Origin of the sequence: Bacillus hominis, from assembly GCF_018332515.1 — a bacterium.
GTDB classification, from domain to species: domain Bacteria; phylum Bacillota; class Bacilli; order Bacillales; family Bacillaceae_G; genus Bacillus_A; species Bacillus_A hominis.
On sequence record NZ_BOQD01000003.1, the window covers coordinates 1 to 44,257 of the forward strand.

The window sequence follows — 44,257 nt, forward strand, 5'->3', positions numbered from 1 at the left end:
ATCCGCATTTTCCTGACGCTACCCCTATATTAGGTTGCGCATGCATTGCTAAAATAGGATTAAGCCGGGTAAGATATAATTATTTTTCTAAATAGTCTACTTTATAATTATTTAATCCGTATATTTTGTTTTTAGGGATAATGATTTTGTTTAGTGTTATACATATTTCTTTTCTACTGTATAAACCTTGTCTCCTCCATGAATAATAAACAAGGGATCTAATTTAGCTGCTCTTTGTAATAAAAGTTCGAATTCACCACCCATCTTAAAACAGCTACCTTCAGGTCCGTTGCATCTGCTGTCTTCAAAAAACACAAAATTAAATTTATTCTTACAGTGTAATTTTTTCATTCATTCTTTCAGTAAATATTCTGAACGTCCATGTAGTGTCATAAACATCTTTTCCTTTCATAAAAATCAATAATCTATCTTTTTAATTACATGAAGATTAATTGTTAAGTTAATCAAAAAAATAAAGGTTCTATAATGAATCTTGAGAAGCAAAAATAATTGAAATCATTTGAGTATAGAGATGAAAAACTTAGATGTTGGGAACTTGTTTTTTGTGGCATCTTCAACCAGTGATGTATAGGTGCATCTTCTATGCCTCGAGATATCGCTATCCAAACTTTCTTTTCACACAGTGGGCTTATTTGGATTTTAAGTGATTTGATATGAGATTTATTGTGTTAGCGCCTTTACTAATTTTTATTGTATATAAGATAAAATGAAGGAATGGTGGAAATGAAATGTCTTTTTAAAGTTATAACAATTGCGCTTATAGCTGGGGCTATCAGCGGTTGCTCTGAGTTAGCGGAGATAGAAGAAAGAGGCTTTGTAGTAGGTGCCGCTTACGATATTGTTAAGGAAAAGAAATCTAATCCAATTATGAAAGGGACGTATCAAATGGTACTTCCCAGTAAGTTAACGCAAGAAGGTGGAAAAGGCGCAGGGAATAATTATATTGATGTGAGTGCAAAAGGAGATAGTGTGTTTGAACAAATACGAATAATCGCTAAAAAGATTAGTCGTACTTTATTTTTTCCACATATACAAGTAATCATTTTTTCTGAAGAATTACTATCGAATCCAAATGTTTTACAAAATACGTTAGATGTATACATTCGAGATCATGAAATGAGAAGAAATATTCGTCTATTTGTTTCTGAGAAAAATGCAGAAGCAATCTTGAAACAAAATGCAAAACCAGAAAATTTACCGGCACAGTATATTGATATGCTAGCTGAACACCCTCCTAAAAATGCTCAGATGGTTGAGGCAGCAAGAATTGGTGACGTGCAGGAAAAGATAATTTCAAACCGAAGTTTTGTACTACCTGTCTTAAAACCTACAAAACAGGGGATAGAAATGGATGGGGCTGCGTTGTTTCGTGGGAAGGATAACAAGTGTGTTGGAATGTTAAACGGCGAACAGACAGTGGGAATAAACTTTATAATCGGTGAAAAATTAGGAGGTTATTTTACCATACGTAAAAAGGACCAGCTTATTACATATGAAATTCATAAGCTACACCGAAAAATACAGGTATTTACTGAAAATACTACAAAACCGAAGTTTGATATTCATCTATTTCTCGAAGGTGCTTTAGCGGAGTTGCATTTTAGTGATCATAAAAAATTCATGAATGAAAAACGCTTAACGAAGGATATTTCAAAAGAGGTGGAACAAAGGATTCAAAAATCAATAAAGCTTGTTCAAAAAAAATATAAGGTAGATGTATTAGCGTTAGGAGAAGTATATAAGCGGCATAATTATAAAAAATGGAAGAAAATACGTAAGAATTGGGATCAAGGCGAAAATTATTTTAGTGATGCCCAAATTAATGTTCATGTTCATTCAATAATTGAACATTCAGGTTCAGCTTTACCCAAGAAAGTAAAATGAGTTAATTTGATTGGTTACCGAATTAGATATTAGCTGCCAAATATCAATACTAGCTATACCCCGTATTATATATTTTATTTTCATAACTTCGATTGCTTCATATACATTACCTGTATTTCTTACATAAATTATATAAGTGAACAAGCTTTTACACTTTTCTTTCAATTTCACCTTTTACTTTTCTTAATATTTTCTTTTCAACTAAAAAATTGACTGAATAATTTTTTATCAGAGGTTTGAAATAGATTAAGTAACTAGAGGTACCATGTCAAAAAAGCTTGTAATTTGGATAACATCCAAATTACAAGCTTTTTATTTTTTATTTAATTACTGCCACCAAATCCAAGCCCAAAGGTAATTTCTTATATTTCGAGGAGTAATGCGAATGAAGCGTTCACCGTCAAAGAAGCAATTTAAATTTGGAAGTGTTTCATCTGGATTTTCTGGAACAAAGGTGACGATGTTCTCGTTACTTGTAACGGTTACTGTAATTGGTGGATCGGTAGGCGAGACTTGAAGTTGTAACGAAATATTGGCCGTATTTTTAAACTCATTATTAACAGGTGGACTTATTACTTGTACTGTGAATAACACGATAATTGTTTCGTTTGGCTCTAAATTAGTGGCAACTAGGAAACCGATATTCGGATTCGCTAGTGGAGAGCGTTCACCGTTAATAAAGACAGTGCCGTTTATAAATTGTAAACCTGCTGGAATAGTATCTTGTAACGAAATATTTGAGAGTGAAATTTTGGAAGTATTTGTAATGCGTACCGTGTAATCAAAATATTGATTTAAATAAGCTGAGCTGACGGAAGCATTTTTCGTGACTGTTGTAGTTATAAATTGAACTGGTATACGAACAATATTTGAATTAACAATGAAAGTAATAATTGGATCCTGTGGTGTCAATTGAAAAGCAGCGGTAACTGTTGCAGAATTTATAATTGTACTGTTTGAAGGAATAGAAGTTACGAGGACTTGAAATGTTATAGTTGCTACTGTACCTGCAGATAAAGAACCAATATTAATACCAGTGTCTGGACGAACATTTGGAACCGAAGTACCGTTAATAGTTACGCTGTTTTCTATAAATGTTGTACCAGCTGGAATTGTGTCTATAACAGAAGTACTAATTGTCGGAATTGTGGAATCATTAAATACCTCTAATGTGAATGTAATAACATCTCCTATAACGACGATAGATTTGTCTGCTGTTTTCTCAATGTTAATTATTGGCTCGATTAATGTTGTTGTAACGGTATTTGTTTGCTTTGTAATTGTAATAGGTGGTTCATCTGGATCAATGATAACGGTATAGGAAACAGTAGCATCGTTATTAATTGTAGGTTGAAGAGTAGAAGAAGATATTGTCACTTGGAACGTAATAATGACAGAGTCATTATGAGCAAGATTTCCTAACGTAATACCATTTTCCGGATTCTCATTAGGCTGATTGATTCCGTTAATCGTAACACTACCAGCAACAAAAGTCGTATCTATTGGTATGGTGTCTATAACAAGAAGGTCTTCAATCGTTACATTACCGCTATTCATAATCGTAATTGTATACGTTAAAGTTTGAGCAGGTAAGGCATTCGTTACATCAACAGATTTTATGGCAATGACATTATCATTTTGGACAGTAGTTGTGACGGTATTTGTTGTAGTCGTATTTGTAACGGGTACGTTATTTGGGTTGACTATATAGTTAAAAGTAGTAATTGCGTTGTTGTTTAGTTCATTTGGTGTTGGAATAGTAGTCACAGTTACTTGGAATGAAACGATAGCATCTCCATCTACAATTATAGTACCAATTGGTATGCCGCTTACTGGATTCACTCCTGGAAGAGTTTCTCCGTTTACAATGACGCTATTTTCTATAAACGTAGTACCTTGAGGAATAATATCTTGAATGATTACATCATTTACTGCAACATTACCGGTTTGATTTAGTGTAATCGTATACGTTAACGCATCACCAACCGTTGCAAATGCAAGGTCAACAGTTTTATTACTATTCAAAGTCGCATGATTAATTGTTGTTACGGCAGCTGATGAAATAATAGTTTCGGTAATAGGCGGCTGGTTTGGTAACGTGTATTGGTATTCAATTGTACTCGTATTAGAGATTGGATTTGTTTGCGGAATTGAAGTAACCCGTACTTGGAATAGAATAGTTGCTGTCGTATTAGGCGGAATGTTATCAAGTTGTATCCCGCTAAGTGGATTATCATTTGGACGAGCGCTTCCATTCACAATAACACTATTCTCTATAAAGCTCGTATTTGCTGGGATGATATCTGTAACGATAATATTTTCCACTTGTATATTCCCATTGTTTGTGATGGAAATAGTGTAAGGGATAATCGTTTGTAGGTCAGCGTATTGGATAGGCGTTGTTTTTGTTGCAATTATATTAGCAGAAATAACTTCAGTGAAGGTAATATTACTAGTTGATATTTGTTCTTCGCTATTAATTGTATAACGAGAAGTGGATTGATTTTGAATACGACCACTAGCTGGAAGCGCTACGACAGTAACAGAAAATGTGACTGGGATAGAAATGTTAGGAGCAATCGTTCCTAACAATATACCGGTACTTGGATTGGCATTAAGCTGCGGAATGTTATTTACTAAAACGCTACCGTCTATAAAGGTTGTTCCACCAGGAATATTGTCTGTAAATACAAGAGCAGTAGCATCCGTATTCCCTGTATTTGTTAAAGTTGTTGTATAAGTTAAAACATCACCAATTGTTACAGAAGTCAAATCAACAGTTTTAAGTGAAACGATATCAGCATCATTAATTTGAACGAAAGTAGTGTTGGAAGTAGTCGATTTTTGAATTGGTGCAAAGTCAGGGTTGAAAATAAAGTCGTAGACGATGTTTGCAGTATTAGGTGTTGGGTTTGCAGCAGGTAAATTCGTAACCGAAACTTGGAATGTTATTGTAGCTACTTGACCTGATGTGATATTCGGGATGGAAAAGCCGATATTCGGATCTGCTGCAGGAAGTACAGTGTTGTTAACTGTTACACTCCCCGAAATAAATACTGTTCCATCTTCTATAATATCAGTAAAAAAGATGGAGTTAGTTGTAGTGGATCCGTTATTTTGAATGAGTACTGTATATTCAATAGTTTCATCAATATTAGCTAATACTGTATTAGCGGATTTTGTAGCGATAAGAATGGCATCAATAAATTGTATATTTGTAGTATTGGAAGATGTCGTTTCTGAAATTGGTGGTAAGCTTTGGTCTGGCTGATACTCATAGTGGATGACGGCGATATTATTCATGTTATTTTGAGAAGGTATCGAGTCTACATTTACTTGGAATGTAACGATAATTGTATTGTTTGGAAGGATAATATTAAGTGAGATTCCGGTACTTGGATTTTCGTTAGGTCTTGGTATGCCATCTACAAGAATGCTATCTGGAACGAATGTGGTGCCAGCAGCGATTGCGTCAATTAGGAGAGTATTTGTAATAGGTACTGTACCAGCATTTGTAACTGCGATGGTATATGTGATAATTTGACCGATGCGTGTAATGGATCTGTTAGCAGATTTAATTGCACTAACATTTGCTGTACGGACTTCCGTGTTTACTGTATTTGATAATGATCTACGCTGAATAATTGGAGAACTAGGGTCAATTTGGTATTCATATGAAGTGTCTGAGATGTTAATGACTGTATTGTCTTCAGGTATATTTGTAAGTTGTACTTGGAATGAAATAGTGACTGTTTCATCTGGTTGTATCGTGCCGAGAGTTACTCCATTTTCAGGATTCGTACCAGGCTGAATGACATTATTTATTGATAAGCTATCTTCAATGAATATTGTCCCTTCTGGAATGTTGTCAATGAACACCGTATTGTTAGCTGGAACCGTTCCGATATTTTGTAGTGTATTTGTGTAGGTAATAAATTGCCCGATGGAGACGAAAGTTACATCTGCGCTTTTAACGGAAATAATATTCGCATTTTGAAGTGATGTTGTAACAATGTTAGAATTTGCAGAGCGATTCACTGGTGGAGCTGTAGGAATACTTATATATTGGTAAGTTACTGAAGATTGATTTACAATTTCGGTTTCAGTAGGTGGATTATTTGTTTGTACTTGAAATAGTATTGTTTTGGAACTGTTTGGTGGAATCTTTCCAATTGGTATTCCGTTTTCGGGATTTGCATCAGGCTGAAGTACACCGTTAATTGTGACACTGTCGAGAACGAATGTAGTCCCAACTGGAATCGAATCTGTAAAAATAATATTTATTGCGTCAACATTGCCGCTATTTTTCACTTCAGAAATATAAAGTATAGTTCCGCCAATATCTACAGTTATTGGATTGGACGTTTTTGTAATTGTTAATTGTGCTTGCACGAAATTTGTAATGACAATATTACTTGTAGATGTTTCAGTAATAGGCGGTTGCCCTGGATCTGGTTGAATTGTATATGTTGTATTAGATTGATTTGTAATCGATTGTTGCGAGAATGGATCGTTAATAAGAACTTGGAAAGCAATAAGGTGAGTAGCGTTTGCTGCTAGGTTAGGCAAAGTAACACCTACATTTGGATTGGCACCAAGTATAGTTGTTCCGTTAAGTGTAAAACTATTGTCTACGAATGTAGTCCCTTCTGGAAGCGTATCTGAAAATATGAGATTCGTAGCTGGAATATTTCCGGTATTTTCTAGCGTTATCGTATAGGTCAAAATATCACCTGTTGTTGCTTGTTGTGCATTGACTGCTTTTAAAGAAAGAACATTCGCATCCGAAATTTGTGTGAAAGCTGGATTAGACGTAATTGTTCGAGAGATGATAGGAGCAGTTGGATCAGCGATAAAAGTATAGTCAATACGAGCTATATTAGAAATTGGATTCACGCTTGGAATGGATTGAACGATAACTTGGAATGTGACGGTGACGATTTCCGAAGGTGCAATGGAGTTTAATGAGATCCCTACGTTTGGATCAGTACCTGGAGCTGAAACACCATTAATGGTCACACTATCCGGAATAAATGCAGTTCCCTCTGGGACCAAATCTGTTAAAGTAACTGTATTTGCAGTTGTATTCCCGTTATTTTGAACGACTACAGTGTAAGTGATTGTACCGTCAGTAGACTGTACGAGGGAATCTGTATTTTTAATTACAGATAGTGATGCATCAACGACAGCTGTATTAACCGTATTAGATGAAGATGTTGCTGTAACTGGAGGTTGACTTGGATCGACAATATATGTGTAACTTGTAAGTGCTTGATTTATAATTGCTCCTTGTGGCGGAATAGAGTTTGCAAGAAATTGGAACGTAATTGTAGCAGAATCACCTGGTGCGATAATGCCAACTGGAATACCGAGAGTTGGACTTGCATCTGGAAGTGAAATTCCGTTAAGCGTAACACTATTGGGAACAAATAATGCCCCTTCAGGAACACCGTTAATGAGTAATACCGAGTTTGCAGGGAAGTTTCCAGTGTTTGTTAATGTTGCTGTATACGTAATTATATCTCCGATAGATACAATTGTTCGATTTGCTTCTAAAACCGTTGTAACAGTAGCATTATTAATTTGTGTAGAAGCACTATTAGAAGTAATTGTGCCTGTAACAGGAGGAGAAGTCGGATCAACAAGAAATTCGTATTGAACGGATGCAACGTTTGTAATTGGGTTTGAAGGCGGAGTAGATGTAACTATGACTTGGAAAGTAACGGTTAAGGAACTGTTCGTACTAACGGTTCCGATATTAACTCCGTTATTTGGATTTGCACCTGGAATGGTACTTCCATTTACGGCAAAACTATTTTCAATAAAGGTCGTTCCAGCTGGAATGAGGTCTGAGAAATTTACATTCGTAGCGTTTGTACTGCCGCTATTTTGTATTAAAACTGTATAAGTGATCGTGTCTCCAATATTCGCAAAGGCTGTACTAGCAGTTTTTACAGCTGAAAGTATTGCTGAATGAATAGAAGTAACGAAGACGTTCGTTTCCACATTGCCAGGCTGAGCCTGTAATGCATTGCCTACGTTATATTGGAAGTTAACAAATGCTAAGTTTTGGAGTTCAGGTGTGAATGTTGATGGATTGCTTACGATTTGAACTTGGAATATGATTGTTACAGTTTGATTTGGAATGATCGTATTTATGCCAATACCGCTGGTAATAGAAGTGGATGGTAATGGAGTGCCATCAACAATAACGGATCCGGCAACAAATTGTGTCCACGATGGTATCGGGTCTGAGAAAATAACGTTATTGGCAGGGATATTTCCAGTATTCGTAATTGTAGTTGTATACGTAATTGTATCACCAATCGTTGCAAAAGCTTTATCACCGATTTTAGTAGTAGTTAAAATAGCACTTTCAATTGTTGTGATAACACTATTTGAAGTAATGTTTTTTGAAACAGGAGGATTATCTGGATTAACGATATGCTGAAAGCTAACGCTAGCTTGATTCGTAATTGGATTAATAGCCGGGATTTCATTTGAAGTAATATGAAATTCTACAATGGCAGATTCGTTTGGCGCGATATCACCAATTGGGACACCTGTAATGGTGTTTGCATTTTCGATAATAGTTCCATTAAGTGTAAAACTATTTGGTTCAAAGGAAGTTCCGTCTGGAATAACGTCGGTAAAAATAACATTCGTTGCATTAACATTTCCGCTATTTGTAATTGTAACGGAGTAGATGATATCTTGCCCAATATCTACTGTTGACACATTTGAATTTTTTTGTGCAGTAAGAATAGCACTATTAATTTGTGTTGTCGTTGTATTAGATTGATTGGAAGTTGTAATAGGTGACTGGTCTGGATCAACAATATAACGATAAGTGGTAAGAGCTGAATTAGAAATAGGGTTGTTGATTGGTAGGGTTGTAACGGTAGCTTGGAATGTGATAATTGCTGCAGTACCACCGTTAATTGAACCGATATTTACACCAGTAGATAAATCAGCATTTGGAATGGTTTGCCCATTAACTGTGAAACTGTTTGGAACAAAAGTTAAATTGCTATCAAGCGTATCGATAACGGTAACATCAGTTGCAGTCACATTCCCTGTATTCGGGAGGTTAAGTGTAAATGTTATTGTATTACCAACATCCGCAAAAGTAAGATCTGTTGTTTTTGTACTTATAATATTCGCGTTGTTTATTTGAAGAAGCGTAGTGTTGGAAGTAGCCGCACTTAATACTGGAGGATTAACAGGATCAACAGTAAACTCATATGTTGTTGATGCTGTATTTGGTGCTGGATTAATAGGGGGAATGCTGTTCACTGTAACTTGAAAGACGATACTATATATTTCATTAGGCGGAAGTGTTGCAAGTAATACACCTGTATTTGGATTCGCGTCAGGTTGTAAAACACCATCGACAGTTAATGTGTTAGGAACAAATGTGACTCCATTTGGTAATACATCTGTGAATACAATATTAGTTGCATCTGTATTTCCTATATTCGAAATAGAAGTAGTGTAAAAAGCAGTTTGCCCGATATCTGCAAAGGATACACTTTCATTTTTCGTCATGGATAATAGTGCTTCTTTAATTTGCGTTGAAACAGGATTGCTAATTGAAGTTTCTGCATCAGGCGGTGAGACTAATTGGTACGATGTTGATGAGAAATTTACAATGGGGTTTTCAGTTGGTAATGACGTTACAGTAACTTGGAACGAAATTGTTACTGTAGTCCCAGCTGTTATAGTTCCGATATTTACACCGTTCACTGGATTTGCACCACTTTGAAGAATTCCATTAATAGAAAATGTGTCTGCAATAAATGCTGTTCCGCTCGGTACGGTATCTGTGAATATAACATTTTGCGCAGATGAGTTTCCATTGTTTGTTAAAGCGACAGTATAAGTGAGTGTGTCTCCAATACGACTAAAGGATTTATCGACTTGTTTTAATGAAAGAATGGTAGCTGTATTAATCGTAGTGAACACTGTGTTTGAAGTAACGGTCCTTGAAACAATAGGGGCATTAGGATCAGCGATAAATGTGTAAGAAGCAGTAGCGGAATTGGCAATAGGATTTTGGGCTGGTGTAGAAGTAGCGGTAACTTGAAATGCTATAGATATTGAGCTGTTAGGAGCAATTAATCCAATTGTAATACCTGTATTAGGGTTGAGCCCGATTTGTGTGATGCCATCTATTGTAACGCTATCAGTTATAAACGTCGTACCATCTGGTATGAGGTCAGTGAAAGTAATATTCGTAGCGTTTGTATTACCGCTATTCGTTAAAATTGTCGTATAGGTAATGGTATCACCTAGTGTTACAAGTGTTTGATCTACAGATTTCACCATCGTTATCATAGCATCTAGTACCGGGTTTGTAACGATATTTGTTGAAATAGAAGTTGTAATAGGAGTTCCGTTTGGATCGACAGTATAAGAATATAAAATTGTGTCATTACCCATAATCGAATTTGAAGGGGGAACAGAAATAACATTTACTTGGAAAGTAACAGTTACTGTTTCACCCGGTGCGATATTTGGTATAGTTACTCCCAGTGCTGGTTGTGCACCAGACTGCTGAACGCCATTTATCGTGAATGAATTTGGTATAAAGGTAATGCTAGCTGGAATAGCGCTTGTGAAAGTAATATTCGTAGCGGCTGTATTTCCTGTATTTGTAATAGTAGTTGTATACGTAATCGTATCTCCAACTGAAACGATAGATTTATCAGCACTTTTTTGGGTTGTTAAAATTGCACTATTAATAGTTGTCGAAACAGCATTAGATACATTCATTTGTGATACGGAAGGTTGGCTAGGGTCGACCACATGTGAAAATTGTACAGAACTAGAATTAGAAATTGGATTTATACTTGGAATATTTGTAACAAGTACGTTGAGAGTAATCACAGCCGTTCCGTTTGGATTTATATTTCCAATCTGAATCCCGTTAGCTGGATTTCCGATCTGCTGTGTACCAGAATCGTTTGTAAGAGTGCCAGATATGAATGTCGTTCCGTCAGGTAAAATATCTGTGAAAATTATATTTTGTGAAGTAACATTTCCAGGGTTACTTAATGTAATCGTATAAGAAATTGTATCGCCAATTGTTGCGAAAGTTTTATCTACAGATTTAACAAGTGTAATTTCTCCGGAATTTATTTGTGTCGAAACCGGATTGGATGTCGTACTTCTTGAAACGAGTGGTAAATTAGGTCCTGTCATAAATTGATAATCAATAGAAGCGCCATTTACAACTGGTGAGTTTGGCCCCCCAGGTCCAATTGTGAAAATTGGATTTGGAATGCTAACTACTTGCACGCGGAAGGTAATGTTTGTAAAATCTCCTGCAATAATATCCCCAATTGGTACCCCATTCGCTGGATTTACCCCAGGTAATAAAACCCCGCCTACTCGAACGCTATCCGCTATAAACACTGTATTATTTGGAATCGGATCTGTAAAAATGATATTCGTAGCAGTTGTGTTTCCTATATTCTCCAATAAAACAGTATACGTTAAAAATGAATTTCCAGGTGCTACGTCAGAAAATAGTCGATCCACACTTTTCGTTGCTTGAATAATCGCTTCGTTAATTTGAACTAAAGTTGGATTACTTGTAGCTGTTTCTGTCACCGGCGGCTGGGTAGGATCAACAATGATCGAGTATGTCGTGCTAGACTGGTTCAAAGTTGGATTTGTAACTGGTATTGAGCCAACGATAGCTTGAAAGCTAATTGTTGTCGTTCCTCCAACTGGAATTGAGTCTAAAGAAATCCCGCTATCTGGTCTAAATCCAAGTTGTGGGATGGTATTAATTTGTACGCTATCAGGAACGAATGAAAGTTCAGGTGGTAATATATCGATAAAAACAGGTGTGTTTGCGGTAGTATTTCCGCTATTGGTGAGGGTAGTTGTATACGTAATTGTATCTCCAACAGCAGCAAATGCACTGCTTGCAGTTTTTGTTGCGATAACGGAAGCAGTATTTACTTGTGTAAAAGTTTTATTAGATTGAACTGTTCGTGAAACTGGCGGTTCATTTATACCTACAATAAAGCTATATTGAAGCGATGATTGGTTTGGGATTGGATTCGGATTTGGGAGTGATGTAATGTTTACTTGAAAACTGAGTGTAGCAGATGCATTTGAATTCAAGTTGCCAATATTGATACCATTTTGTGGATTTGCATTAGGAATAGTTGTTCCATTTACCGTAAAACTGTTTGGAATAAATGATGTACCATTTGGAATTACATCTGTAAAAATAACATTGTTTGCGGTAGTATTACCGGAATTAGTAATGATAGCAGTGAAAGTCAGTGTATCTCCAATAGTAGCAAATCTTGAATTGACAGTTTTATTTATAGAAAGAGTTGCATCAATAATTGGCGTAACCGTCGTATTCGTAACTGTACTACCAACAGCGGGTGATTGGTTTGGATTTACGGTATATTCATAATTTACAAGAGCATTATTTGTTAATGTGCCACTAGGTGGTATCGCTAAAATTTGTGCTTGAAAAGTAATGAATACAGTATCTCCTGGGGGAATATCTGCTAAGTGAATACCAAGTGATGGATCTAACCCTGGCTGCGGAATATTATCGATAGTTACAGAGTTTGGCACAAATGAGGCGCCTGCACCGAGTCCATCTGTTAAAACTGTAGCGCTAGCAGGGATATTCCCTGTGTTCGTAACTGCAATCGTATAAGTAACGATATCCCCAATTGCAGCTGTCGGTGTATTCACTGACTTCGTAGCGACGATTGTAGCGTTATTAATTTGAGTTGTTATTACGTTACTTAACGCATTGGCGGACGCTGGAGGTAAGTTAGGATCTATGACATATTGGTACGCTGTATTGCTTTGGTTCGGGATTGGATTTGGACTAGGAATGGAATTTACTATTACTTGAAATGAGATTGTTGCACTTGTATTAGGGTTTATTGGATCAATTGCAATTCCACTTGCTGGGTTTGTATTAGGAAGTGTATTGCCATTTACTGTTACACTATTAGGAATAAATGATGTTCCGTTTGGAATTACATCTGTAAAAATTACATTTGATGCAAGTGTGTTCCCGTTATTCGTTAAAGTAGTTGTATACGTAATAATATCATTTACGTTAGCAAAGTGTTTATCTGCCGATTTTACAGCGGCAATCGTAGCGTTATTAATAGTTGTCTGTACGGTGTTAGAGGCCACCATCTGCGTTACAACTGATTTGGATGCGTCGTATGTGTATTGGAATGTAGTGCTCGATTGATTCGTAATCGGATTTGGACTAGGAATAGTTGGTACAGAAACTTGGAATGCAACAGTACGTGATGAATTCGCTCCTATCGTCCCAATTAAAATGCCATTAGCAGGGTTTGCATTTGCTATAGGGACACCGTTAATCGTTACAGTATTAGGAAGGAAGATGGTACCAGCTGGAATGATATCTGTAAACGTTACGTTAGAAGCAGGGATATTGCCGTTATTTGTTAAAATTGTTGCATACGTTATGACAGCGCCAACATCAGCGAAATTTGTACTTGTTAGTTTTGTGGCAACAATATTAGCAGTATTAATTTGCGTCGTTACTATATTGCTAGTAGCGTTTCTGACAACGGCAGGTAAACTTGGATCTGCGATAAAGCTATATTGAAGTGCAGCGCTATTTTGAACTGGATTTGGTGAAGGTAAACTATTTGCACTTATTTGAAAAACAATCGTTGTAAAACCACCTGAAGGAATGGAGCCGACTTGAAGACCGGTACTAGGGTCTGCACCTTGTTGTAAAGTACCACCTATAAAAATACTATTTGGTACGATAGTGGAGCCATTAGGGATTATATCGGTAACAATAACATTATTTGCTGTAGTATTGCCAAGATTAGCTAAAGAAATTGTATATGTGATTGGTTGCCCGACATCGGCGATAGTTAAATCTACTTCTTTGACAATCACTACATTTGCTAAATTAATTTGTGTACTTACAGTGTTACTTACAGATGTTTCTATAGTTGGTGGATCGCCCGGATTTAGAATAAAGCTATACTGTGTACTAGATGAATTTAATGTTGGATTTTGTGTTGGTAAAGAGGTGACGGTTACTTGATAAGAGACAGTAAGTGAGCCATTAGCAGCAATGGAAGGTAGTGGAACACCTATATTTGGATCTGCGTTATTTTGAAGTACACCATTAATAAGAAAAGTATTTGGAATAAAGGTAGTACCGTCTGGATTCGTATCTACGAAAGTAGGGCTATCAGCAGAAACACTTCCTGCATTCGTCAAAGTAACAGTATAAGTTAATATATCCCCTACGGTAGCGAACGCTCGATCCACTGTTTTGGCTGAAATGACATTTGCATCGTTTACTTGAGTAAATGTAGTGGTTGAAGTAGTGTTCTTACTTACAGGTGAAGTGTTTGGATCAACGATAAAGTTATAGGAGATGGAAGCGCTATTTGAAATAGGGTTTGGATTTGGAATGCTAGTGATTACTACTTGGAATGAAGCTGTAATTGTAGTATTAGCATTGATGCTACCAATATTGATGCTAGCTGGTGTAACGCCTGGCTGAGTAACACTGTTAACTATAACGCTGTTTGGGACAAAAGCGGTTCCATTCGCAATTGAATCAGATAGTAATACATTGTTCGCTGCAACATTTCCATCGTTAGTAAGAGCAAAGGTGTAAGTTAATACATCACCAACTTCCGCAAACGTTTTATCTACAGATTTATTAGCATGGAGATTTGCTAGTCTAATTGTTGATGTAACAGAATTAGAATTTGCTGTTTTTGAAGTCGGTGGCAAACTTGGATTTACAGTATATAGATAAGAAGCGAAGGCGTTATTAATGATAGGATTTTGGGTCGTAATATTGATGACTGTTACTTGAAAGGATAAGGTGAAAGTAGCTCCTCCTGGTATTGTACCAATAGGTACGAAAACGAGTGAATCTACATTTTGTAAAACACCGTTGAGTGTTACCGAACCTGGTGTTAATATCGTTCCATTTGGAAGTGAATCTGTTAGCTGTACGTTAGTTGCAGCTGTATTTCCACTGTTTGTAATAAGGATTGTATAACTTATCGTTTCGCCAATTGTGGCAAATTGTTTGTTAGTTGATTTTGTTAATGTTACATTCGCATTATTAATTTGAGTGGAAACGAGATTAGAAGAAATGTTTTTTGTAACTGGTGATTGGCTAGGGTTGACGGTATATTGATAAGAAGCGCTTGATCCATTAAATACGACGTTTGACGCGGGTATTGTATTTACTACTACTTGAAATGAAACATTTTTTGTTGTACCAGTTGGGATGGATCCAATGTTCACACCGTTAGCGGGATTTGCGCCCACTTGTGTCGTGCCATCAATTGTTACACTGTTTACAACAAAAGTTGTTCCAGTAGGAATGACATCTGTAAAAATAACATTGTTTGCATTCGTATTACCTGTACCTGTAAAGGAAACGGTGTACGTTAGTATATCACCAATATCTGCAAAATTTTTATCTACTGCTTTCGTCATTGTTACAGTAGCATTATTCACTTGAGTGGAGACAATATTCGTCGTATCAGTCCCGCTTACTGCCGGTTGATTTGGCACAGGAATGTATTGATAAGTTGTTGTACCACTATTTAATATGGGATTTGTTTGCGGGATAGAAGGAACGAATACTTGAAATGAAACCGTAGTCGTAGAATTAGCAGCAATAGATCCAATTGATATACCAGTAGCGGGATTTGCGCCAGCTTGGGTAACTCCGTTCACAGTTACGCTCCCTGGAATGAAAGTAGTCCCGCTAGGAATCGGGTCCGTATATATAACATTTGTTGCAGCGATATTTCCTATATTAGCTAAGGCAATACTGTAAGTTAGCGTTTCACCAATATCGGTAAAAAGTTTATTAACTGATTTTGTGCCATTAATATCTGCGAGGTTAACTTGTGTTCCAGCAGAGTTGCTTGTTGCAAGACCGTTAAAGGTCGTTCCACCGGCGATTGGTGTATATTGAAATGTAATATTAGCAGTGTTAGAAATCGGATTTGGATTTGGCAGAGAAACGACAGTCGCTTGGAAAGTTACTGTACGAGAAGCACCATTATTGATTGTTCCAAGAGATATACCAGCGGCAGGATTTGCATTTGTTTGTGGTATGTTATCTACCATTACAGTGCCAGGTATAAAGGAAGTCCCATTAGGGAGAATGTCTGTCAAAATAACGTTATTGGCGGGAAGAAGTCCGGTATTAGGGATAGTAACTGTATAAGTGAGAATGTCTCCAATTGTAGCTACACTTTTATTCACGCTTTTCGTTGCTTGTATATTAGGTGAGTTTATATTAATTTGTAAACCGACTGTATTTAACATGTATGCATCTCCGTTAGTTGTTAAACGGATTGCGGCAGATACTTGAGAATTTGTTAAATAGGGAGAAATATCAATGGAAGTAATGTCCCAGCCTTGTCTTCCTGCAGAGATGTTTGTACCTGAAGAAGCACTTTGATTTCGCGTTCCAAATGTCCCTGTTGTATCTAAGTTTCCTGCAGCATTATTAATTTGGGAACCGAAGAAATTATTTATGGCATTATTTGGTCCGGATAAAGCGTTTAATGAACTGAAATTTGGTCCGAATAGAGCCTGATCCCCAATTAAATCAGCATCCCCTTCGGTAGAACTCAAAAATAATCGTCCGCTTACAGGTCCTCCGGAAGGTGTTAAAAATCCTGAAACAGCTACATCTGCACTACCGGTATCAGCAGAAACACGGTTACCCGCTACATAAATGGTTAAGTTTCTTGCTGGCAATGTCCCATTTTGATAAGCGACAATGAGCGTCCATCCAGAAGAATTGATAGCCCCATTAGAAGCATCTAAAGGATCAACAAGTCCAGGGACAGAGCCAGTTGTATAAGAGCCAGATCCAGCAGCTTGAACGAGAGATGTTACATCTGCAGAACGTGTATAGAATCCAAATGTGACAGATCCAGAAACGAAAGTTTGATTTGAAGCTGTAACAGCCGAAGGGGTAATTGGGTATGTTGAAACAGGTGTAGTAAAAGAAACAGGGTTTCCTAAAACACTCGTAATGTTTTGATCACGAGATAAATAGTTTCCACCCCAAACGAGTTCTGCGTAAAGAATCGTACTACCAGCAGGGATATTTAATACAGCGGTAGAACTATTTTGTGTATAGTTTAACGTTGTACCAGCAGGAAAAGTAGGTACTTGTAAAGCGGTATTCGTAGTTACGAATGCACCAATTGCCCCGATTGTACCAGCACGGTTTTGGTTACTAATTTTACTTAAACCTAGTGTGTTCCCTGTAATCGCAAGTGCCCCGTTAGTAGTGGTAGAAAATCGATTCGTAATGGGCATTTTTTCACCTCATTTGCATATAGTTTTGGTCAAAATACGATATGCATATAAACAATCAAAAGGAACATGTATAATTGAACTATAAATTCCTTCCTTAATCATTGGAAGGAATTTAATAGTAACAAGGGCTATTTTTAAATCAGTTAATATTAACATTAAAGGAAACTCCAGGGACACAAACATTGATTTATAAAACTGCATTTGTTCCTCTATTTTGTTTATTTTGACTTTTGGATAGCACCACATGCCCATCAACTTAAGAATTTAGAATTACCCCAAAATGAAAAAAATAAGCTTTTTGTTACTTAATAACGGTGTGTCTGTAGCCCTAAAAGGGGCATTTAATTATTAGAATATAATTATTACATTATCGCATACAGTAAAACATATATTTAATAATAGGAAACAGGATTAATACCTTAGCTAAATTTAAATGATTCGTACTATATCTATCAAGAAAAACCTATTCAAGATTAATTAAAATTCAATTATCTGAGCTTTTTTCAAATCAGCAAACCATTCACCTATTATATCGTTATGATGCTTAATAATTTGGGATGCCGATAATAATGTAGTGTCATATGTACTATGCCCATCTTCAACAAGAGTAACATCATACCCTAAGCTATATGCACGTCGACACGTCGCATCTATACATATTTCAGACTGAACGCCTGTAATCACAATGTGTTCGATGTCCCTTTTATTCAATTCTTGTTGAAGACTTGTTTCATGAAATGAATCAGGGTGGTTTTTTTCAAGAACGATATCTTCAGATAGTGGAGCTACAGATTCATGAATTGCCCATTCCGGATTTCCATGCTCTAATAAAGATCCTGTTTTCCCATTAAACTTCATGTAAAAAATAGGCGCTTGGACAGTACGAGCTTTATGGATTAACAATTGAATGTTTTTTAATAATTCAATTCCTTTATATAGCATTCTTTCTTCTTTAAATGAACCCACTTGTACATCTATAATAAGCAATGCTGCATAGCCTTTTATCATAAACGACCACCTCACATTTTGATTAAAATCATACAAGTAAAATATGTATAAAATAAGTATCCATTTTTAAAGTATCCAAAATGGATAGAGAATATAAATATGTGGAATCATGAATTTTTTTATCTTCAAGCTAGAAATGAATACATTAATAAAGTTTGTATTGCTTAATGTAGCCTAGAGGTGTTTGAATGTAGTGAATTTCGCACGTACAGTGTTAAGTGGCGCAAAAGATGGAGATAACTTCAAAGTCTTACCTATCGCAACGATGGGGATGAAGAATGACCATAAATAGAACCTGTTGTTTATAACAGGTTCTAATCAGAGTTATAGGCTCAATTACAGGAACTACAGATCTACTGGGGGGTAGTGTAATTCCTGATTAAAATTAAGATATGTTAAAAAATTTTAAATATGATTAATCAAATGATAACTAAACAAAATCGTTATTTTAAAGTGACTCAAAAAAGAGCACAGATATAAATGTGCTCTTAGAGAGGTAGGTTAAGTATCCTATTGGCCATTGTTCAAAGTTAATATATGTACGTTTAACTAAAAAGTGAAAAATAAAAACAGGATAGTTAGAAAAAAGCTAACTGTTTCATTGCAACTTGTAAAAAAGAATGTGGGAGGTTCAAAAAAGAAACTATATATAATTATACAAGTAAAACAGAATTGTACAGCATGAAAAGGAGCACTACATAAGTGAGTGCTCATCGATAAGGAGGTAACTTTTTTAGCTAAACACCCTTCTTAAAGAATATGCTGGAAAAGTGGGAAATAAAACTAAAATATAGTAACTAATGATGTTATGAATAACAATTTATAGGGAGAGGTTTAATGTTGTTATTATTTAAATAATAAAGCAGCTAGCTCAATGAACTAACTGCTTTATTGTCCAACAATAACGATACCCACAATACGTTGTAACTTAAAGTTACAACTATAGTATAAACGGAATTAAAAATATTATGTAAAATTAAAAGTGAGCTAAATAAGGAAACTAAAAAGAGCACTAGGTACAAGTGCTCTTTAAAAGAAGACCCTATGAGTTAATAGCTACATATCCGTAATATATGATGACAAACAAGTTAATATAAAAGAGCATTCAGCAGAAAACTAACTGCTCATTCCTAGAAGAAAAGGAAAAACAAAATTAAAGAAGTCACTGTGAATTCAAGCTGCATCAGCCCATCTATAGCATTGGACATAATGAATAGAAACAATAAGGTCATTAAAACTCACTTATAAAAACGTAAAGGAGGCACTGCTTAAATTGTAGTATCTCCTTTTAAAAAAGTTAAGTTCAGCTTTACTTCTGAAATCAAAACAGATAATAAAGTTGTTTATTTCCTTGTGAAACTAAAGCTACCATATAGTTGAATAATATAAATTGTTTTATTCGAATATATAGTTTTAACATTGACTTTCCGTCCTTATCCAATAACGGAGTAAATTCCCCTGCATATCCACTCAACTAAATAAATGATGAATTCCTATTTCTTTATCTACCATTATTACTCGTGAACACATAATTTAGAATTTTATTCGGAAAAACTCAAAAAGGCAGCTAGAAAAAACTAACTGCTCTAGTAAATACTATGAATACAATGTTTATTCGTATTCAAACTTGGATTACCTATATTGTTAACATGCCCTAAAAATTTATTCAATAAAAGAGCAGTTAGCCCAGTCTAACTGCTCGATGCAGAGGTATTGTATGCCGAGTTATTGATTTTATTCAAGGAATAAAGAAATTGTATTTATTTGAAAAATATAGTTGAAGAATTTTATAGAGAAAATGTAGCAAATTCTATATTACAAGAGATACAAGGTGTAGCTCCAATAGAAGACAGAAGTACGAAGACCTAAACAACTTTCTGAACCAAATTTTAGTAAGGCTTCAACTAATTTAACTGCATTTGAAACAAAACTAAATAGTAAAACCTAATTAAATGTGAAATTCAACTAAAATTTAATTCTACATAAGTAACAAAAGATATTCATGAAAATGGATACTTTCTCTTCTAAAAAGTATCTATTTTATGTCCATGTACAAGTGTAGAAAGACATAAAAGTCTAAACTAAAATCTCACAAATAATTGTTGATAAATAGTAATTACCATATAGCAATAGGATTTGTAAATAATAATCAAACCACATACCTAAAATCTCGAAGATTATACTTTAATGAAAAGAATTCGAGGACTTTTTGCAAAGTACGAAAAATTAGAACGTGAACTTAAAGAAGTTAAATATTGCTTGTTGAAAGCAATATTTGTAGCACATAAGATTAATACGTAAAGCAATTATCTTTATATAATCTTGATATGAATTTTACTTTGTCTTTCTATAAATATGATTTTATCTAAATATAAACAAATTACACTCTCCTTATAAAGCATCGAGGAGAGATAATGATGAATCCATTTAGAAAAACAACCCTGTTTGTATTTACACTATCAGTATTAAATACAAACATTGGTATGTCACATGGTGATATTCCTATATTTACTAAAATACAACCTGCAATACCACAAGAGGAGAATGCAAAATCAGAAGTAGAATATATGAGAAATGAATCAGTAGAATCAGAAAAGGTACTTGAAAAAGAAAATAGGCCCATAGAGCAAGAAAAAGTGATAGTAAGGCCATTGGATGTGCCGCTGATTCTACAAAAACCAGAATTGATGAGAGGTTGTGAAGTAACGAGCCTTGCTATGGTGTTGCAATTTTCAGGTGTACAAGTCGATAAGATGGAACTCGCTGCAAAGATAAAGTCTGTACCATTTCAGGGAAAGGGTATAAAGGGGAATATGCACAAAGGGTTTATTGGGGATATAGCTACATTTGATAAACCTGGACTAGGTGTTTATGTAGAGCCGATTTTAGAATTGGCAAAGGAGTATGTTTCAGAAGAGAAAGTGAAGGATCTAAGTCACAAAGAACCTCAGCAAATATATGAGGCGATAGACAGAGGGCAACCTGTATGGGTATTAACAAATGCCCGTTTTAAACGGTTACCTGATGATGAATTTTATACATGGCGTACAGATGCAGGAGAAATGAAAGTGACATATCACCAGCATAGTGTCGTTGTGACCGATTATGATGAACAATATGTATATATTAACGATCCACTAAAGAAGGACAAACACAGAGCAATTGATCGGAATAGTTTTGAACAAGCCTGGATTCAAATGGGAAGACAAGCGATGACAGTTTCAATGTAAAACGAACGTAGATTGGATGAGAATAGAGATGAAAAAAGTTTTAATAGTTGAAGATGAACAGATTATCCGAGAGACTGTAGCCCATTATTTCTCGCATGATGGATATGAAGTAATTACAGCGGAAGATGGTCAAATTGGGCTAGATTTGTTTGCTGAACAAGAGCATAATATCAGTTTAGTTATTTTGGATATTATGCTCCCATTAATGGATGGATGGTCAGTGTGTAGACGTATTCGAAAGAATTCTAATGTTCCTATTATCCTATTAACGGCACGAAGTGATGAAGATGATACGTTACTTGGATTTGAACTTGGGGCAGACGATTATGTAACAAAACCATTTAAACCGTCTATTTTATTAGCGAGAGCAAAACGTTTGTTCAAAGATACAAATCAACAAGTACAATATCAGGACTGTATTAATTTATGTGGTATTCGCTTAGATAAATCAGCACGTTCTGTTTCAATAGATGGACAAAAAATAGATTTTACACATACAGAATATGAAATTTTACACTCTTTAATGCAACACAAGGAACAAGTACTATCAAGAGAGCAGTTAATCACAAATATTTGGGGATACGATTATGATGGAGATGATAAAACACTAACTGCACATATGCGTAATGTACGATTAAAACTTGGTGAGAAAGCAAAACACATTATTACAGTTGTTCGTACGGGTTATAAATTTGAGGTAGAAAAATGATGAGAAAGAAGATTGTGTTTCAGTTATTTTCTCTTACCTTTTTACTATGTTGCATGATTATCGCAGCTATCTTTTTCGGACAAATGTATGTGATGAAATACTTATATATAGATAAAGAAAAAGAAAATGTTCAGAAGCAATTACAACGGTACTATACATTTTATGAAGCTCATAAACAGGATGAAAATACACTCCAGAGGAAGGAACTCTCGTATGCTAATCAGCAGGGTATTATGATTGCTAGGCTCGATAAAGAAGCCAATATCAAGAAATTACCATCAGGAGATCATTATATAAAAACAGTTGATAAAAATGATTCGAGTCGATCCTCTAAGGTTGTGTTTAATAATTTAATCAATGCAAAGAAAGATATGGATCCTAATTTCAGTATATTAATTACAAGTTTACTCAATAAAACGACTAAACTAGCTATCATGGATACAGTAAGTAAAAGATCGAATAAAGACATAGTGATTCCTACAACATTGAGAATAAAAGGTTATGATGGAAATTTTGTTGCACCTACTTATTATCAGATTGATAAATATATGATGTCTGGTGCTAAAAATGGTATGAAGGTTTTTTCAAAAGAAGAAAGTGAGAAATATTATTTCTTAGAGGGAATTGTAACAGAGATAAATTTCCCAGTTTACTTCAATTCAAAAATGAATAATACATTGTATAGTAATGAGGTGTTTGCAAATCGTATTTTGCAATTTCAATCGGAATGGATCAGCGATAAAGTGAAATTACAAGGAGACGAATGGGTTCAGAATGAAATCAGTATAGATGGAATCAAGTATCTAGAAACGATAAAACCACTCATGCAAAATGGACAAGTAAATGAATTCATTTATACATTGTCTTCGTTACAACCGATTACAAAAGTGACAGATGTAATGAGTGATTATTATATATATTATAGCATTTGTGCTGATTCTATCGCTGGTTGTATGTTTATATTATTCAAGAATTATTACCAAACCATTACTAAAAATTAATGAAGCAACGAAAAAAATAATGCAATTTCAATTTCAAGATAAGCTTTCTATCAAATCAAAAAATGAAATTGGTGAGCTTTCCTCTAATATTAATCAACTCTCAGAAAGAATGGAAGGATATATCAATCAGTTAAAAACAGACTTAGAAAAAGAGAAAAAATTAGAACAGACACGAAAAGATTTCATTGCAGGCGTTTCGCATGAATTAAAAACGCCACTCAGTGTCATGCAAATATCTGCATCTATGCTGCAAGATGGAATCGCGCCTGAAATGAATCAATATTATTGGGAAGCATTAGAAAAAGAAATAGAGAAAATGAATGTGTTAATAGATGAAATGTTGAATTTGGCTAAATATGAATCCGGAACGTACCAAATACAGATGGAGCAGGTTAATATAGGGAATTTAATTCAAAAGGCAGCAAAAGATTTACAAGTTCAAATTAAAGAAAAATCACTACACATCAAATTAAATATAGATAATGTTTGTGTTAAAGGTAAAACACATCTGTTAGAACAGGTCATAACAAACTTGTTTACCAACGCGATTCGCTATACAGATGCGAATCGAACCATTGTGATAGATGTAAACGAGAAACAACATGACGTATATATAGGGTTTGAAAATAAAGGGGCACATATAGCAGAAGAAAACATAGATAAAATATGGGATCAATTCTATAGAGTGGATAAATCAAGAAAAAGAGTATATGGTGGAACGGGTCTTGGACTTTCAATTGTAAAAAATATATTAGATTTACATAATGTAAAGTACGGTGTAACTAATACAAAAGATGGGGTATTGTTCTACTTCCATTTAGAAAAATGGGATACAAAGTAGTAAGATGTAACATTGATATTATAGATTTTACTGTGGTGTTAAAGGCGATTTACATTCATATAAATTATTTTTAAAAAGGTGCGGAGTCAACTGAAATGTACCCTTTAAAATGGACAGTTTAATAAAAAAAAACTGAAAAATCAAGCCCGGAAAAGATGGTTCCGATATTCAATCGGAATCATCTTTTTTAATGTTCACTGATAACGATTATAATTATACCCCTCCATCTATTAATGGTATCTTTAGTAAAGTTGAAGAATATGTAGGCTAAAGCGTCCATAGCGTTGCTTTTTTTGGTTATATAAGGGTAATATCATATAGGAGTAGAGGCCATGCATATTTGCACCAGAACCGGTTAAAATTAAGGTGGTTCAGTTAGAGAAAGGAACTTTATGGTATCATTTTAGCGAGTTTATTTATATTAAACTATATAAATAAGAAGTTGCATAAAGGTAAGTAAATATTATAATTGATTTTGAACCATTTAATCCAACAATAAATGACATAGCGATCAAACTTACTATGGTACTTTTTATACCGTTATTCTTAGCCTTGCTTATCAAAGTCATACTTATGAAATTTATGAGAGAATCGATTGCTGGCAGACTAGCATATCTATCTTGTCTATTTTTTATGTACTATGTATTTAAATTTGTTACAGAGTAGAAAGACATCTTAGGATGTCTTTTCTTTATAAATAACAGTAATGTAGTATTTAAGCCTATACGTTCACACAAGATTACATGTATTTAGTTCTGTATATCAATAAAGTTTTGGAACTTGATTTTCTTATCCAATCAAGTTCCAAAAAACTCTAAACTAAAAACTTATAAAGAATCTTTGATAAATAGCCATTATTATAAATTTTGTAGGTACTTTCATGTCTTAATAACAGGACATGAAAGTCTAAACCTTTTGAACATAGGACAAAAAACTCTTAACTACTTAGCCAGTAATATCTTTAACTTATTTTATTATAATAGATGAAAATAATGATAAAATTATACCTTTTTCCTAATTGCACGTGTGAATATTCTGATACAATAGAATTAAATAAATTTAAAGTTAGGGTGAAACGTAATGTGGGATAGTCATTTCCATGGTACTCCAAGTAAAGTGATAGTTGAAGAGATTTCTTCGGAAAACAATAGTGATAAAACTTTTAAAGTTGGACAAATATATTCACATCCATTATATGTTTATAAGCTAGAAATTTCTAAAATTGAAGCGTATAAAGGTGAAAGTTATAGTTATAGAAATGCTTCTATATTTGTAAAGCCTTGCTTTTTTAATAGGGAAAATGAAATTGTTAAATTAGATGAGTATGAGATGACTACAGAAGAATTGAACGCAGACAAATGGTGGATTGAATCAGAAAAATAGAGGTGAGAATACTATGATTAATTTACTTATAAATACAGGTCTTTCTAAAAAGCTGTTAAGTGAATGGCATCCTATCAAGAATGGTCACTTGAATCCTGAAGATATTACATATGGAAGTTACGAATATATTTGGTGGGAGTGCTCTGAGGGACATGTTTGGGGATCAACTCCTAATGATAGGCTGAAAGTTGAAGATGAGCTTTGTCCAAAGTGTATGAAGAAAAAGCAGCAGCTAGATAAATTAAACAATGTTAATAAAATAGAAGCTAAATCACTTAGATGTATTGATCCAGATTTATCTAAGCAATGGAATTTCAAAAGAAATGCAGATGTAACACCTGATAATGAGATGATTGATGAAGAGAATTGGAATGTTAGATGGTGGATATGTGGTAAGGGTCATGAGTGGAAGGAGTCTGTTAGAAGTAGACTTCATGATAAAACTGTGTGTCCATACTGTTCAAATAAGAAAGTTTGCAAAGACAACTCATTAGCAACAATGTATCCAGAGATAGCAAAGGAGTTTTGTATCTTTGACACATGTTATCGGCAGAAATTCCGAAATCCATATGAGGCAATTTATACTTCAAATGAAGAAGTAATGTGGGTTTGTAAAGAAGGTCATATGTGGAGAGAAAAAATAAATTTAAGAGTGAAAAATGGTAAGGGATGTAGAACTTGTGAAAAGTATCAACAGTCAATTGCTCTTCATAACCCAGAAATAGCAAAAGAATGGCATCCTACAAAGAATAAAGAAGTATATGGTGTAACAACACCAGAGGAGACATCTACCAGATGTAACGAAAGAGCATGGTGGATTTGTGGTAAGTGTGGACATGAATATAAAGCAATGGTCAAAGCTAGACATGAAGGGGCTGCAAAATGTCCGTCATGTTATCCTCCAGAACCAAGGGTAAGAAAAAAGAAAAGAGAAGCTTTATTTCAAACTTATAATAAGATGGAAGATAATAGGGTTATCTTTGAGAAGAATTTAAGAGGAAAATTTAAAGATAGTGAAGGATAGCTTGAAATCTTTTTTCAAATTTGTGCTGGGAAGCTAAAAAACTAAAAAAGTGTCCTTTTTGCTTTTTTAGTTTTTTACATTTTATTTTGTGGAAATGAATTTAAATAAAAGCACCTATAAATCTCTAAGGTGCTTATTTTACTATATCTAGACCTTGCTATTTTGTGTAGCAAGGTCTTTTATTATATGTTCTATTTATAAAGTGAATTTAGTACGATAGAACATTTTCAATACTCCTAGAAATCATAGCAGTGCTTTTTTGTTATAAAGGATAATATTATATAGGAGTAGAAGCCATGCATATGACAAAAAAGAACAATTTCGGTAGGAATCCTGATTGTTCCCTGAAATGCGTCTTATATTTGCAAAAGAACCGGTTAAAATTAAGATTGTTCAGTTGGAGGAAGGAACCTTATGGTATCTTTTTAGCGAGTTTATTTGTATAATTTTATTCTTTAAATAGAACGATAAGAGAAAGGTAAGTGAATATTATAATTAATTTCGAACCATTTAATCCAATAATGAATGACATAGCGATCAAACTTGCTATGGTACTATTTATACCGTTATTCTTAGCATTGCTTGTCAAAGTCATACTTATGAAATTTATGAGAGAATCCGTTGCTGGCAGGCTAGCCTATCTATCTTGTCTATTTTTTATGTACTATGTATTTAAATTTGTTACAGAATAGATAGGCATCTTAGGATGCCTTTTTTATAAATAAAAGTAACGTAGTATTTAAACATATACGTTCACACAAGATCACATGTATTTAGTTCTGTAAATCTATAAAACTTTAGTTTGGATTTTCTTGGCCCAAGCTAGTCCCAAAAATGAGAGTTTAGAGTTTCATGCCTTTGTACAGTACATTAAGATAGGAGGGGAGTTTAACTCACATTTCCTCAACTGTTCGTTAAATTCCGATTTAACGAACAGTTGGTATTGTCTTATTTATATGTTATGATGTTATTGTCATATACTATAATTTGAGGAGAATTGATATGAAAATTCCTTTTATGAAAGAAAAAATAAAAAAAGTAGAAAAAAGGTATTTACAAGCAGAAACATTTGTACAACTATTCTGTGGTTTAATTATTCCTAGAATACGCGACGGAAAAGACATTGAGACAGCTTGGAATGAAATAAAAGATTACTTTGAGGAACCTCGTTTTAAACATGAAAAAGTATGTTTCAGTAAAGGTTTGAAGTATAATTTTGAAGATCTTATTGAAGCATACAATGAGTTATATTACGAAGAAACACCCGTCTACTTCAATTTACTACAGGTATTTAAAGAATACCATGCCTGTGAAAAACAAATATTAGCTGATCAGTTAACCATTTATCAGGTAATGAATACAAGAGTACCTTATAGTACAGAGTCCTACTTTCCCAACACTAAATAATAGTTTGTAAATGTTATATTGTGAATGACGTATGAATCATCCATAATGAAATTTTCAAGCGAATTAGTAAATAGAATATGATTTTAAAACCACAAGAACATTTGTTCGTTAAAATTGTATTTAACGTGAAGAATAGATAGCTGTTTTTCTATTCTTCGTATATAATCAAATTTCCCACTATGAAAGGATGTTTATTACTGTGAGACCTAATTTTGTAGATATTGTAGGGTATCAGTTTGAAAAAGTTCATACAGGTGCTATAAAATGGTTGTTAGACTCAAGCAATAAATTGATTGATCACACCGAAAAATCAAATGTGCTTCGCAATTTATATAAAACGTGTGGCATCCTCCCCCCTTTCAAAAGTTCGGATATTAATTTTATAGAGTGTAAACCAGAATTTTCTATCGGAAGTGGAAAAAGAGTGGATCTTGTTATTGAAATAACACTAAATAATCGTGACCTAAAATATATAGTAATCGAAATGAAAGTTGACACTATAGCTAAAGAAGACCAACTTACTGCCACCTACGATGGTTTTCACAGCAGCGAAGATGCTATATTTATTCTTTTTCTGTTTGGCTCTTCTCAAATTTGTCAGATTCCAAAACATGACCACTTTAATACTTTCTGCTTAAATGATATCATATCTGCCTTTAATAACATTGATAGTGAGCACTATATATATAGGGATTGGATGGACTCTTTGCATGGCGAGTTAAGAAAAGGTAAAACCATTAAGGATCTACTTCCTACTTTAACTGATATTAAAAACAAAAATTCTTGGCGCAGGAACGGGTATCGAACACATTTCACTGCATTTTATTACCTTTACAATCATCTAAAATCCAATTCAAAAAACAAAATAGCCTGGAATATTTACAGTGGTAATAATAATCCAATTATGAATTGGGAATCAGGATGGTTAGATAAAACCATTTCTAGTAAAACAATAACATTCTATTGGGAATTTAATTATCAAGATCTTATATTAAAAGTTAAATTACCAAAGGAAAAGTATCTTTCAAGTCAAGAATTACATCAATTAAAATCAAATATTATTTCAATAGTATCTAAAAATCCCGAAATTAAGGGAAATATTGCTCGTAGGCAATCAATACCTAGAGTATATAACTCCCTATATAAATGGAAGTTTGACTTTTTAACGGAGAGTTTTGAAGAGATAATGATGAAAGCAGAATTAATTATCCAAAAAATTCATCCCGAATTAAAAAAATCTAATTGGGAATTTCCCAAAAGTAAATCAGTATAATACTCCAAAGTATTAGAGGTGTATAAAATGAGTAACAAAGAAAAAGAACGCTTTAAATCACTTGTCGAAAAGCACAAAAAAAATATGCCCTGGTATGTAGTAGAATATATAGAAATGAAAGCAATGCTCTCCCCTGCTACTTTATATGGATATATAACAGAATTTGAGAAATTTTTTAAATGGATGATTGAGAAACGAATAGCGGTCATAAATGGAAATGTCGCAACTGAAATACATGAAATTCCAATTGAATTGTTAGAAAGCCTACCTTTAAATGAAGTGAATCGATTTCATATGTACCTTAAGGGTGAAGGTATTGAAATCAAAGCAATTAACAGGACCTTTTCGGCTTTAAAATCTCTTTTTAAATACCTTTCACAAAAAACTGAAGATGAATATGGGAATAGCTATCTTTCACGAAATGTAATGGATAAAATAGAATTACATAAAGAAAAAATAGATGCTGCAGCAAGAGCAGATGATGTAGCGAATATGATTTTTAATAATAATGATGATGCTGCATTCCTGCGCTTTCTAGCAAACGATTATGAATTTATTCTGAAAGAAACTTCTACTCGTAAATACAATTACTTTTTACGTGACAAAGAACGTGATATTGCCTTAATTAGCCTTATTTTAGGTACAGGGCTACGTGTGTCAGAATTAGCAAGTCTTAGCCTATCTAGCGTTAATTTCCGGCAAAAAACAATCAAAGTGATTCGTAAAGGGAATAAAAAATCATCCATACTTGCTACTCAATCCAGTCTAGATGATGTACAAGAGTATTTGAAAGTACGCCAAGAAAGGTATGGTTGTCCCCCAGAAGAAGAAATTATGTTTGTAACAAGGTACCAAGGAAAATACACCCAGCTTTCTGTCCGTGCCATACAAAATTTAGTAGATAAATATACAAGTGCATTTGATGAAAAACGCAGTCCTCATAAACTACGACATACCTATGCTACAAATCATTATAAAGAAAATAAGGACCTAGTATTATTACGCGATCAACTTGGCCATACCTCTGTTGAGGTGACTAGTATTTATACAAATATTAATAACGAGAAGAAACGTGAAGCTATTGATCGATTAGAAAAAAGACAATTTGAATAAAAACAGGATACTTCCTTAAGGAAGTATCCTGTTTTTTTACTGTTGAATTTATTACTCTACGATAAAAATCTTACCAGCCTGAAACACCAGTTAATACAGCTTGATTGGCTGAATTACATTTATTGTACACTTCCCAATAAGCATCTACAATCCAACCCTTTTTATATTCTCTATCAGCTGAAAACGCCGCATATAGTGCTGTGCCTAAATTCACTAATTCGAATTGAGATGCTGACTCAATATTCTTGACTCGTTCTTGTAAATTAGCTGAAAAGCTTCAATATCCTTTTGTGATGTTAACTGTTGAATTTGTTGGTATAAGTAATTTGAAAGCCCCTTAGCAGGTATATTATTTGATAATGCACTTAAAATCTTTTCAAGTAAACTCTTTTTCATCCTTGTTCCGCCCCATTTCAATTTATGTAAACTAAACGTATTAAATTTTTATATAATACATTATATCATTATATTATGTATTATATATGTAACCGCGATAAATCACCGTTCAAATTTTCTATCCCCCCTTAACTAAATAAAGGTGAAATTTTCATATTCACTTAGAGCAATTGCCCTTAATCCCAACCACTTTTTCTCTTTTCTTGTTCTATTGTTATACGTTCTTTATATTCATAAGCCTTTATTTCATTACCTACATCAATTTGGTTAAAAACATCACTTTTCACGTCTATAATTCGCATCTTTTCATGTGCATATAACGTAATAAGGTGTTTGTCTGGAGAACCTGTATCACCCATAAGAGGATTTCCAGGATCGCCTTCGATAAATTTTTTATCAATAACCTTCGCCTGTACTAACCTTCCTTTTTTTACTGTCTCTTCTTCAATTTCATATTCTGTCATAGCTGACTGTATTGCTGGAAAAACAAACCACACAATTATAATTGTAATAATAGTTACAAAAAAACACACTATAACATTTGCATTGGTTTTTTCATTAGATTTATGCATTATATTTATCCCTTCCCAGTTATGAAAATCACTTCTCTCTTACTTCTACAATTCTTTCTTTACTGAGTTAAATTGCTTCTTCTTCACTTATAACTTATTAATATTCATCTCGACACTCCTCCTTTCAGAGCGTTAATTGTAAAATAATCTATAAATTAATTATATAATTTATATATAACAATTATAAACTTTTGTTTATAACTATCCAAAAATGAAAAGAAGGTACCACATGCCAGCAACTTCTTTTCAAATGCCTTTTATAAACTAACGAATCGGTATTACCCTATTAAGAAATCTATATATAATTCAAAACCTTGCACTAAAAAAATTGGCATACAAATAAAAATTAATCCTAAAATAGATTTGAAAATGTACATATCAAGCGGAACTTCTTTTGTATAAGAATAAACATAACCTTTTATCGCAACAATTATTGTGAAAATGAATGTCGCAATACCTACACCAATAGTTAAAAGTAATACAATTAGTGGGGGCATTGAACCTCCTATACTTAAGATACTATTACCCATATAATAATTTAATGTAAATATGGTCTCCCATAATAAACAAATGAATGTAGGTAAATGGTATAAACCATTAGATTTCTCCATTTTTGAATTAGGGTCCTTAGAGATTAGAATTGCATTTTCAAGTAAATGATTCAAACTCATCATTTAGCCTCCTTTATATGTTAAACATCTAACAAATTCTTAAATACATTTTTGTTTTTTTAAATTCCTTATTACTGTAAGTATTAGTCTCTAGCAAACTATTTCAATTTAAAATTCATTTTCACTTATACCCCTCACTACTTATGCACATTAACAATTATACTCCCTATTAAATCTTATAATCATTATTTATCCTTAACCCTTTTCTATCCTTGATTATAAAATGATACCCATATAAATTATATAATTTATATATACGAAAAACAACAATGAACTTAATGAAGTTTATTGTTGCTTTGTTCTATAATAAACAAATTAACTTTTTATTCAGAATTTTATTGATAAATATGTTAAAATCACTTAATAAATCCTACTTTTCTGCTATGATGGTAATAAATAGGATACTCTATAGGATGGGGGAATATATGATGATTGTTTCAACTAATGGAAACAATGAAATTACAAAGCTACTAAACGATTGGTATCTTGAAATCCGCTCAAGACGTATAGGTAATGCTCATCAATTAAAAGAAATAATTGATACTAAGATTCATAGTATTGAAGAGGATCAGAATTTATTGCTCTACTACTCACTACTAGATTTTAGATATCAATTTGTAATTGATAATTTAAGCGTTTCAAAAAGCAGTTTTGACAAAGTTGAAGCTTTTGATATGCCTACAGATAATTTCTTAGCTTATTATTATCACTTTTTCAAAGGAATTCATGCCTCTACTATTGGAGAATATCAAATCGCAAAAGAGAGTTATGAAAACGCAGAAAAACTTTTAGACTGCATTCCTGATGAATTGGAAAAAGCGGAATTTTATTATAAAGTTGGAGCTTTTCATTATGATATATATCAAGGGCTCTTATCTTATCAAAAAGTATCAGAGGCAAGGGAAATCTTTGCTCAACATGCTGGGTATGAGATTAATGTCGCTTTTTGTGATAACCTTATAGGCTTAGCTTGTACTCATTTGAGAGAATGGGAACTCGCTGAAGAATATTTCACGAAAGCAATGGATATGTTCCAAAAAATAGACGAAGAGCAATTTATTTTAATGGTGCGTCAAAATTTAGGGTTAATGTATGCTACTCAAAACCTTTCGCCATTAGCTATTAGATATCTTTCAGAAGTAAATCAAAAAATGCCTAACAATTATAAAGCATTATTTATTGAGGCAAGGGAACATATGAAAGAAGGAAATCACTCCGTTGCAAAAGATCTCATAGCAAAAGGACATTCCGTTTGTGAAGAGGTTGAAAATATAGAGTATCTGCACCATTTTAAAATATTAGATACAATGAATGGAGATTTTCCTGCCGAAGCACTTGAAAGGACAGTGTTAGAAGGCGTATCATATTTTAAAGAGCAAGAACTTTTCGAATACATTAAAGAGTATGAAGAATGCCTTGCTACTGCATTTTATAAAGAAAATAATCATGTTAAAGCAAGTCATTATTTCTATTCATGTTCTCAAGCAGGAAAAAAAGCTTTTGAGAAGGAGGCATTAAAATGAAAAAAACAATTTTCGGTTTAGTTGGTGTAATTACTATTTTTACTTTAATGTTTGGTGCCCAATCCCCTACAGAAACACATAAAGCTATTGATGTTGTTCAATATGCACACGGAAATCATGGTGGTTAAGGTTGTAATTTAATTCAACGAGGGTAAAATTGTACAATATGCTCACGGATATACTGGCGGATGATAAAAAAACAAGGGTCTTCACTTCATTGTGAGGACTTTTGTTTTTTATCCCTCCCATATAATAACTATTTTTAAAAAGGAGAAAACTATTAATGCATACACAAGAAGGTTTTTACAAAAAATTAATAGAGGAACAAAGAGTAGTAACAGTATTCCTAATAAACGGTGTTAGAGTACCTGGAATCATTATGGCTACGGATAAATTTTCAGTACTGATCTCCAATAATGGTAAACAACAATTCCTTTATAAGCAGGCGATTTCAACGGTTGCTATTTAAATGATTTTGAACTCCGGTGTTTCGTTATTTATATGTTCAACTTTAAAAGTGAATTTGAATTATCTTAATGTACGAAGCAACAAAAAAAGAATCCTTAATAAAAGGATTCAACCCAGGAAAATATAAAGAGAGATACATAAATAAAAAGAATTACTTATATTATAATATAAAAACAAACGAAACATATTGAGAAACAAAAACAAGATTTTATATTCTTACTATTAAATATAAAATGATAATGAGTCATACACAACTGCTCTTTAATCCTTTTAAAAGAACCATTTATCATGTAGGGGATTCTTTTACTTTATATAGATTGTTCTTGTTATAACAATTGTATTTATATAAAATGTACATGTGACTATTTTTAGTTTCTATATCTATCTACCTAAATTTGGCCTGTGTATACAGGCTTTTTTTATTTGATATAGAAGAAAAATATTTGCTATACTAAATTCGCACAATAAATGCAAAATCACAAATGAAATAGGGGCAGCCTGGCATAACTGCCCCTATTTCATTTGTATCCTCATAGTTTCCTTTATAAATCTAGTGAATTACATTTCTTCTTGTGTGTTTTTACCCTTATTCCAGGGTTTTTTGCCCAATCGATAATATCTCTTTTTTTGTCCACTAGTATCAGCAGACAAAACACAGCTGTATTTTTATATCTTCACTTATATATTGTATTAATTTAAGAAGATTAAATTGTTACTTTCGAAAATAACGAAACCTTTTAATCTCCTAGCTAATATAGTGCATATTAATAAAAAAGAATACAGTTATATAATCTGCATTCTTCTTTATTAAGTCTAATATCTAAGTAATTTAGCCTACATGTTTACTCAATTTAAATTTTGTACTGCATTGAATACATAATACAATATTATTCGATTCAATTATCAAATCACTTTTACAGTCTTCGCATTTTAATTTAAGTATCTCTGTCCCTGTATAAATCCACTCTGGTGTTACATCTCCTATAAGTGCAAGCTGCTGGACAATTTCTATCGATGGTAAGCTTAGACCTCTAATCCATGAATTTACTGTCCCTTTTGGAATCGATAACCCTTTTTTATTTTTAAGTTTTGCTCCTAATTCAACAAGGCTTAAAGGCGGGATATGAGAACTTTTAATCTGTTCAATTCGTTTTCCAATTGCTTTTTTATCTAGCATTAATTAATCACCGACTTTACTTATTTCTAACCCAAATACATTTAAGTGGATTACTACTTGTCACTCTCATAATTAACAATAAATACATTAACACTATATTTTTGGAACTTCTCGCATTCTTCTTTAATAAATGCTATACATTTCTCTTTCTTATATCCACCGGATCCACTTCCTATTAGCGGAATTGCTATTGACTTATAGTTCTCTTTAATTAATAATTGCAAAGCGTTTCTAGTAGACTCCCTAATTGAATACTCTGAAGCTTTCCAAAATGCATTTATACCAGCGACGTGTATGATAGCTTTACAATCTAAAAATCCAGACGAAGTAATAACTGCCTCTCCTATTTTTAAGGGACCTTTTCTCCTTACTTCTTCATACACGCTCTTACCAGCCTTTTTAAATATTGTTCTCGAAACACCTGAAGCAATTAATAAAAATCCTGGTATGAAGTTTCTATTCCAAGCGTTAACTATTACATCTACTTTATCGCAATAATTTGTAATATCACCATTTTCTATGAAGACCCTCAATTTATAACCACCCTTCGACTTTAGTAGTAATCTATAAAATCAGTTGAGACTGTGCCTGTTTTTTATGTATTATTATAAACATCTAAAAAGATATAATGATTTAATTAAAAACCACCACAGTCTCCTCCACCATCACCAGAAGAGCCACATCCCAAGCTAGTAGTATCGTTTTGGAATGCTGAAGTTGTTGTAGCAACGCTTAGTGCTACACCTAATGCAACTTGTGTCGTATTACTTGTATCATCATTAGATACAATTTTCTTTTTCTTTATCTCTGCGTTTCCTTGTTTTCTAGATTCAGTGTTTGTAGGCTGAGAAGAATTAATAATGACGTTGCTATTTTGATTAAATACACGTCTCTTACTCTCTTCATCTACTTTATTTCCATCACTTTTACTTCGTTTATTCACATAAACAGCAGCGCTCGTTGTTCCTGTTCCATTTTTATTGAATTCATTAGTAGTGTCAAAATTGTTTTCTTGTAAATTTACTATTTTTCTCTTCAAATCGAAAATTACATTTCTCACAATTAATGTTCCCGCTACATTATAAATAAGAAAACAAGTGTCAAATAACAAGATTCCTGAAATATACAACTGATCAAACAATTCCCTGCCGAAATATAATAAGATAACTAACATGATTTGAACGCTTCCGAAAAATACCCATGTTCCTTTTATTTCTCTTTTTAAACGACTAATTTCTTCATTTATAGTTTCTATATGAATTTCGTTATATGTTTTTAATTTCATACAATCACCCCATTAATATATTTCTATAAATTTAACACGCTCACAATTTGACATGCTTTAGAGTTAGCAATATAGTAGTACATCTCTAACCCTCTTCTTTCAGAACGCAAAATTTTCCCGCGCATTTTAGATAAATGCTGAGATACGGTAGATTGAGGGACATCTAATAGCTCTGTTAATTGTGTTACATTACAAATTTTGCGGTGTTCTAGCTCCTTCACGATTTGTAATCTAACTGGATGGGCCATAATCTTTAATAATTCTACATCCGCCTCTGGGATCTTGTACATTTCATTACTTGCTTGCATAGTTGTCATTTTAATTTCTCCTTTTATAATTTCTTTTTGTTTTAATTATCTATTTTTAAGTATGTTTTTTTACTTGATTACATTGTTCATAACTGTTATATTGTTTGTTCTTTTGTCTCTGTATCAGATTTAATATATAGAAGTATTATGATGGCTAAAAATCCAATAAAAGATAGCATAGGTATTGAGATGAAACCGAATAAATTTAAGTAATCCTCTGTACAAGAAACTCCTACTGAACAAGTCTTCATCTCCCTAATAGGAAACGCTTGAATTGTAATTTGATATACAGATAAAATCAAACCCATACACGCAAATGGAAATGCATACGTGCTGACATGCGGATCTCTTCTATACATTCCTATCCCCAATATAAATACTAATGGATACATGGCCATTCTTTGGTACCAGCACAAATCACATGGCGGCAGCTTCATCCATTCACTAAAAAACAAACTAATTAACATTGCACTAGTAGCTATCGTCCAAGCAAATGCAATGTGGTACTTACGAATCCATTCCATTTTACGTTCTCCTCACACGAGTTTAGTTGCATTAAAGGGTTTTAAATAAGGATGTGATATTATCTCAATTATCTATTTAGAATGTCACTAACTTATTTCCGTATTTGGAATAACCGGTTTCAATGGATAGTATCCAATCATTTAGATCTTCCCAGTCATACCCCTTATCTTTCAACTCTGGTGGAAAGCGATTCTCAAAATTGTCACGCATTCCATACATGGTTTCTAATGCTTTTTCTAGTGGGCCGAATCTATATACAATATGTGTTTTCACTCGTTTGTTTTTCTTTTCTGCTACAGCCAAATATACATATCGTCTTTCCTTTGCTAAAACAAACTTCAAGAACCCTGGCATTTGACTCATCTAAAACATTCTCCTTTCGGTTTTCCTTACCCCTTTCTTTTGTATGCGAGTAAGGAAAACAAGCGCTTTTGCCGTATTAATTTAAGAGATGTTTCATTTTTTTGCTTTGAAAATATAAGAACACACTCATCATGACAATATTTATTGCACCAGCTGCAGCTCCAATTTTTGATATAACATATACATATTCATTACCACTAAATGGAAATAGACTCAAAAAAATAAAGAAAGTAGAAATAAAAAAAGATAAGAGCATGTTTCTTTTGTTCCCATTCATTCAGGAAACCTCCTTTTTGAATAAGTATTGATATTAAGCTGCATCATTACGGTTATAATGCCGGTTCTTTTCATCTACAAATCCTTTAATGCTCCACACGCCAGCTTTCGATTCTTTTGCTTTGTTTTCTGCTTCTAGCATTTCAGGTAGAAATGTAGTATTGGGTCTAGAAATATAGGCTATAATCCCATAACCCGACTTGACCATTAATTCGTTGATGTGTATTCCATCACAAAATACATACGCCAATTTTCTACCGAATTTGTCTTCTTTTGGTCCCCGATCATAAACTAAGGTTACCTTTTTCCCTTCTAGCTGTTTCTTTAAAAAAGAAGAGGCTTCTTTCCCCATCTTTTGTGGTGGAATTTTTTGAGATACAGACTCAGGGGTATCTAATAACAGTAACCTTACCGTCTGTTTCTGCCCCTTTACATTCACGTCTATCGTATCTCCGTCCTTTATATGTAATACCTTTCCTTTAACAGTCTCTAAGCCCCTTATTTTCCCCTTATAAGCTTCTGGAATATCAACAATACCTTTCCCTTCCACGTGCTGTTGTATCCCGTTTTGTACTGCTTGGGCAGGTCTTGAATCATTTTTTGTTTGCGTCGAATTGCTGCATGCTGCAATTTGAAATACGAATGATGTTATACAAATAGCCTTAATCCATTTTTTCATATCGAAATTTCTTCCTCCTAATCAAAATACGTAAATAGCTGCGTCTAATAAACAAACGGACTCTCTATTGTATTTACTTCTCGATTATTACAACATAGGCAAAACTGTATCCATTTTGGATAATCATTATAAAGCGCTCTAAATGAGCGTTTCTTGCAATTTGGACATATTGAAACTATATTTTCTTCATTCTCTTCCTGACTTTTCAATTTTTCAAAAGAAACATTAGTAGATGCTATACTAGTGGTACACAATATATATCCCCCTTTTGAGTCTTGAAATTTCAAAAACAAATAAAAAAGGACACACCTATGGCATATGTATGCGTAGGTGTGTCCTTTTGCAAGATAGTTTTAGAAGTATTTTGTTACTTTTATCATATCATAGTTCTAATTAATTTTATATATGAAATTTAAGATTTTGCGATATTATTTCTTCTTCTCATATATAAACGAGACTCTCTTCTGTGAAGAGTCATATGTTAATTTCGCATCGAATGATTTCCCTGTTTTTTTCGATATAAATCCTTTTATTGTATCCGTCATATTCTTTTCTAATAATTTTTTTATTTGACTAGCTGTAATTCTTTTTTCAAGTATCATTCCTGAAACAATGAAATCACAGCCCTTCTTGTATTGTTCGCATAGATAGTTTGTTTTCCCTATTATGACTCTACTCTGGCATAATGGGCATTTACCTACTGTACGATCATCTGTAGTTGGAAATTCAAAACAAATACTAAGATCCGGGTTTAATCGAATCGCAGCTGTGAATTCTCCTTTTCCCCCACTAAAACCACTAATGAAGTCTGTTACATTGTTATTAACTAGCTTTTTAATCTGGCTATCGGATAATTTCTTGCCTTTAATTTTAGCCGGCAACATAAAATCGCATCCGTTTTGATATTCTGAGCACCCAAAAAACGTTTTACGGTTTAAGATTTGTCCTTTTTGACACTTTGGACACTGACCTAGCGATAATTCTTCAACTGAAGGTAAATTAAAGCTGACTTCACCGTTAAAAAATGCTAGATAAGCAGAAAACTCTTTGCCATTAGATTTAAATCCTTTTATAATGTCCGTTTTATTTTCTTCAAACAGTTTTTTAATTTGTGCTGCAGGAATTGTTTTTTCTTTTATTCTTTTGGGTAATCCAATGTTACAGTTTGGATGATTGCTACACCCGAAAAATTTCCCTCTATCTAAAATTATTCCATTTCCACAAGGACATTGGCAGACTTCTATTTGTTGCTTCCAGGTCTCTATTAGGTTGTGCGAAACCGTGTCAGGTATTCTTATAATCTCTTGTGTTATTTTTTGTACAAATGTATTTGTTTGGGCAATGAAGTCCTCATAACTCATTTCATTTTTTTCAATACGGTGTATCATTCCTTCCATTTCAGCTGTGTATAGTGGATCTTTAATTTGCTGAACAGGAAATTGTTCAATAAAGGCACGGCCAATTGGAGTCGTAGTAATTTTTCCTTTTTCAATCGCTATATAGTTCTTCTCATGTAAAGCTGGAATAAAGGTTGCTTCGGTTGCAACGGTTCCAATTCTTTTCCCCTTCATTAATTCCTTTAAATGTTCATCGTCTATTTTACGTCCTGCTGTTTCCATAAAGGTCAGAATGGAGCTTTCTGTGTGTAGAGCAGGTTTCTTTGTTTTGGATTCCAGTAATTCAAAATCGCAGATTTGAAGTTCCTGTCCTTTCTGCATAATAGGAATTTTAAATACTTCCACACTTTCTTCCTCTACTTCCTCTTGAAACACTTCTAGAAATCCTTTTTCTCGAAGTACACTTTCTTTTGTTTGATAGATATTTCCCATCGCGTCAATAAGTAATACTTCTCTTACCAGGTATACTGCAGGACGCATGAAATTACCTACAAAACGTTTTACTACGAGGCTATATAGTTGTTTTTCAATCTCTGGACGACCTTCCTCTTGATATTGTTTAGTCGTAGGTATAATAGCAAAATGACTTGATACAAGCTCATCGTTGAATGTTTTATGTTTCACATCAATTGCTTCAATATCTACGGATTGTACCAGTAAAGAATACTGACTCTTAGCTAGTGCCTGCATAACACCTTTTACACGCTCTACTTGCTCTGTAGGCAAATGCCTAGAAGATGAACGAGGATATGTAATAAACCCTTCTTCATACAAGTTCTGAATATGTTTTTTTGCAGTTTCAGCATTAATTTGCAATTGCGCATGGGCATCTTTATACAGATCTGTTAAGTTATATAGCAATTTAGGATTCTTCTTCCTGGTTCCCTCTTTAAATTCTTCTACTACAAGATATTGCCCTTTCAAATTTTCTCCCAAACTTCTTAATGGCGATGGGTTTAACACTTGATCTTCTGTTTTCATAACCGGTGTAAGTCCTAAATCTGTTATTAGCTGCAGATGATAATAAGATTGCTCTCTATAGTTTTCAATTGCTAATTCGCGTTGGCGTATCTCATTTAATAAACACATTTGTACACGGCCAGATGACAATAAGAATTTATTTTGCGCTAATTTTGTGGTACATCCCCTGGTTATATTCATCCCTAATAGATAATCCAGATACTGCCTTGCTTTAGCAGAATACGCCAGTCCATCGTATTTAGATGCGCTTTCTAATCGATTGAGAGCTGCTTCAAGTTCTGCAGCTTCAAAAGAGGATTTAAATACGCGAGATTGCTTTTTATTCACACCTGCATATTCGTACACTTCCCTATAGATTAACTCTCCCTCTCGGTCCGCGTCACATACGTTCACCGCATGGTCAACATCAGGACGTTGCAGTAGTTTAACAAGGATTTGTAATTGTTCAGCATTTTCTTGTATCACTTTATAAGCTGGCTGATAAATTAAAGGTAAATGTTCTAACTTAAACATTTTATACTCTGGATCCATCTCTTCCGGATTTTTTAGTTCCAGCAAATGTCCACGGCACCAACTGACAATATAATGATCATTTTCATAATAACCATAATAAGGCTTGCTACCAATGTACTTTTGTGAGTGACGGAATCGTGGCGATTTCATAATTTCATTGGCCACTTTTGATTTTTCTGCAATAAATAACGTTTTCCCCATAACTTTTCCTCCTTAAACAAAAAAAGGACACACCTACGCTATGGTTATGCGTAGGTGTGTCCTTTTGCAATATGATTTTTTAGTATTGGATTATTTACATAATAACATTTACTATATTTATATACAAATAGAATTGAGACTGAATAGGATTTCTCAACATCTATGGTCAAATGTAAATGCTATATAAAAGCTTTTTCGATTTTATCGAGAAATTATGCTTATATATATGTAGCATTAAACTAAATCAGCAAAATCCAAAATTTCCAAATCATTATCTAAGTTATAATATTTTACCCCTTTAAATGTATCTCCATAAGGGATTTCATCAACAAACTGATAAGAATATTTTTTCGATACATCACCTTTAATCTGATAATTCGTCGAGTGGTATTTTCTCCCGAATTTTCCGAATGAAAGAAAAATAACTTCTTTAGCACCAGCGGCGAAAAGCAAATGTTTTGCTGATTCAGCCGAGTATCCGTTAGTAATATAATCATCAATAATACATATCACCTTACCCTTAATTTTATCAACTAAAGCTGGATTTACGATTAAAGTATCGAAATCTTTATCGCTTTTATTAATCAAGCGCAAAGTACTACTGCTATTATGTTTTGATCTCATAGGCATTTGTCTAATCAATATTTCTGGTCCTCTTCTTGGTTTACCGTCAATAAGAACCCTAAGCGCTTCCTTTAAGAAAGAAACAGATGTAACTGTATTATCAGGTTTAGAAGAAGGGAAAGTCCCCCAATAGTCAATCTTATCAAAATAAGGGTTTGTTGTCACTTCGTTTATTAAATGGAATAATAGAAGAAGTAAAATTCTTTGATCTCTTATGGATTTATCACCTTTTAAATTTGTTTCAAAAATTTGTTTAACTCTAGCTTCTTTTTCAGGTCGATGATGGGTATTTGCATTATTTAAACTTATAACACTGAAGTTATCCTCAAAACACATATGAAAGTAATTTGCTTTATGAATTTCAAAAGCTTTTAAGCAATCAACAACATCTTGAAATTCAATGATTGGCAAACCATATTGTTTTACTTTATCAGAAATGACAACTCTACCACTATTCAGTCTCTCAGGGTTAAATAATGGTATTTTGCAGTTAAAAGCAAAAATAGCATCTTCTTGGACAATACCTATCATACCAAAAAGTGCACCTTTCTTTTTTAAAACCTTGATTTTATCTTTCGTTTCTGAGCTTCGATCAAGTAGTTTTATTTTATCTTTATACTCTTTAGGTATTTTATTTTGTAATATGTTAATTGTTGATTTTCTAGCAACAATTCTTAAATATATATCTTTCTCATAAAACAAGTCGGCAAATTTCAAATTTTCCTCAATCAATTCATTATCTTCAGTAAAAAATACTAATTTCGATATAAAAATCATTTTGTTTTTTTTAGTCATTTAGCATTTCGCCTCCAAAACCCCTGATTTTATTATTAATTAATTCATCTTCTTGATCAACAAATAGAATCTTTTTACTAGCCTCACTTGCGTTTCTAATTGTATTCATAGTCCCACTTTTTAAATTCGTTTCTGTAACTACTACTATATCGCTTATATTTGCTAAATATTGATTTCTATCTAAAAAACTAGATTTATAAGTATTTTCTTTTGGACCAATGGATGTTACCAACAAACCTCCATCTAATATTTTTTTTGCTAATTCTTGGTTTTCCTTAGGGTAAATTTTGTTGAAATTTGTAGGTAATACGGCAATTGTTTTGCCTTTATGGACAATTGCTGTCTCGTGAGAAATTGTATCAATACCTTTTGCTAATCCACTAACAATAACATAATTATCCTCAACAAATTTTCTGGTTAACTTCTTAGTAATTGCAATAGCTTTTGGGGAAGGATGCCGAGTACCTACGATTGCCACTCTTTTCTGGTTAACTTCTAAAAGTGAAATATCTCCTTTTGAATACATAAAAAGTGGCATTATTTTTTCTGGTATTAGCTCTGTCATCTCATTCACATCATACTTAAAATACATTTTACTTTTACTGTCCCTTAAGAAATCATCTTCTTTAAATAAGTCGATTTTAAAATCCCTGTATTTATAGTAATTTTCTGCCAACTTTCTGTCTTTATCAGTAAATTTTTTTTCCAATTCAGCATATATTTTGTATCCCCTATTAAAAATAATGTTTATAGGATCTATTCCTAAAAGAAAAATATCTTGTAAAAGGGTATTATTAAAGCCGAACTGCTTTAAGAAAAACAATTCACTTCTTATATTTTCTACCATTGTGTAACTCCTTCTTTATAATCAACTATATATATTTAAAACAGGTAACGTAAGATATTTATATAAATAAATCATTATATAAATGAAACTCTTTCCCCTTGCACTTCATTCGGAGTACCGATAACTTCAGCTTAAATATCTCAACTCTTGAAAAACTATCTCATAAATTATACTTTTTAAGTTTATTTTAACACATACTTATAGCAAGGATTCACACGATAATCTCAATACCCTATTAATTATAAGATATACAAAAACGCTAAAACAGCTTGCCATGTAATTGTCATTACAAAGTAAAACTTTAATCAGTGCAGACTGTATCTTTATTCTAATTGATTTTGCTATTAATTATCCGACTATTCTTTAGTCAAGTAACGAATTTCATTAAAATTTAAATATATA

28 protein-coding genes and 1 pseudogene are annotated in these 44,257 nt (G+C 33.3%); 13 read left to right on the top strand and 16 right to left on the bottom strand.

The genetic code is table 11. The annotated features are described in order from the left end of the window. The first annotated feature begins 744 nt into the window (after positions 1–744). The gene (locus KI356_RS00535) at positions 745–1,905 is read left to right on the top strand and encodes a Ger(x)C family spore germination protein (protein ID WP_000649885.1); all 1,161 of its coding nucleotides are present in this window, start codon (positions 745–747) and stop codon (positions 1,903–1,905) included. A gap of 327 nt (positions 1,906–2,232) precedes the next feature. On the opposite strand, the gene KI356_RS00540 is transcribed toward KI356_RS00535, so the two are convergent. Together KI356_RS00540 and KI356_RS00545 are read right to left on the bottom strand one after the other, a co-directional pair. Then, positions 2,233–17,265: a beta strand repeat-containing protein gene (locus KI356_RS00540; protein ID WP_001123145.1), complete on the bottom strand. Its 15,033-nt coding sequence runs from the start codon at positions 17,263–17,265 to the stop codon at positions 2,233–2,235. A gap of 477 nt (positions 17,266–17,742) precedes the next feature. Then, complete coding sequence (locus KI356_RS00545; RefSeq protein WP_000589748.1) at positions 17,743–18,273, bottom strand: cysteine hydrolase family protein; 531 nt, start codon at positions 18,271–18,273, stop codon at positions 17,743–17,745. Positions 18,274–20,687: 2,414 nt separating this feature from the next. Here KI356_RS00545 and KI356_RS00555 point away from each other — a divergent pair. The 9 genes and pseudogenes from KI356_RS00555 (at position 20,688) to xerS (ending at position 30,254) form a co-directional block, all read left to right on the top strand. After that, positions 20,688–21,503, top strand: coding sequence for a C39 family peptidase (locus KI356_RS00555; RefSeq protein ID WP_001997354.1), 816 nt, complete (start codon positions 20,688–20,690; stop codon positions 21,501–21,503). 28 nt (positions 21,504–21,531) lie between these two features. Continuing rightward, positions 21,532–22,212: a response regulator transcription factor gene (locus KI356_RS00560; protein WP_000756749.1), complete on the top strand. Its 681-nt coding sequence runs from the start codon at positions 21,532–21,534 to the stop codon at positions 22,210–22,212. Beyond that, positions 22,212–24,054 (top strand): annotated as a pseudogene (locus tag KI356_RS00565) (sensor histidine kinase). Before KI356_RS00560 ends, KI356_RS00565 begins: the two are co-directional and overlap by 1 nt. Before the next feature lie 1,080 nt (positions 24,055–25,134). Continuing rightward, entirely contained in the window at positions 25,135–25,437 is a 303-nt protein-coding gene (locus KI356_RS00570; RefSeq protein WP_000263523.1) for a hypothetical protein, read from the top strand. A gap of 13 nt (positions 25,438–25,450) precedes the next feature. Further along, complete coding sequence (locus KI356_RS00575; RefSeq protein ID WP_000609152.1) at positions 25,451–26,461, top strand: zinc-ribbon domain-containing protein; 1,011 nt, start codon at positions 25,451–25,453, stop codon at positions 26,459–26,461. A gap of 482 nt (positions 26,462–26,943) precedes the next feature. Further along, positions 26,944–27,153 (top strand): hypothetical protein, encoded by a 210-nt coding sequence (locus tag KI356_RS28070; protein WP_001021329.1) that lies wholly within the window; start codon positions 26,944–26,946, stop codon positions 27,151–27,153. A gap of 310 nt (positions 27,154–27,463) precedes the next feature. Continuing rightward, positions 27,464–27,868: a hypothetical protein gene (locus KI356_RS00580; RefSeq protein ID WP_000701126.1), complete on the top strand. Its 405-nt coding sequence runs from the start codon at positions 27,464–27,466 to the stop codon at positions 27,866–27,868. Between the two features lie 187 nt (positions 27,869–28,055). Further along, positions 28,056–29,141: a PD-(D/E)XK nuclease family protein gene (locus KI356_RS00585; protein WP_002018036.1), complete on the top strand. Its 1,086-nt coding sequence runs from the start codon at positions 28,056–28,058 to the stop codon at positions 29,139–29,141. Between the two features lie 27 nt (positions 29,142–29,168). Further along, positions 29,169–30,254: a tyrosine recombinase XerS gene (gene xerS / locus KI356_RS00590; RefSeq protein WP_000066151.1), complete on the top strand. Its 1,086-nt coding sequence runs from the start codon at positions 29,169–29,171 to the stop codon at positions 30,252–30,254. A 70-nt stretch (positions 30,255–30,324) separates the two neighbouring features. On the opposite strand, the gene KI356_RS00595 is transcribed toward xerS, so the two are convergent. From KI356_RS00595 to KI356_RS00605, 3 genes are all read right to left on the bottom strand, one after another. After that, the gene (locus tag KI356_RS00595; protein ID WP_002018033.1) at positions 30,325–30,468 is read right to left on the bottom strand and encodes a hypothetical protein; all 144 of its coding nucleotides are present in this window, start codon (positions 30,466–30,468) and stop codon (positions 30,325–30,327) included. 358 nt (positions 30,469–30,826) lie between these two features. Next, positions 30,827–31,222, bottom strand: coding sequence for a hypothetical protein (locus KI356_RS00600; protein WP_000549612.1), 396 nt, complete (start codon positions 31,220–31,222; stop codon positions 30,827–30,829). Positions 31,223–31,500: 278 nt separating this feature from the next. After that, on the bottom strand, positions 31,501–31,893 hold the full coding sequence (locus tag KI356_RS00605) for a hypothetical protein (RefSeq protein WP_000055814.1): 393 nt from the start codon (positions 31,891–31,893) through the stop codon (positions 31,501–31,503). A gap of 428 nt (positions 31,894–32,321) precedes the next feature. Between KI356_RS00605 and KI356_RS00610 the strand changes: the two genes are divergently transcribed. The 3 genes from KI356_RS00610 to hfq all read left to right on the top strand — a co-directional run bounded on the left by KI356_RS00610 (position 32,322) and on the right by hfq (position 33,885). Next, positions 32,322–33,416 (top strand): Rap family tetratricopeptide repeat protein, encoded by a 1,095-nt coding sequence (locus KI356_RS00610; RefSeq protein WP_000637333.1) that lies wholly within the window; start codon positions 32,322–32,324, stop codon positions 33,414–33,416. Beyond that, positions 33,413–33,544 (top strand): hypothetical protein, encoded by a 132-nt coding sequence (locus KI356_RS00615; protein WP_000750880.1) that lies wholly within the window; start codon positions 33,413–33,415, stop codon positions 33,542–33,544. Before KI356_RS00610 ends, KI356_RS00615 begins: the two co-directional genes overlap by 4 nt. Positions 33,545–33,699: 155 nt before the next feature. After that, positions 33,700–33,885: an RNA chaperone Hfq gene (gene hfq / locus KI356_RS00620; RefSeq protein WP_000557405.1), complete on the top strand. Its 186-nt coding sequence runs from the start codon at positions 33,700–33,702 to the stop codon at positions 33,883–33,885. Positions 33,886–34,713: 828 nt separating this feature from the next. Here the strand turns inward: hfq and KI356_RS00625 are convergent. From KI356_RS00625 to KI356_RS00675, 11 genes are all read right to left on the bottom strand, one after another. Continuing rightward, entirely contained in the window at positions 34,714–35,061 is a 348-nt protein-coding gene (locus tag KI356_RS00625; RefSeq protein ID WP_000884658.1) for a helix-turn-helix domain-containing protein, read from the bottom strand. Positions 35,062–35,114: 53 nt separating this feature from the next. Beyond that, complete coding sequence (locus KI356_RS00630; RefSeq protein ID WP_001263216.1) at positions 35,115–35,594, bottom strand: macro domain-containing protein; 480 nt, start codon at positions 35,592–35,594, stop codon at positions 35,115–35,117. Positions 35,595–35,698: 104 nt separating this feature from the next. Next, on the bottom strand, positions 35,699–36,346 hold the full coding sequence (locus KI356_RS00635) for a hypothetical protein (RefSeq protein WP_000770066.1): 648 nt from the start codon (positions 36,344–36,346) through the stop codon (positions 35,699–35,701). Positions 36,347–36,369: 23 nt separating this feature from the next. Further along, positions 36,370–36,663 carry an ArsR/SmtB family transcription factor gene (locus tag KI356_RS00640; RefSeq protein ID WP_000210388.1) on the bottom strand — a complete coding sequence of 98 codons (294 nt, stop codon included), beginning with the start codon at positions 36,661–36,663 and terminating at the stop codon, positions 36,370–36,372. 86 nt (positions 36,664–36,749) lie between these two features. Next, entirely contained in the window at positions 36,750–37,178 is a 429-nt protein-coding gene (locus KI356_RS00645; RefSeq protein WP_000454804.1) for a disulfide oxidoreductase, read from the bottom strand. Between the two features lie 76 nt (positions 37,179–37,254). Further along, positions 37,255–37,542, bottom strand: coding sequence for a hypothetical protein (locus KI356_RS00650; RefSeq protein ID WP_000081049.1), 288 nt, complete (start codon positions 37,540–37,542; stop codon positions 37,255–37,257). Positions 37,543–37,618: 76 nt separating this feature from the next. Then, entirely contained in the window at positions 37,619–37,819 is a 201-nt protein-coding gene (locus KI356_RS00655) for a hypothetical protein (RefSeq protein ID WP_001014122.1), read from the bottom strand. 33 nt (positions 37,820–37,852) lie between these two features. Then, positions 37,853–38,497: a thermonuclease family protein gene (locus tag KI356_RS00660; protein ID WP_000758800.1), complete on the bottom strand. Its 645-nt coding sequence runs from the start codon at positions 38,495–38,497 to the stop codon at positions 37,853–37,855. A gap of 428 nt (positions 38,498–38,925) precedes the next feature. Then, complete coding sequence (locus KI356_RS00665) at positions 38,926–41,589, bottom strand: type IA DNA topoisomerase (protein WP_000520747.1); 2,664 nt, start codon at positions 41,587–41,589, stop codon at positions 38,926–38,928. A gap of 234 nt (positions 41,590–41,823) precedes the next feature. After that, positions 41,824–43,008, bottom strand: coding sequence for a phosphoribosyltransferase (locus tag KI356_RS00670; protein ID WP_000162900.1), 1,185 nt, complete (start codon positions 43,006–43,008; stop codon positions 41,824–41,826). After that, complete coding sequence (locus KI356_RS00675; RefSeq protein ID WP_000230030.1) at positions 43,001–43,855, bottom strand: DNA processing protein DprA; 855 nt, start codon at positions 43,853–43,855, stop codon at positions 43,001–43,003. The genes KI356_RS00670 and KI356_RS00675 overlap by 8 nt, the downstream gene beginning before the upstream one ends. Between the last annotated feature and the right edge of the window lie 402 nt (positions 43,856–44,257).

Excerpts from the sequence above, each read along its gene's own strand:
- KI356_RS00535 (WP_000649885.1), top strand. The coding sequence starts at position 745 with ATGAAATGTCTTTTTAAAGTTATAACAATTGCGCTTATAGCTGGGGCT.
- KI356_RS00540 (WP_001123145.1), bottom strand. The coding sequence starts at position 17,265 with ATGCCCATTACGAATCGATTTTCTACCACTACTAACGGGGCACTTGCG.
- KI356_RS00545 (WP_000589748.1), bottom strand. The coding sequence starts at position 18,273 with ATGATAAAAGGCTATGCAGCATTGCTTATTATAGATGTACAAGTGGGT.
- KI356_RS00555 (WP_001997354.1), top strand. The coding sequence starts at position 20,688 with ATGATGAATCCATTTAGAAAAACAACCCTGTTTGTATTTACACTATCA.
- KI356_RS00560 (WP_000756749.1), top strand. The coding sequence starts at position 21,532 with ATGAAAAAAGTTTTAATAGTTGAAGATGAACAGATTATCCGAGAGACT.
- KI356_RS00570 (WP_000263523.1), top strand. The coding sequence starts at position 25,135 with ATGTGGGATAGTCATTTCCATGGTACTCCAAGTAAAGTGATAGTTGAA.
- KI356_RS00575 (WP_000609152.1), top strand. The coding sequence starts at position 25,451 with ATGATTAATTTACTTATAAATACAGGTCTTTCTAAAAAGCTGTTAAGT.
- KI356_RS00580 (WP_000701126.1), top strand. The coding sequence starts at position 27,464 with ATGAAAATTCCTTTTATGAAAGAAAAAATAAAAAAAGTAGAAAAAAGG.
- KI356_RS00585 (WP_002018036.1), top strand. The coding sequence starts at position 28,056 with ATGTTTATTACTGTGAGACCTAATTTTGTAGATATTGTAGGGTATCAG.
- xerS (WP_000066151.1), top strand. The coding sequence starts at position 29,169 with ATGAGTAACAAAGAAAAAGAACGCTTTAAATCACTTGTCGAAAAGCAC.
- KI356_RS00600 (WP_000549612.1), bottom strand. The coding sequence starts at position 31,222 with ATGCATAAATCTAATGAAAAAACCAATGCAAATGTTATAGTGTGTTTT.
- KI356_RS00605 (WP_000055814.1), bottom strand. The coding sequence starts at position 31,893 with ATGAGTTTGAATCATTTACTTGAAAATGCAATTCTAATCTCTAAGGAC.
- KI356_RS00610 (WP_000637333.1), top strand. The coding sequence starts at position 32,322 with ATGATTGTTTCAACTAATGGAAACAATGAAATTACAAAGCTACTAAAC.
- KI356_RS00615 (WP_000750880.1), top strand. The coding sequence starts at position 33,413 with ATGAAAAAAACAATTTTCGGTTTAGTTGGTGTAATTACTATTTTTACT.
- hfq (WP_000557405.1), top strand. The coding sequence starts at position 33,700 with ATGCATACACAAGAAGGTTTTTACAAAAAATTAATAGAGGAACAAAGA.
- KI356_RS00625 (WP_000884658.1), bottom strand. The coding sequence starts at position 35,061 with ATGCTAGATAAAAAAGCAATTGGAAAACGAATTGAACAGATTAAAAGT.
- KI356_RS00635 (WP_000770066.1), bottom strand. The coding sequence starts at position 36,346 with ATGAAATTAAAAACATATAACGAAATTCATATAGAAACTATAAATGAA.
- KI356_RS00640 (WP_000210388.1), bottom strand. The coding sequence starts at position 36,663 with ATGACAACTATGCAAGCAAGTAATGAAATGTACAAGATCCCAGAGGCG.
- KI356_RS00645 (WP_000454804.1), bottom strand. The coding sequence starts at position 37,178 with ATGGAATGGATTCGTAAGTACCACATTGCATTTGCTTGGACGATAGCT.
- KI356_RS00650 (WP_000081049.1), bottom strand. The coding sequence starts at position 37,542 with ATGAGTCAAATGCCAGGGTTCTTGAAGTTTGTTTTAGCAAAGGAAAGA.
- KI356_RS00655 (WP_001014122.1), bottom strand. The coding sequence starts at position 37,819 with ATGAATGGGAACAAAAGAAACATGCTCTTATCTTTTTTTATTTCTACT.
- KI356_RS00660 (WP_000758800.1), bottom strand. The coding sequence starts at position 38,497 with ATGAAAAAATGGATTAAGGCTATTTGTATAACATCATTCGTATTTCAA.
- KI356_RS00665 (WP_000520747.1), bottom strand. The coding sequence starts at position 41,589 with ATGGGGAAAACGTTATTTATTGCAGAAAAATCAAAAGTGGCCAATGAA.
- KI356_RS00670 (WP_000162900.1), bottom strand. The coding sequence starts at position 43,008 with ATGACTAAAAAAAACAAAATGATTTTTATATCGAAATTAGTATTTTTT.
- KI356_RS00675 (WP_000230030.1), bottom strand. The coding sequence starts at position 43,855 with ATGGTAGAAAATATAAGAAGTGAATTGTTTTTCTTAAAGCAGTTCGGC.